At 68.1% G+C, this 55,849-nt stretch carries 50 protein-coding genes and 2 pseudogenes (1 of these 52 cut by a window edge); 16 read left to right on the plus strand and 36 right to left on the minus strand.

The features are described from left to right. A pseudogene (locus BMY22_RS05905) lies at positions 1–340 on the plus strand (transposase); the annotation flags it as partial. A gap of 104 nt (positions 341–444) precedes the next feature. On the opposite strand, the gene BMY22_RS05910 reads toward BMY22_RS05905, so the two are convergent. Continuing rightward, the gene (locus tag BMY22_RS05910) at positions 445–720 is read right to left on the minus strand and encodes a metal/formaldehyde-sensitive transcriptional repressor (protein ID WP_090620314.1); all 276 of its coding nucleotides are present in this window, start codon (positions 718–720) and stop codon (positions 445–447) included. 67 nt (positions 721–787) lie between these two features. On the opposite strand from BMY22_RS05910, the gene dmeF reads away from it, so the two are divergent. Further along, a complete protein-coding gene (dmeF, locus tag BMY22_RS05915) occupies positions 788–1,735 on the plus strand; it encodes a CDF family Co(II)/Ni(II) efflux transporter DmeF (protein WP_090620315.1) in 948 nt (315 codons plus the stop codon). 61 nt (positions 1,736–1,796) lie between these two features. On the opposite strand, the gene BMY22_RS24295 is transcribed toward dmeF, so the two are convergent. Beyond that, a complete protein-coding gene (locus BMY22_RS24295) occupies positions 1,797–1,973 on the minus strand; it encodes a hypothetical protein (RefSeq protein ID WP_167363706.1) in 177 nt (58 codons plus the stop codon). Positions 1,974–2,033: 60 nt separating this feature from the next. On the opposite strand from BMY22_RS24295, the gene BMY22_RS05925 reads away from it, so the two are divergent. Further along, on the plus strand, positions 2,034–2,723 hold the full coding sequence (locus BMY22_RS05925) for a pirin family protein (protein WP_090620318.1): 690 nt from the start codon (positions 2,034–2,036) through the stop codon (positions 2,721–2,723). A 16-nt stretch (positions 2,724–2,739) separates the two neighbouring features. Here BMY22_RS05925 and BMY22_RS05930 read toward each other — a convergent pair whose 3' ends face one another. The 7 genes from BMY22_RS05930 to sfnG form a co-directional block, all read right to left on the minus strand. Next, positions 2,740–3,468, minus strand: coding sequence for a PqiC family protein (locus BMY22_RS05930; RefSeq protein WP_090620320.1), 729 nt, complete (start codon positions 3,466–3,468; stop codon positions 2,740–2,742). A 288-nt stretch (positions 3,469–3,756) separates the two neighbouring features. Beyond that, positions 3,757–6,015 (minus strand): DNA topoisomerase IV subunit A, encoded by a 2,259-nt coding sequence (gene parC / locus BMY22_RS05935; protein ID WP_090620321.1) that lies wholly within the window; start codon positions 6,013–6,015, stop codon positions 3,757–3,759. A 76-nt stretch (positions 6,016–6,091) separates the two neighbouring features. Then, a complete protein-coding gene (locus BMY22_RS05940; RefSeq protein WP_090620323.1) occupies positions 6,092–7,081 on the minus strand; it encodes an esterase-like activity of phytase family protein in 990 nt (329 codons plus the stop codon). Further along, positions 7,081–8,973, minus strand: a complete 1,893-nt coding sequence (gene parE / locus BMY22_RS05945; protein ID WP_090620324.1) for a DNA topoisomerase IV subunit B — start codon at positions 8,971–8,973, stop codon at positions 7,081–7,083. Before parE ends, BMY22_RS05940 begins: the two co-directional genes overlap by 1 nt. Positions 8,974–9,048: 75 nt before the next feature. Continuing rightward, the gene (locus BMY22_RS05950; protein ID WP_090620326.1) at positions 9,049–9,666 is read right to left on the minus strand and encodes a YqiA/YcfP family alpha/beta fold hydrolase; all 618 of its coding nucleotides are present in this window, start codon (positions 9,664–9,666) and stop codon (positions 9,049–9,051) included. Positions 9,667–9,775: 109 nt separating this feature from the next. Beyond that, on the minus strand, positions 9,776–10,591 hold the full coding sequence (gene cpdA, locus BMY22_RS05955; RefSeq protein WP_090620327.1) for a 3',5'-cyclic-AMP phosphodiesterase: 816 nt from the start codon (positions 10,589–10,591) through the stop codon (positions 9,776–9,778). 258 nt (positions 10,592–10,849) lie between these two features. Further along, entirely contained in the window at positions 10,850–11,944 is a 1,095-nt protein-coding gene (gene sfnG, locus BMY22_RS05960) for a dimethylsulfone monooxygenase SfnG (protein ID WP_090620329.1), read from the minus strand. Positions 11,945–12,465: 521 nt separating this feature from the next. On the opposite strand from sfnG, the gene BMY22_RS05965 reads away from it, so the two are divergent. The 5 genes from BMY22_RS05965 to BMY22_RS05985 all read left to right on the plus strand — a co-directional run bounded on the left by BMY22_RS05965 (position 12,466) and on the right by BMY22_RS05985 (position 17,895). After that, positions 12,466–13,707, plus strand: a complete 1,242-nt coding sequence (locus BMY22_RS05965; RefSeq protein ID WP_090620330.1) for an acyl-CoA dehydrogenase family protein — start codon at positions 12,466–12,468, stop codon at positions 13,705–13,707. Between the two features lie 43 nt (positions 13,708–13,750). Then, positions 13,751–14,995, plus strand: coding sequence for an SfnB family sulfur acquisition oxidoreductase (locus BMY22_RS05970; protein WP_090620332.1), 1,245 nt, complete (start codon positions 13,751–13,753; stop codon positions 14,993–14,995). 114 nt (positions 14,996–15,109) lie between these two features. After that, entirely contained in the window at positions 15,110–16,069 is a 960-nt protein-coding gene (locus BMY22_RS05975) for a 2-hydroxyacid dehydrogenase (protein ID WP_090620333.1), read from the plus strand. A 207-nt stretch (positions 16,070–16,276) separates the two neighbouring features. Then, positions 16,277–16,669 carry a BON domain-containing protein gene (locus tag BMY22_RS05980; RefSeq protein ID WP_090620334.1) on the plus strand — a complete coding sequence of 131 codons (393 nt, stop codon included), beginning with the start codon at positions 16,277–16,279 and terminating at the stop codon, positions 16,667–16,669. 254 nt (positions 16,670–16,923) lie between these two features. After that, positions 16,924–17,895: a magnesium and cobalt transport protein CorA gene (locus BMY22_RS05985; protein WP_090620337.1), complete on the plus strand. Its 972-nt coding sequence runs from the start codon at positions 16,924–16,926 to the stop codon at positions 17,893–17,895. 45 nt (positions 17,896–17,940) lie between these two features. On the opposite strand, the gene BMY22_RS05990 is transcribed toward BMY22_RS05985, so the two are convergent. The 16 genes and pseudogenes from BMY22_RS05990 to ssuD all read right to left on the minus strand — a co-directional run bounded on the left by BMY22_RS05990 (position 17,941) and on the right by ssuD (position 36,189). Then, positions 17,941–18,768, minus strand: coding sequence for an NADPH-dependent oxidoreductase (locus BMY22_RS05990; protein WP_090620338.1), 828 nt, complete (start codon positions 18,766–18,768; stop codon positions 17,941–17,943). A gap of 53 nt (positions 18,769–18,821) precedes the next feature. Continuing rightward, complete coding sequence (locus BMY22_RS24830) at positions 18,822–19,418, minus strand: GTP cyclohydrolase II (RefSeq protein WP_425265961.1); 597 nt, start codon at positions 19,416–19,418, stop codon at positions 18,822–18,824. A 45-nt stretch (positions 19,419–19,463) separates the two neighbouring features. After that, positions 19,464–19,952: pseudogene (locus BMY22_RS24835) on the minus strand (3,4-dihydroxy-2-butanone-4-phosphate synthase); the annotation flags it as partial. 911 nt (positions 19,953–20,863) lie between these two features. Continuing rightward, positions 20,864–21,640 carry an ABC transporter ATP-binding protein gene (locus tag BMY22_RS06010; RefSeq protein WP_090620341.1) on the minus strand — a complete coding sequence of 259 codons (777 nt, stop codon included), beginning with the start codon at positions 21,638–21,640 and terminating at the stop codon, positions 20,864–20,866. 158 nt (positions 21,641–21,798) lie between these two features. Then, the gene (locus tag BMY22_RS06015; protein WP_090620342.1) at positions 21,799–23,139 is read right to left on the minus strand and encodes an ABC transporter substrate-binding protein; all 1,341 of its coding nucleotides are present in this window, start codon (positions 23,137–23,139) and stop codon (positions 21,799–21,801) included. 47 nt (positions 23,140–23,186) lie between these two features. After that, the gene (locus BMY22_RS06020; protein WP_090620344.1) at positions 23,187–24,527 is read right to left on the minus strand and encodes an ABC transporter substrate-binding protein; all 1,341 of its coding nucleotides are present in this window, start codon (positions 24,525–24,527) and stop codon (positions 23,187–23,189) included. A gap of 72 nt (positions 24,528–24,599) precedes the next feature. Continuing rightward, complete coding sequence (locus BMY22_RS06025) at positions 24,600–25,664, minus strand: branched-chain amino acid ABC transporter permease (protein ID WP_090620345.1); 1,065 nt, start codon at positions 25,662–25,664, stop codon at positions 24,600–24,602. 4 nt (positions 25,665–25,668) lie between these two features. Continuing rightward, positions 25,669–26,550 carry a branched-chain amino acid ABC transporter permease gene (locus tag BMY22_RS06030; RefSeq protein WP_090620347.1) on the minus strand — a complete coding sequence of 294 codons (882 nt, stop codon included), beginning with the start codon at positions 26,548–26,550 and terminating at the stop codon, positions 25,669–25,671. A 9-nt stretch (positions 26,551–26,559) separates the two neighbouring features. Then, the gene (locus BMY22_RS06035; protein ID WP_090620348.1) at positions 26,560–27,348 is read right to left on the minus strand and encodes an ABC transporter ATP-binding protein; all 789 of its coding nucleotides are present in this window, start codon (positions 27,346–27,348) and stop codon (positions 26,560–26,562) included. Next, complete coding sequence (locus BMY22_RS06040) at positions 27,345–28,307, minus strand: AMP-binding protein (RefSeq protein ID WP_090620350.1); 963 nt, start codon at positions 28,305–28,307, stop codon at positions 27,345–27,347. Before BMY22_RS06040 ends, BMY22_RS06035 begins: the two co-directional genes overlap by 4 nt. 55 nt (positions 28,308–28,362) lie before the next feature. Then, positions 28,363–29,613 carry an acyl-CoA dehydrogenase family protein gene (locus tag BMY22_RS06045; RefSeq protein WP_090620351.1) on the minus strand — a complete coding sequence of 417 codons (1,251 nt, stop codon included), beginning with the start codon at positions 29,611–29,613 and terminating at the stop codon, positions 28,363–28,365. 28 nt (positions 29,614–29,641) lie between these two features. Next, positions 29,642–31,048, minus strand: a complete 1,407-nt coding sequence (locus tag BMY22_RS06050; RefSeq protein ID WP_090620353.1) for an LLM class flavin-dependent oxidoreductase — start codon at positions 31,046–31,048, stop codon at positions 29,642–29,644. A gap of 257 nt (positions 31,049–31,305) precedes the next feature. Beyond that, positions 31,306–32,646 carry an OprD family porin gene (locus BMY22_RS06055; protein ID WP_090620355.1) on the minus strand — a complete coding sequence of 447 codons (1,341 nt, stop codon included), beginning with the start codon at positions 32,644–32,646 and terminating at the stop codon, positions 31,306–31,308. Positions 32,647–32,924: 278 nt separating this feature from the next. Then, positions 32,925–34,115, minus strand: a complete 1,191-nt coding sequence (locus tag BMY22_RS06060) for a trans-sulfuration enzyme family protein (protein WP_090620357.1) — start codon at positions 34,113–34,115, stop codon at positions 32,925–32,927. 92 nt (positions 34,116–34,207) lie between these two features. After that, the gene (locus tag BMY22_RS06065) at positions 34,208–35,053 is read right to left on the minus strand and encodes an amidohydrolase family protein (protein ID WP_090620358.1); all 846 of its coding nucleotides are present in this window, start codon (positions 35,051–35,053) and stop codon (positions 34,208–34,210) included. Further along, positions 35,050–36,189, minus strand: coding sequence for an FMNH2-dependent alkanesulfonate monooxygenase (ssuD, locus tag BMY22_RS06070; protein WP_090620360.1), 1,140 nt, complete (start codon positions 36,187–36,189; stop codon positions 35,050–35,052). Before ssuD ends, BMY22_RS06065 begins: the two co-directional genes overlap by 4 nt. Before the next feature lie 585 nt (positions 36,190–36,774). On the opposite strand from ssuD, the gene BMY22_RS06075 reads away from it, so the two are divergent. The 3 genes from BMY22_RS06075 (at position 36,775) to chrA (ending at position 40,578) form a co-directional block, all read left to right on the plus strand. Beyond that, positions 36,775–37,962 carry an acyl-CoA dehydrogenase family protein gene (locus tag BMY22_RS06075; protein WP_090620361.1) on the plus strand — a complete coding sequence of 396 codons (1,188 nt, stop codon included), beginning with the start codon at positions 36,775–36,777 and terminating at the stop codon, positions 37,960–37,962. Positions 37,963–37,971: 9 nt separating this feature from the next. Then, positions 37,972–39,072, plus strand: a complete 1,101-nt coding sequence (locus BMY22_RS06080) for a sigma-54 interaction domain-containing protein (RefSeq protein WP_090620363.1) — start codon at positions 37,972–37,974, stop codon at positions 39,070–39,072. Between the two features lie 150 nt (positions 39,073–39,222). Further along, positions 39,223–40,578, plus strand: a complete 1,356-nt coding sequence (gene chrA / locus BMY22_RS06085; RefSeq protein WP_090620365.1) for a chromate efflux transporter — start codon at positions 39,223–39,225, stop codon at positions 40,576–40,578. A 204-nt stretch (positions 40,579–40,782) separates the two neighbouring features. On the opposite strand, the gene BMY22_RS06090 is transcribed toward chrA, so the two are convergent. Continuing rightward, positions 40,783–41,022 carry a type II toxin-antitoxin system RelB/DinJ family antitoxin gene (locus tag BMY22_RS06090; RefSeq protein ID WP_090620366.1) on the minus strand — a complete coding sequence of 80 codons (240 nt, stop codon included), beginning with the start codon at positions 41,020–41,022 and terminating at the stop codon, positions 40,783–40,785. A gap of 227 nt (positions 41,023–41,249) precedes the next feature. Here BMY22_RS06090 and BMY22_RS06095 point away from each other — a divergent pair, with 227 nt between their 5' ends. Continuing rightward, the gene (locus BMY22_RS06095) at positions 41,250–41,966 is read left to right on the plus strand and encodes a hypothetical protein (protein ID WP_090620368.1); all 717 of its coding nucleotides are present in this window, start codon (positions 41,250–41,252) and stop codon (positions 41,964–41,966) included. Positions 41,967–42,307: 341 nt separating this feature from the next. Continuing rightward, on the plus strand, positions 42,308–42,946 hold the full coding sequence (locus BMY22_RS23675) for a hypothetical protein (RefSeq protein WP_143068462.1): 639 nt from the start codon (positions 42,308–42,310) through the stop codon (positions 42,944–42,946). Positions 42,947–43,236: 290 nt separating this feature from the next. On the opposite strand, the gene BMY22_RS06100 is transcribed toward BMY22_RS23675, so the two are convergent. Next, complete coding sequence (locus BMY22_RS06100) at positions 43,237–44,982, minus strand: SulP family inorganic anion transporter (RefSeq protein ID WP_090620370.1); 1,746 nt, start codon at positions 44,980–44,982, stop codon at positions 43,237–43,239. A gap of 35 nt (positions 44,983–45,017) precedes the next feature. Beyond that, complete coding sequence (gene cax / locus BMY22_RS06105) at positions 45,018–46,088, minus strand: calcium/proton exchanger (protein WP_090620371.1); 1,071 nt, start codon at positions 46,086–46,088, stop codon at positions 45,018–45,020. A gap of 368 nt (positions 46,089–46,456) precedes the next feature. On the opposite strand from cax, the gene BMY22_RS06110 reads away from it, so the two are divergent. Beyond that, positions 46,457–47,173 carry a spermine/spermidine synthase domain-containing protein gene (locus tag BMY22_RS06110; protein WP_090620373.1) on the plus strand — a complete coding sequence of 239 codons (717 nt, stop codon included), beginning with the start codon at positions 46,457–46,459 and terminating at the stop codon, positions 47,171–47,173. A 98-nt stretch (positions 47,174–47,271) separates the two neighbouring features. Next, the gene (locus BMY22_RS06115; RefSeq protein ID WP_090620375.1) at positions 47,272–47,613 is read left to right on the plus strand and encodes an FKBP-type peptidyl-prolyl cis-trans isomerase; all 342 of its coding nucleotides are present in this window, start codon (positions 47,272–47,274) and stop codon (positions 47,611–47,613) included. Positions 47,614–47,644: 31 nt separating this feature from the next. Here BMY22_RS06115 and BMY22_RS06120 read toward each other — a convergent pair whose 3' ends face one another. The 8 genes from BMY22_RS06120 to BMY22_RS06155 form a co-directional block, all read right to left on the minus strand. Continuing rightward, entirely contained in the window at positions 47,645–49,228 is a 1,584-nt protein-coding gene (locus BMY22_RS06120) for a diguanylate cyclase domain-containing protein (protein WP_244158805.1), read from the minus strand. Between the two features lie 116 nt (positions 49,229–49,344). Beyond that, positions 49,345–50,496: an acyl-CoA dehydrogenase family protein gene (locus tag BMY22_RS06125; RefSeq protein ID WP_090620377.1), complete on the minus strand. Its 1,152-nt coding sequence runs from the start codon at positions 50,494–50,496 to the stop codon at positions 49,345–49,347. Between the two features lie 26 nt (positions 50,497–50,522). After that, entirely contained in the window at positions 50,523–51,452 is a 930-nt protein-coding gene (locus BMY22_RS06130) for a type 2 periplasmic-binding domain-containing protein (protein WP_090620379.1), read from the minus strand. Further along, positions 51,445–52,224 carry an ABC transporter permease gene (locus tag BMY22_RS06135; RefSeq protein ID WP_090620381.1) on the minus strand — a complete coding sequence of 260 codons (780 nt, stop codon included), beginning with the start codon at positions 52,222–52,224 and terminating at the stop codon, positions 51,445–51,447. Before BMY22_RS06135 ends, BMY22_RS06130 begins: the two co-directional genes overlap by 8 nt. A gap of 9 nt (positions 52,225–52,233) precedes the next feature. After that, positions 52,234–53,097 (minus strand): ABC transporter ATP-binding protein, encoded by an 864-nt coding sequence (locus BMY22_RS06140; protein WP_244158806.1) that lies wholly within the window; start codon positions 53,095–53,097, stop codon positions 52,234–52,236. Further along, complete coding sequence (locus BMY22_RS06145) at positions 53,094–54,146, minus strand: ABC transporter substrate-binding protein (RefSeq protein WP_090620382.1); 1,053 nt, start codon at positions 54,144–54,146, stop codon at positions 53,094–53,096. The genes BMY22_RS06140 and BMY22_RS06145 overlap by 4 nt, the downstream gene beginning before the upstream one ends. Before the next feature lie 411 nt (positions 54,147–54,557). Next, complete coding sequence (locus BMY22_RS06150; RefSeq protein ID WP_090620386.1) at positions 54,558–55,013, minus strand: DUF1249 domain-containing protein; 456 nt, start codon at positions 55,011–55,013, stop codon at positions 54,558–54,560. Further along, positions 55,004–55,621, minus strand: a complete 618-nt coding sequence (locus BMY22_RS06155; RefSeq protein ID WP_090620388.1) for an NUDIX domain-containing protein — start codon at positions 55,619–55,621, stop codon at positions 55,004–55,006. The genes BMY22_RS06150 and BMY22_RS06155 overlap by 10 nt, the downstream gene beginning before the upstream one ends. Before the next feature lie 182 nt (positions 55,622–55,803). Between BMY22_RS06155 and BMY22_RS06160 the strand changes: the two genes are divergently transcribed. Then, positions 55,804–55,849, plus strand: partial view of a DUF3298 and DUF4163 domain-containing protein gene (locus BMY22_RS06160; protein WP_090620488.1) — the 5' portion only. 686 nt of this gene lie beyond the right edge of the window; the window shows 46 of its 732 coding nt (coding positions 1–46); the start codon lies at positions 55,804–55,806; its stop codon lies off the right edge, out of view.

Raw genomic sequence — 55,849 nt, forward strand, 5'->3', positions numbered from 1 at the left:
GTCCGGGGCCGAGCGCATCACGTTGGTGATGGACAACCTCAACACCCACAGTGCCGCCTCGCTGTACGAGACCTTTATGCCCGAGCAGGCCAAGGCCCTGAGAGATCGCTTCGAGTTCGTCTACACCCCCAAGCATGGCAGTTGGCTGAACATGGCCGAAATCGAGATCAACGTACTCGTCGGCCAGTGCCTGGACAGGCGCATCGACTCCCTCGAGCGAATGCGCAAGGAGGTCGCCGCATGGCAGCAACGCCGCAACCAGCTCGATGCCAAGATCAACTGGCAGTTCACCACCCGCGATGCCAGGGTCAAGCTGCGTAGATTATATCCGCAGATTGATGCGTGTTTAGACACTAGAATTTTCAGGGGCTTTTTCATTGGGTGTCGAAAAACTGTCGAGCGACACCAGCGGCCCGCAGCATTCGGAAAATCGTACGCGCCGCCTTATTTCAGGTAGGACCGCAGTACTGCCACCACCTGCTCCAGATCCTCGCTCCGCTGTTGTGGGGAAATGTCATCCGCACCCAGATGCTCGCGGATATGCCCCTCCAACACCTCGGCCATCAGTCCGTTGACCGCGCCCCGGATCGCGGCGATCTGCTGAAGAATCGCCGCGCACTCCGCCTCCTGCTCAAGCGCTTTTTCCAGCGCCTCAGCCTGGCCCCTGATGCGCCGCACGCGGATCAGCAGCTGCTTTTGGGATTTGGTCGTATGAGCCATAGGGTACCTTGACTGCCAGAAAATATACTGGGGTATAGTATATTACCCTGATCAAAAGGTGCTCTAAATGCAACCCTCCATGTCCCTTGAAGGCTGGCGTCACTCTCACGTCTTCGATGAAGGCAACCCGCTGGCCGAGAGAAATACCCGTTGGGCCGTGGTGCTGACCGCCACGATGATGGTGGCCGAGATCGTCGGCGGCTGGCTGTACAACTCGATGGCGCTGCTGGCCGATGGCTGGCACATGAGTTCGCACGCCTTGGCGCTGGGCCTCTCGGTACTGGCCTATGCGGCTGCTCGACGCTTCGCTCGCGATTCGCGGTTTGCCTTCGGTACGTGGAAGATCGAGGTGCTGGGTGGCTATACCAGCTCGATCTTCCTCGTTGGCGTTGCCGGGCTGATGCTCTATCAGTCTGTTGAGCGCCTGATCTCGCCGACACCGATTCACTACGATCAAGCCATCGCGATTGCCGGGGTCGGCCTGCTGGTCAATCTTGCCTGTGCGTGGCTGCTCAAGGATGGCCATGCCCATCACCACGATCACGACCATCACCATGGAAGTCATGACCATCATCACGACCTGAATCTGCGTTCCGCCTATCTGCATGTCCTGGCTGATGCAGCGACGTCGGTGCTCGCCATTCTGGCGCTGATTGGGGGCAAGTTCTGGGGCGCCAGCTGGCTCGATCCGGTCATGGGTATCGTCGGCGCCGCGCTGGTCGCGGTATGGGCCTACGGATTGCTGCGTGACACCGGGCGCGTACTGCTCGATGCGGAGATGGATGCCCCCGTGGTCGCCGAAATCCGGGAAGTCATCGACGAAAGCCCCATCAAGGCCGCCATCACCGACCTGCACGTGTGGCGCGTCGGCAAGGGAAAATATGCCTGCATCCTCTCGCTCGTCGTCACGGATGCCGCCGAGCCGGACTACTTCAGACGACAGCTCAGCATTCATGAGGAGCTGGTGCATGTCACGGTAGAAGTGAACCAGCACAAAGGGCAACCCAGCACGTGAGGGATCGATCCGATGTCAGCTGAGATACCCCTCAACCTGACAAAACGGAAAAATGGCTGATCTACGCCTTCGTATCGATGTTCTTGGCGGGCTTCACATCGGTGATTGCCACAATGGGCTTGGCAGACATCTCGAGCCAGCCGGGCCTAACCGTCCAAGGCCCGCCCGGAACGCGGGCATGGCCGAATTCATCCGGAATTTCGATCAGTTTCTCCCGAAAATCGCGTTTTTCTTTCACTCTGGCGAAGGCTAGCCTGGCAGGAAGCAGTGCCTCCCTCCACCCCGCCGGAGAGTCCCGATGATCACCCTGCGCCCGGCCGCCGAACGCGGCCATGCCAGCCTGGGCTGGCTGGACAGCCACCATAGCTTTTCCTTCGCCGACTACCACGACCCGCGCCACATGGGCGTCTCGCGGCTACGGGTGATCAACGACGACCGCATCGCGCCGCGGACCGGCTTCGATGCCCATCCGCACCGCGACATGGAGATCGTCAGCTATGTGCTGGAGGGGGTCATCGAGCACAAGGACAGCATGGGCAACAGCAGCCGGCTGAAGGCCGGGGAGGTCCAAGTGATGAGCGCCGGCAGCGGTATCGTGCACAGCGAATACAACCCTTCCGACAGCCAGCCGCTGCACCTCCTGCAGATCTGGATCCAGCCGCAGCAGAACCGCGTGCAACCGCGCTATGCGCAGAAGGACTTCTCCGCCGTGCAGGGCCTCGGCCTGGTCGTCTCGCCGGACGGTCGCGCAGGTTCGCTGCCGATCCATCAGGATGCCAGCCTGTACCTGGCCCGTCTGGGAGAACATCAGCAGGTCGCTCAACCGGTCCGCGCCGGGCGCACCTATTACCTGCACGTCGCCCGCGGCAGCCTGGCAGTCAACGGCGTGCCCCTCGAGGCCGGCGACGGCGCCACGCTGATCGGCGAGCCGACGATCGAGCTGGAGGCCCGCGAAGAGACCGAAGCGCTGTTGTTCGACCTGCCCTGAGCCGCCGGTGCGTCGCTCAGAAGCGGAACACCTTGACGTCGCGGGTCGGGCTGACGATGGGCATATCCGACTCCGGCGGCTGTTTCGCCTCCGCCTTGGGCCGTGCGGCCACCCGGGCGCTCTTGCGCGGCTCCGGCGCCGAAGCCGAGGCCTGCGCCTGCTGCTTGGCCAGCGGCAGAATCGCCGCCGCCAGCTGTTCGGCCAGGCGCTGCAGCACCACGCTCTGCGCCCGCACCTGATCGGCACTGGAGCCCTTATGCGGCTCCTCCAGGCGGACCAGGCGACTCTCGCCGAGGCGCCCCCGACGATCCAGCAGACGCCACTGGGCCTCCAGCACGGCGGGCTGCTTCGGTCCCGAATCCAGGCGGGTGATGTTCAGCAGGACCTGGATGTCCGGCTTGAAGCCTGACGTGTCCGGCTCGGCCACCAGGCGGTGACTGTCCAGACGCCAGGCCAGCTGGCGCAACAGCAGCTGGTCGATGTCGGCCTTCAGGTTGCCGGCCCAGCGGGCATTGCCGGCCGCGCTCAGGCTACCGTCCTTGTGACGCTGCACCAGGGCGGCATCCCGCTGCAGATAGTCGGCCAGGGTCACCGGACCGAGCAGCACGGCCAGGCCGTTCCGTTCGGGAGTCGCTGGATCGCCGCTGTCCAGCCGATACAGGGTGGTCGTCGGGCGAAAGGAGCAGGCGCCCAGCAACGACAGGGCAGCCAGCAAGAGCAGCAAACGAAAGCGCGGGAATCTCATCGATGTTCACCCAGAAAACTGCCGACAGGCAGCCATGATCCATAGTCGAAACCAAAGCCCCGGCACGCTGCGCGAGGCGCGTGCCGAGCGGCTCAATCGGCCATGCCCGGGGCGGACTCGTCCGCCGAGGAGCGGCTGCAGCGCCCCCTGGACAAAGGCCGGCCCGGACATGGCCAAATTTCGTCAATCCCTTGCAGACCGGCCTGTGTGATCGTTTGGAAAGCCGTGGCAGCTAGCCGTGGGCCGCTGCATCCGCGCCCTCCGATGCGCTCGCGCGACATTCTGCCATCAGGCCGGCTCCTCGACCAAGAGCGCGTCGACCCGCTGGAAACCACGCGGCAGTTTGTTGCCACGCCGGCCACGTTCGCCTTGGTAATACTCCAGGTCGCTCGGCTTGAGCGACAGGGTGCGCTTGCCGGCCTGCAACACCAGAGTCGCCCGGGCGGAGAGCACGACGAAGTCGCCGAGGTACTCCTCGCGGCTGGCGACCCGCTCGCCGGGGATGGCGATGAGCTTGTTGCCCTTGCCCTTGGCCAGCTGCGGCAGGTCGGCGACCTTGAACAGCAGCAGGCGCCCTTCGGTAGTCACCGCCGCCAACCAGTCGCTCAGCGGATCGGCCAGCGGTCTCGGCGCCATGACCCGGGCGCCGACCGGCAGGCTCAGCAGCGCCTTGCCCGCCTTGTTCTTGGCCTGCAGATCCTCGCCCCTCACCACGAAGCCGTAACCGGCATCGGAGGCCATGACATACAACGCCTCGTCGTCCGGTAGCAGCACACACTCGAAGCCCGCCCCCGGCGGCGGCGCCAGGCGCCCGGTCAGGGGCTCGCCCTGGCCGCGCGCCGAGGGCAGCGAATGGGCCGCCAGGGAGTAGCTGCGCCCAGTGGAGTCGATGAACACCGCATATTGATTCGAGCGCCCCTGGGCCGCCGCCTTGAAACCGTCGCCGGCCTTGTAGGAAAGCGCCGCCGGGTCGATGTCGTGGCCCTTGGCGCAGCGTACCCAGCCTTTCTCGGAGAGCACCACGGTCACCGGCTCGGTGGGCAGCAGCTCGGTTTCCGAGAGGGCCCGGGCCTCGGTACGCTCGACGATCGGCGAGCGCCGCGCGTCGCCGTAGGTCTCGGCATCCGCCAGGAGCTCCTTGCGCACCAGCTTCTTCAGCTTGGCCTCGCTGCCGAGCAGGGCCAGCAGCTTGTCGCGCTCCTTGGCCAGCTCGTCCTGCTCGCCGCGGATCTTCATCTCCTCGAGCCGCGCCAGCTGGCGCAGGCGGGTGTCGAGGATGTAGTCGGCCTGCACGTCGTCGAGGCCGAAGCGCGCCATCAGCACCAGCTTGGGCTGATCCTCGGTACGGATGATATGGATCACCTCGTCGAGGTTGAGGAAGGCGATCAGCAAACCCTCCAAGAGGTGCAGGCGCCTCTCCACCTTGTCCAGGCGGAACTGCAGGCGGCGGCGCACCGTCTGCACGCGGAACGCCAGCCACTCGACGAGCAGCGTGCGCAGGTTCTTCACCTGCGGCTTGCCGTCCAGGCCGATGATGTTGAGGTTGACCCGGTAGCTGGACTCCAGCTCGGTGGTGGCGAACAGGTGCTGCATCAGCCCCTCCACGTCGACCCGGCTGGAGCGCGGGATGATCACGATGCGGCAGGGGTTCTCGTGGTCCGACTCGTCGCGCAGGTCGGCGACCATCGGCAGCTTCTTGGCCTGCATCTGCGCGGCGATCTGCTCCAGCACCTTGGCCCCGGAAACCTGGTGCGGCAGGGCGACGATCACCACGTCGCAGTCTTCGACCCGGTACAGCGCGCGCATGCGCACCGAGCCGCGGCCGGTCTCGTAGGTCTTCAGCAGCTCGGCGCGCGGGGTGACGATCTCCGCCTCGGTGGGAAAATCCGGCCCCGGGATGTGTTCGCAGAGCTGCGCCACCGTCGCCTGCGGCTCGTCGAGCAGGTGCACGCAGGCGCTCGCCACCTCGCGCAGGTTATGCGGCGGCACGTCGGTGGCCATGCCCACGGCGATCCCGGTGGTGCCGTTGAGCAGCAGGTTGGGCAGCCGCGCCGGCAGCACCGCCGGCTCGTCCAGGGTACCGTCGAAGTTCGGCACCCAGTCGGCGGTGCCCTGCCCCAGCTCGGCCAGCAGCACTTCCGAATAGCGCGACAGGCGCGCCTCGGTGTAGCGCATGGCGGCGAACGACTTGGGATCGTCCGGCGCGCCCCAGTTGCCCTGGCCGTCCACCAGGGTGTAGCGGTAGGAAAACGGCTGGGCCATCAGCACCATGGCCTCGTAGCAGGCCGAGTCGCCGTGGGGGTGGAACTTGCCGAGCACGTCGCCGACGGTGCGCGCCGATTTCTTGTGCTTGGCGTCGGCGTCCAGGCCCAGCTCGCTCATCGCGTAGACGATGCGCCGCTGCACGGGCTTGAGGCCGTCGCCGATGTGCGGCAGGGCGCGATCCATGATCACGTACATGGAATAGTTGAGGTAGGCCTGCTCGGTGAACTCCGCGAGGGAGCGGCGCTCCACGCCGTCCAGGCCGGGGTCGAAGGATTCGTTCATGGGTCGGTCCCAGGGTTGCGGCGCGGCGGCAGACTGCCGCCGGTGCCGGAGAAAATGAATGCGGGGTATCCCGGCCTCACGGCGCGCTTTCCCAGCCTTCGGCCGGCGCGGCGAAACGCCAGACCACCGGCCGGGTCTCGCCGTCGCCGCGGGACTGCTTGCCGTTGTCGGTGCCGATCCAGGCACCCTCGGCGTCGATCCACAGCGCCTCGGCGCTGCCCCAGGGCTGGGCGTAGCGGCGCGCATCGGTGAGCAACTCGTCGGCGAACGACCAGCAGCGCTCGACCTCGCCGGTGTCCGGGCGGTGCCGGCAGATCTGGTGCGCCAGGCGCTCCAGGCTGTACAGCTTGTCCCGGTAGAACGCCAGGTCGGCGAAGCTCTTCGCCCAGCGCCGGGACGTCTTCAGTTGGGCCGGCGGCAGCGCCGGACCGTCCTCGCTGAGCAGCACGCAGCTGCCACCGCACTGCCAGCCGTCCCCGGCGCGGTGCGCTGCCAGCAGCCCGCGGCGCTCCCGCTCGGCGGCCAGCCAGAGGCGCTCGCCGGCCGGGTCGACGGCGATGCCCTCGAACATCGCGTTGAACTTCAGCAGCATGCCGCTGGCCCGGGCCTGGCGCAGCAGCTGCGGCGGCAGCGCCAGCCACTGCGGCGAGCCGGCCTCCGGCAGGCGCAGCACCGCGGCATGGGACTCGCTGACCAGATAGCGGTTGCCCCGGGCATCGCAGCCCAGTCCCTCGAAATCCATCTCGCCACCGCGCAGTTTGCCCATCAGCCGGCTGCGCACGGACAGCCCCCAGGGCAGTCCGCTGCCCGGCAGCGGCGGCAGAACGAAGGTCTGCGCCTCGGCCTGCCAGCCCGTCTCGCCGGGGCGCACGCGGTAGAGGCGATCGTCGTCGCGGTCGGAGACCGCCCACAGCGCGTCCCCGCACCAGGCCAGCCCGGAGAGGTTGCCGCTCGGCATGCCGTCGAGCGGATGCTCGCCGAGCAGGCGCAGCGGCTCCACCGGCAGCGCGGCGTGCAGCGTCGGACCGAGCAGGCCCACGCACAGGCCCAACAGCCAACGTCGCATCAGACCAGCACCTCGGCCAGGTTGCCCTTGGTCTCCAGCCAGGACTTGCGGTCGCCGGCGCGTTTCTTGGCCAGCAGCATGTCCATGACCTCGCGGGTGGCGTCGAAGTCGTCGAGGGTCAGTTGCACCAGACGGCGGGTGTTGGGGTCCATGGTGGTCTCGCGCAGCTGCAGCGGGTTCATCTCGCCGAGGCCCTTGAAGCGGGTGACCTGGACCTTGCCGCGCTTCTTCTCGGCGACCAGGCGCTCGAGGATGCCGTCGCGCTCGGCCTCGTCGAGGGCATAGTGGACCTCCTTGCCCAGATCGATACGATACAGCGGCGGCATGGCGACGTGGACGTGGCCGGCCTCGACCAGCGGGCGGAAGTGGCGGACGAACAGCGCGCAGAGCAGGGTGGCGATGTGCAAGCCGTCGGAGTCGGCGTCGGCGAGGATGCAGACCTTGCCGTAGCGCAGCTGGGAGAGGTCCTCCGAGCCCGGGTCGATGCCGATGGCCACGGCGATGTCGTGCACCTCCTGACTAGCCAGCACCTCGCCGCCGTCCACCTCCCAGGTGTTGAGGATCTTCCCGCGCAGCGGCATGATCGCCTGGAACTCCTTGTCGCGCGCCTGCTTGGCGCTGCCGCCGGCGGAGTCGCCCTCGACCAGGAACAGCTCGGCGCGCAGCGGGTCCTGCCCCGCGCAGTCGGCCAGCTTGCCGGGCAGCGCCGGGCCTTGGGTGATCTTCTTGCGCTCGACCTTGCGCCCGGCCTTGAGGCGGCGCCCGGCGTTGCCGATGGCCTGCTCGGCCAGTTGCAGGCCCAGTTCGGGATGCTCGTTGAGCCACAGGCTGAAGGCATCCTTCACCACCCCCGAGACGAAGGCCGCGGCCTCGCGGGACGACAGGCGCTCCTTGGTCTGCCCGGAGAACTGCGGCTCGGCGAGCTTCATCGAGAGGACGAAGGCGATGCGCTCCCAGACGTCCTCCGGCGCCAGCTTGACCCCGCGCGGCAACAGATTGCGGAACTCGCAGAACTCGCGCATGGCGTCCAGCAGGCCCTGGCGCAGACCGTTGACGTGGGTGCCGCCCTGGGCGGTGGGGATCAGGTTGACGTAGCTTTCCTGCACGCTCTCGCCGCCCTCGGGCAGCCACAGCAGCGCCCAGTCCACCGCCTCGCGGCTGGCGGCGAAGCTGCCGACGAACGGCTCCTCGGGCAGGCGGGCGAACTCGCCGACCGCATCGGCCAGGTAGGAGCGCAGGCCGTCCTCGTAGTGCCACTCGATCCGCTCGCCGCTGCTCTTGTCCTCGAAGCTCACCGAAAGTCCCGGGCAGAGCACCGCCTTGGCCTTGAGCACATGCTTCAGGCGACTCACCAGGAACCGCGGCGAATCGAAGTACTTGGCGTCCGGCCAGAACTGCACGCTGGTGCCGGTGTTGCGCCGGCCGACCGTGCCGACGACCTCCAGCTCGCTGGCCTTGAAGCCGTCGGCGAAGGCCATGCGGTACTCGTTGCCGTCGCGCTTGACGCGCACCTCGACGCGGGTCGACAGCGCGTTGACCACCGAGATGCCGACGCCGTGCAGGCCGCCGGAGAACTGGTAGTTCTTGTTGGAGAACTTGCCGCCGGCGTGCAGCTTGGTGAGGATCAGCTCGACCCCCGGCACGCCCTCCTCCGGGTGGATGTCCACCGGCATGCCGCGGCCGTCGTCGATCACCTCCAGCGAGTTGTCCTCGTGGAGGATCACCTGCACGGATTTCGCATGGCCGGCCAGGGCCTCGTCGACGCTGTTGTCGATCACTTCCTGGGCCAGGTGGTTGGGACGCGTGGTGTCGGTGTACATGCCCGGGCGCTTGCGCACCGGGTCGAGTCCGGAAAGAACCTCGATGGCGTCCGCGTTGTAGGTCTGAGCCATGGTTGCCTTAGTTCAGAGTTCGAAAGGTTCTAGGGCCTGTTGACGCGAGCCGCGTTGCCAAAACGCCAACAGGCCCTAAAGTTCGGAAAAATCGAAATCGCGCCACAGCCCGGCGTCGAAGCCGGCGAAGGCAAGCAGCTCCGGCAGGCGCTCGGCGAAGCCTTGGAACGCGTGGTCGCCACCCGCCTCGACGGAGAGTGCGCAATGCCGGTAGTAGGTTGCGGCATCCCGCCAGTCGAGCGTCTCGTCGCCGCTCTGCAGCCATACCCGGTAACGCGCGGGGTCCTGTGGAGGCGCCACTTCCAGAGCGGCGAGGGCCGCCAGATGGTCGGCGGTCAGCTCCCAGGTCTCGCCGCTGTAGTGGTTGCGCTGCGCCCCCAGACGGCCGTCGAACAGCCGGTGCGGCCGCACCGCGGGGTTGATCAGCACCGCCGACAGACCGTACCGCTCGGCCAGATAGGTCGCATAGTAGCCGCCCAGGGAACTGCCGGCCAGCAGGGGCCGGCCCAGCTCGGCGAGCGCCGCCTCGAGCTGGGCGATCGCCCGGTGCGGCTGGTGGTGCAGGTCCGGCACCCGCAGCCGCGCCGCCAGACCGAGGGCCTGCATGGCACGGATCAGCTGCTGCGCCTTGTGCGAAGCGGACGAGCTGTTGAAGCCGTGGATGTAGAGGATGGACGGCGCGGTGCTGGGCATGAATCTCGGACGACAGTGACGAAAGGGGAAAAGGCTACAAGCGGCACGCCACAGTCTCAAGTCGACGGATACGTTTACCGTCGTGCGACGTGGCGTCCGATCCCCCGCCTCAGTAGCCGCCCTTGCCGTAGTCGATCTGGAAAGGATAGTCGCTCAGGCGCGACACCCCGGTTTCCAGACGGCCGTCGGCGTGCAGGCGCAGCCAGCGATAACCGGGCGCCTGGTCGCTGACCGCAAAGTCCTCGCTGCCGGGGACGAACTGCACGCAGGTCGAGGGCGAGGCCAGCAGGCGCACGCCGCGGCGCAGGCGGTCGAACTCCTGGTGCACGTGCCCCCAGAGCAGCGCGCGCACCTGCGGGAAACGGTCGAGCACGGCGAACAGCGCCTCGGCGTTGCGCAGGCCGATCGACTCCATCCAGTGGCAGCCGATCGACACCGGATGGTGATGCAGGCAGACCAGATGATGGCGCTCGGGCGCCTCCGCGAGGGCCCGCTCGAGCAGGGCCAGCTCGCCCGGCTCGAGAAAGCCGGGCACCGCATCGGGAAGAGCCGAATCGAGCAGCACGATGCGCCAGTTGCCCAGGTCGACGACCGGCTGGCGCCAGTCGCCGCCGGCACTGGCCCGGTTCAGCGCCTCGCGCGCGTCGTGGTTGCCGGGAATCCAGCGCAGCGGCGCGGCGAGCGGCGCGCAGCGCTGGCGAAAGCGGGCATAGGATTCGGCCGAGCCGTCCTGGGAGATATCGCCGCTGGCCACCAGCAGATCGATCCGCGGCTGCTCGCGGCGCACCAGCTCGACCACCTGCCGCAGGCTGTCCTCGGTCTGCATGCCGAGCAACCGCGCCTCCGGGTCGGCGAACAGGTGACTGTCGGTCAGCTGCACCAGCAACGGGGAGGAATCGGCGGCGGATGGGGATGGGCTCGACAAGACCTTCTCCTGGGGCGGAAGCAGGTCGATTATCGGTGCAGGAAACCGAACTGATAAGCCCACGCAGCGGGCATGGTTCACAGAAGATTCACAGAACGCCCGCGCCAGAGGCCCGACTGTGAAGCACGTCATCGTTAGCGGCCCAGGCCGCACGCGGACCTCGGGGCAGACGGCAGCCCTGCCGGTGCGCCTGCCACTGCAGCCATTCCGGCAGGCTGGCGGGGACGCGCTCCCCGCCGTCCGCGAACCGAACCATGTTTATGCCGCGTCCTTCTCGGCGGCCTTTCTGGCTTCCAGCTCGCGCACCAGCGGCAGCACCTTCTCGCCGAAGTAGGCGACCTCTTCCTGGAAGTGCAGGAAGCCGCTGAGGATCAGGTCGACGCCGACGTCCTTGAGGGCGACGATGCGCTCGGCGATCTGCTGCGGGGTGCCGATCAGGTTGGTCTTGAAGCCGTCGTTGTATTGCACCAGGTCTTCGAAGCTGGACTTGGCCCAGTTGCCATCGCCTTCCGGACTGGCCGCGCCGGCCTGCCGGACCTCGTGGCCGAAGGCCCGGACCGCTTCCGGATCGGCCTTGGCGATGATCTCGGCCAGCACCGCCCTGGCCTCCTCCTCGGTATCGCGGGCGATGATGAAGGCGTTCACCCCGACCTTGACCTGGTGGTTGTTGGCCGCCGCCTTGGCGCGCAGGTCGTCCACCTGGGCCTTGATCCCTTCCACACTGTTGCCGTTGGTGAAGTACCAGTCGGCCGCCCGCGAGGCCATGTCGCGCGCCGCGCGCGAGCTGCCGCCCTGGAAGATTTCCGGGCGCGGCTGCTGCAGCGGCTTGGGCTTGAGGCTGTAGTTGTGGAAGCGGTAGAAGTCGCCCCGGTAGGAGAAATCGTCCTGGGTCCAGATGCCCTTGAGCACCTCGATGAACTCTTCCGAACGGCGATAGCGCTCGTCGTGCTCCAGCCACGGCTCGCCGATGGCGGTGAACTCGCCGCGGAACCAGCCGGAGACGATGTTCACCGCGATGCGGCCGTTGGTCAGGTGGGAAATGGTGGAGATCTGCTTGGCCAGCACCGCCGGATGCCAGGGCCCCGGCAGGATCGCGGCGATCACCCGCAACTTCTCGGTGGAGGCCAGCAGCGCGTGGCTGATGGCCACCGACTCGTGCTGGTATTCGGCGCCGTAGCCGGCGGTGAAGCGGATCTGCGACAGCGCGTACTCGAAACCGGCGTTCTCGGCGATCTGCGCCAGCTTGCGGTTGTAGTCGATGTCCCAACTGGTGCGTTGCTCGATCTTGCTGACGACGAGGCCGCCGCTGACGTTGGGTACCCAGTAGGCGAACTTGATCGGTTGTTGACTCATTTCATGTGCTCCAAGGCCAAGAGGGTGACAGGAAAAACGCCGGGCACCGCAGCGGCACCCGCTGAAAGCCCTAGAGCAGCCGTCATGCCAACATTAAAACCACCTAAAAATCATAAGGTTGCGAAAGAGTCCGGGCTTTTCGCGCTGTTCCGCCCTGCGCAACCTGTTGAACGACTGCTGCCCGGCGGACAGCGTTCCCGCCCCGCCGGCAGGCACCCATCGCCACCAAAGGATTCGGTAGGGCGGGTGCAACCCGCCGATTTCAGTGCGCCCCCGCGCCATGTTCGGCGGGTTTCACCCGCCCTACCGGCACGCACGACGGCCCGCCCCTCGCCCCAGCTGTTGCCCAGGCCGCAGTCCGCCAGCAAGTTGTGCCGCAGGCAACAGGAAAATCCCCCGCCGGCGGCCGAAACCCGCATGGTTACTGGCTTGGCGGAGCAGGCACGGCCTGTGCAAAAGGCTTGGCAACACGGCGGCCGTCATCCCGGCTGCCGCGACCGTTCCCATTCAGGAGCCTTGCCATGACCGCCCAGCAACATCTGCCATCCCTCTCCACCGGCGCCGACTACGAGCAGTTGGCCGCGCGCTTTCGGCCGATCTTCGCGCGCATCGCCGAAGGCGCCGTCGAGCGCGAGCGCAGCCGCAGCCTGCCGTACGAACAGATCAAGTGGCTCAAGGAAGCCGGCTTCGGCGCCGTGCGCGTGCCGGTGGAATACGGCGGCGCCGGCGCCTCGCTGCCGCAACTGGTGCAACTGTTGATCGAGCTGGCCGAGGCCGACTCCAGCGTGCCGCAGGCGCTGCGCGGCCACTTCGCCTTCGTCGAGGACCGCCTCAACGCCCAGGCCGTCGCCCCGCAGGACAAGTGGTTCCGGCGCTTCGTCGCCGGCGAGCTGGTCGGCAACGCCTGGACCGAGATCGGCGCGGTGAAGATCGGCGAAGTCGGCACCCGGGTCAGCCGGAAGGACGGCCAGTGGGTGGTCAACGGCCGCAAGTACTACAGCACCGGCAGCATCTTCGCCGACTGGATCGACGTCTACGCCCAGCGCGACGATGGCGGCCGCGACGTGATCGCCGCGGTCAGCACCCACCAGAGCGGCGTGCAGCAGCACGACGACTGGGACGGCTTCGGCCAGCGCACCACCGGCAGCGGCACCTCGGTGTTCAGCGACGCGGTGGTCGCCGAGGAAAACCTCATCGACTTCGATACCCGCTTCAAATACCAGACCGCCTTCTACCAGTTGGTGCTGATCGCCGTACTGGCCGGCAGCGGGCGCGGCGCGCTGCGCGACTTCGCCGCCGAGGTGCGCCAGCGCACGCGCATCTTCAGCACCGGCAACGCCCCGCGGGTCAGCCAGGACCCGCAGGTGCTGCAGGTGATCGGCAAGGCTTCCGCCCTGGTCTACGCCGCCGAAGCCACCGCCCTGCGCGCCGCCGCCGCGGCCCAGCGCGCCTACGAAACCCGCTTCGGCAACGACGCGGCCGCCGAGCACGCCGCCAACGTCGCCGCCGAGCTGGAGTCGGCCCAGGCCCAGGTGGTGATCGCCGAGCTGATCCTGTGCGTCACCACCGACCTGTTCAACGCCCTCGGCGCCTCGGCCACCAGCGAGACCAAGCAGCTCGATCGCCACTGGCGCAACGCGCGCACCGCCGCCTCGCACAACCCGCTGATCTACAAGGAACGCATCGTCGGCGACTGGGAGGTCAACGGCACAGAGCCGCCCTATGTCTGGCAGATCGGCAGCGGCCCGAGCGCCGCCGCCTGAGCAAGTCCTCTCCAGCGAACGTCATGCACGAAAGGAAATCCCCATGAGCGAACTGCACGCCCCGGCCCGCCCGGCCGATCCCTACCTGCAAGCGCTGCCGCAGCAGCCGGCGCACCGCATCCGCAGCGACGCCGAGGCCATCGAGATCGCCCGCGCCCTGGCCGCCGACTTCGCCCGCGAGGCGGCCCAGCGCGACCGCGAGCGGCGCCTGCCGGTGGCGGAACTGAACGCCTTCTCGCAGAGCGGCCTGTGGGGCATCACCGTGCCCAAGGCCTACGGCGGTGCCGAGGTCAGCTACCGGACCCTCGGCGAAGTGATCAAGACCATCGCCGCCGCCGATCCCTCGCTGGCCCAGCTGCCGCAGAACCACCTGGCCATCGTCGACCACCTGCGCCTGGACGGCGACGAAACCCAGAAGCGCTACTTCTTCGGCCTGGTGCTCGACGGCGTGCGCTTCGGCAACGCCTTCTCCGAGCGCAACAGCCGCACCGTGGCCGAGTTCGAGACGCGCCTGACCCCGGACGGCGAAGGCTTCTTCCGGGTCGACGGGCAGAAGTTCTACTCCAGCGGCGCCCTGCTCGCCCACTGGGTGCCCACCGTCGCGGTGGACGCCGAGAAACGCCCCTTCCTGGCCTTCATCCGCCGCGACGCCGAGGGGCTGGAAGTCATCAACGACTGGTCCGGCTTCGGCCAGCGCACCACCGCCAGCGGCACCGTGCGGGTGAACAACGTGCGCATCCCGGCCGCGCACCTGCTGCCGGTCCACCAGGCCTTCGAGCGGCCCACCGCCGCCGGGCCGATCTCCCAGTTCCTGCAGGCCGCCATCGACGCCGGCATCGCCCGCGGCGCGCTGGCCGACACCCAGGAACAGGTCCGCCGCCACGCCCGCCCCTGGCTCGACTCCGGCCTCGAACACGCCTGGCAGGACCCCTACACCCTGCAGCAGATCGGCGACCTGCAGATCCGCCAGCGCGCCGCCGAAGCGGTGCTCGACCTGGCCGCCGACCGGATCCAGCTCGCCGTCGCCCATCCCGACGAGGAAAGCGTCGCCGCCGCCTCCATCGCCGTGGCCGAAGCCAAGGTGCTCACCACCGAGGCGGCGATCCTCGCCGGCAACAAGCTGTTCGAACTGGCCGGCACCCGCTCCACCCTCGAGGAGTACAACCTCGACCGCCACTGGCGCAACGCCCGCACCCACACCCTGCACGACCCGGTGCGCTGGAAGTTCAGCATCATCGGCAACTACTACCTCAACGGCATCAAGCCGGCGCGCCATCCCTGGCTGTAGCGGAGCGACCCGCCCCGCCGCCGCCCCCTCGGCGGCGGAGGCTTCGCCAATGCGCAACTGTGGCGGCGGGCGACGGACGGTAAGCTGGGCCCGTCTTCCTCACGAGAAACCGCCATGCAGCCCACCCTTCTCCTCGCCTCACGTGTTTCCGAATCCTTCCATGAATGCCTGAAAGCCCGCTTCAGGGTCGTCGAGGCCACGGCCGCCGGCTTCGACGCCGCGGTCGCCGCGCTGGCGCCGGAACTGGCCGGAGAAATACGCATCGTCGTCGCCTTCGGCTCGACGCACATGCCGGGCGCGGCGCTGGCCCGGCTGCCACAGCTGGGGCTGATCTGCTGCCTGGGCAGCGGTTACGACGGCATCGACCTGGACTACGCCCGGGAACGCGGGATCGCCGTGACCAACAGTCCCGGCGCCAATGCCAGAAGCGTGGCCGACCTGGCGATGGGCCTGCTGATTTCGAGCGTCAGGAACCTTCCCGCCGCCCGCCACTACTTGGAGGCCGGGCGCTGGCAGGGCAATGCCGGCGAGCGCATGCAGCCGGTGCGCGGGCTGACCGGCCGCCGGCTGGGCATCTGCGGCCTGGGCGCCATCGGCCTGAATATCGCCAGACGCGCCGCGGCCTTCGACATGGAGGTCGGTTACCACGGCAGGAAGGTCCGCCCGGAGGTTCCCTACCCGTATTTCGAGTCCATCGTGCAACTGGCCACCTGGGCGGACGTGCTGGTCGTGTCCCTGCGGGCAGACGCCAGCACCTACCATGCGATCGACGCCACGGTGCTGCATGCACTGGGTCCGCAGGGGTTCCTGATCAATGTTTCCCGGGGCACGACTGTCGATGAAAAAGCCCTGCTGGATGCGTTGAAAACCGGCCAGATCGCCGGCGCGGGACTGGATGTCTACGAGCACGAGCCGTCGATCCCCGGCGAACTCTTCCAGCTCCCCCACGTGACCCTGACGCCGCACATCGGCGGCAGCACCCTCGAGGCGGCGCAGGAGCAGGAGGCCTGCGTCCTGGCCAATATCGAGGCGTACCTGAAGGGGGAGCCGCCCCGCACCCCCGTCTCCCCGTAGCCGACACATCATCCGGGAAGCGGGCCGCCTGGCGCATACCGATCGCAGCATTGGCCCGGAGAGGCAACCGCCCATCGAGATCGCTATGCGCCACCGGTCGCCCCAACGTCCCCTCGCGGAAATCATTAAAGAACTTACCGTTTAGACGAGGAGTCCATAGTCCTGTTGACACGCCGTAATTCCCCAAGAAGAACAGGAGTGAACGACATGAAAAAGCATCCCCAAACGTGTATCGCCATTGCCCTTGCGGCGGCTTTGGGCCTTTCGATGGCCAATGGCGTTCTGGCCGACGCCGGCAGGCATGATCGGGCACAACCCGTGCTCGTCGCCGCCAACGAAACCATGGACCAGCTCAGTAGCGGTGTGGACAAGGCCGGCGAAACGGTTTCCGACAGCTGGATCACCAGCAAGGTGAAATCCACCTTCCTGGCCGACACCAGCCTCAGCGGGATGGACATCAAGGTGGAAACCACCCAGGGCGTCGTGTCGCTGTCGGGTACGGTCGGCAGCAAGGCCGAAAAAGAGCTGGCCATCCAGAAAGCCAAGACCATCAAGGGCGTGACGGGCGTATCCGCCGATGCCCTGAAGGTGGCCGAATAGCGGTACGCCCCGGTCCCGCAGGAGAAGGGCGCGCGCTTCGCGACGCCCTGCGCGGGGACCGGCCCCCGGAATCCATCCCCGCTCCTTCGCAAGCGCCGTGCCCCCCACCGGCATCCGCGGCGCCGGCGCCGGCGCCGCGCCCAGCCTCCTTATCGCACTCCAGCGGACCCGCGCCGAACGGACGACGGCGCGGCGGCTGCAGTCCGCCGACGCCTGGGATAAGCTGCCCCACCATTTCCAGCCGGGGAACATCCATGGGTCAGGTCGTTGCCGCCGCCGCCTACCACCAGGGCCGCAAAGTCGCCGATATCCGCCTCGAAGAAGGCAACCAGTGGGCCGCCCAGCCGGGGCACATGGTCTGGATCGGCCTGCGCGACCCCGACGGCAGCCAGCTGCACTGCCTGCAGCAGCAGTTCAACCTGCACGAGCTGGCCATGGAGGACGCCATCGCCCAGCACACCCGGCCCAAGCTGGAAACCTTCGGCGACGCGCTGTTTTTGGTGCTGTATTCGCCGATCCGCGTCGATGGCCACCTGCAGTTCGTCGAGACCCAGCTGTTCGCCGGCAAGGGCTACGTGATCAGCGCCCGCTACGGCGACTCGGCGCCCTACTCCGCCGTGCGCCAGCGCTGCGAGGCCCGCCCGCTGCTGCTGGCGCACGGCGAGGACTTCGTGCTCTACGCCCTGCTCAGCTTCGTCATCGAGAACTACCGGCCGCTGCTGGACAGCATGTTCGGCGAGTTGCAGGAGATCGAGCAGACCGTCCTCGACCGCCCGCTGCGTCCGGTCGACGTCGAACGGATCTCCAGCCTGCGCCGCGACCTGCTGCGCCTGCGCCGGCAGATCGCGCCCATGGCGGAGATCTGCAGCGAGCTGCAGCAGCTCGACTTTCCGTTCATCGACAAGCACATGCGCCCGTACTTCCGCGACATCGCGATCCACGTCGCGCGCCTGCAGGAAGACCTCACCAGCCAGCGCGAGATGGCCGACCACGCCATCGAGATCGGCCTGCTGCTCGAGTCCTCGCGGCAGAGCGTGGTGCAGCGCAAGTTCGCCGCCTGGGCGGCGATCCTCGCCTTCCCCACCGCGGTGGCCGGCATCTACGGGATGAACTTCGAGCACATGCCCGAACTCGGCTGGCGCTACGGCTACTTCGCTGTCCTCGGCATCATCGTCCTCGGCTGCGGCACGCTGTTCGCCAACTTCAAGCGCATGAACTGGCTGTAGCCCGCGCCCGCTCTGCACCACCGGCAACGCCCGCCGCCGGCCCGTCTAGCGCAACGGAAAGCCCTGCGCCTTGACCGCCTCGGCCAGCCGTTCGCGGCCGTGCAGGGTTTCGATGCTCTTCAGCCGCTCCAGCGACTGCCGGCTCCAGCCGGGCGACGGCTGCCCCTGCGCGGCGAAGAAGGCGGTGATGGCCCGGTCGTAGTCGTCGATCAGTTGCGCCTCCTGCTCGTGCACCGCATAGGTCTCGCGGTGCAGGATCAGGCTCTGCGGCAAGCGCGGCTTGACCTGCGCCGGCTTGTCCGGGTCGGGGTAGCCGACGCAGAGGCCGAACACCGGGTAGACCAGCGGCGGCAGGCGCAGCTCCTCGCTCACCGCCTGCAGCCGGTTGCGCAGGGCGCCGATGTAGACGGTGCCCAGCCCCAGGGACTCGGCGGCGGTGACGGCGTTCTGCGCGGCCAGCGCCGCATCGACGGCGCCCATCAGGAAGCTGTCCAGATAGGGCAGCGCCTGCAGCTCGACCTCCCGGCGCTCGGCCAGGCGCTGGAGGCGCGAGAAGTCCGCCAGCCAGACCAGGAACAGCGGCGCCTGGCGGATATGCGCCTGGCCGTTGGCCAGTTCGGCCAGACGCGCCTTGCGCTGCGGGTCCTCGACGGCCAGCAGGCTCCACACCTGCAGGTTGGAGGAGCTGGCCGCCGACTGGGCGGCGGCCAGCAGGGTTTCCAGCGTGCCGTCGGGCAGCGGCCGGTCGAGGTAGGCACGCACGCTGCGGTGTTCGAGCAGCGTCGCGACGACCGCATCGGGGATGAAGGCGCCCGGCTCCGGGGCGCCGTCACGGTAGCGTTGTTGCCACAGGCGGTTGTTCGTTTCAGGCATGTCGGTTCCTCGGGTTCAAGGTTGCTTGCGCAGGATAAGGCTGGCGAATCGGTTCAGGCCCGCCCTTGGACCACCACCGGCAGCACCAGGCGATGGCCCAGGCGCTCGCGCTTGGTCGCCAGATAATGCTGGTTGGCCGGATTGGCGGGTACTTCGTGGGCCAGTTGGCGCTGCACCGCGATGCCCGCTTCCTGCAGGGCGCGGGCCTTGGCCGGGTTGTTGCTGAGCAGCTGCACCGAGCGCACGCCGAGGTGCCCGAGGATGGCGGCGGCGGCGCGATAGTCGCGGGCCTCGACCGGCAGGCCGAGGGCCCGGTTGGCCTCCACGGTGTCCAGCCCGCCGTCCTGCAGGGCGTAGGCGCGCAGCTTGGCGGCCAGGCCGATGCCGCGGCCCTCGTGGCCGGTGAGGTAGAGCAGCGCGCCGCGGCCCTCGCGGGCGATGCGCGCCAGGGCCAGGTCGAGCTGTTCGCCGCAGTCGCAGCGCAGCGAGCCGAGCACGTCGCCGGTCAGGCATTCGGAATGCAGGCGGGTCAGCAACCCCTCGCCCGCCGCCTCGCCGGCGAGCAGCACCGGGTATTCGCCGCCCTCGAAGGCGTACAGGTGCAGGCAGAATTCGCCGTGACGGGTCGGCAGGCGGGTTTCGGCGAGCAGCTGCGGCGCCGGCGCAACCTCGCGGGCGCGGCGCCAGGCGATCAGCTGCTCGATGCTGACGATCGGCAGGCCGTGCTCGCGGGCGAAGGCGAAGAGTTCGGGGCGGCGCGCCATGCTGCCGTCGTCGTTGACGATCTCGCAGAGCACCCCGGCCGGGCGGCGCCCGGCGAGCACGGCCAGATCCAGCGCCGCCTCGGTGTGCCTGGGGCGCTCCAGCACCCCGCCGGTGCTGGTGCCGTGGCGGTAGTCGACGCTGACGGTGAAGGCGGTCTGGTGGGACTCGCTGTTGGCCTCGACCATCAGCGGCAGTGCGAGCGCGTCGAGGCGCTCGCCGGGCAGCGCGACGCAGACCAGACCGCTGCTGTGGCGGACCAGGAAGGCCATCTGCGCGGGGCTGATGGCGTCGGCGGCGACGATCAGATCGCCCTCGTTCTCGCGGTCGGTGTCGTCGACCACGACGACGAATTCGCCGCGGGCGATGGCGGCGATGGCGGTCTCGACGGTATCGAACGAGGCCTCGGCAAAGACTGGCATGGCGTATCAACCTGTACTGGAAAAAGCGGGGCGCCCGCAGGCGCCGGTGGATGAGTTCGGCAGGAGCAGGTTGCGTGCCAGCCCGCCGGGGGCGGATTTCCGGGGCTGACCGGACGGCAACGGCAGCCGGACTGTTGCGTCGGCGACAGTCCGTGCGAATGCTGTTGCCTGCCGGACAGCGTTCTGTTGATTGGGCTGGCGCGTCGGGCTGTTCAGCTCCGGTGCGTTAGCTGCTTGCCGAGTGGCTGGACAGCCCCTGTTTCGGCCCCCCGGCCGAGTCACTTTTTCTTGCCTGGCCAAGAAAAAGTAACCAAAAAGAAGGCCACCCCCGTCGTTAGGCCCTGCGCTTCGCTCCGGGTCCCCTCGCTCCGTCGCCGCTCCAGGGGCCCGGCCCGAAGGGCCATCCATGGCCCACGGGCCTTTCGCCGCATCCCTGCGGCTCAACCCCTTGCGCGGCGATTCCGTTCGGCCTGACGAAGGGGGAATGGGTGCAAGCCCCACCTCCGCGAAGGACAAAAAGCTTTTTCAAGCGTGATTCCAGACCTGCAGGCAACTACCCGGCCCCGTTCAGGAGGCCGAGCGCGGGCGTCGCGGAGGGGGTGAGCCGCAGGGATGCGGCGAAAGCCGTAAAGGGGCATGGATGCCCCTTGTACGGCGGCCCCCGGAGCAGCGCCGGAGCGGGGGAACCCCGGCACAGCCGGGGCCGGATGATCGGGTGTGTTTTCTCTTTGGTTACTTTCTCTTTGCACAAGCAAAGAGAAAGTGACTCGGCCGGGGGGCCGAAAAAGGGAGTATCGAACTACTCGGTAATCGGCCATTTCCGAAAAAGGAGCGTCAACCCACTCGGCAAACAGCCATGCCAAGGCCCATACAACTTTGCCAACCCGCCATCCGGCGAGCATTTCACGCGACTACCCCGCCTTGCCGCCCAGGTAGAAGTGCTGGATGTCCTCCCGCGCGGCCAGCGCCTGCGCGGTGCCCTCGCCGACCACCCGGCCGTTCTCCAGGATGTAGGCGTAGTCGGCGTGGCGCAGGGCGACGTTGATGTTCTGCTCGGCGACCAGGAAGCTCATACCCTCCTTCTCGTTGAGCTGGGCGACGATCTCGAAGATCTCCTCGACGATGATCGGCGCCAGGCCCATCGACGGCTCGTCGAGCAGCACCAGCGTCGGCCGGGTCATCAGCGCGCGGCCGATGGCCAGCATCTGCTGCTCGCCGCCGGAAGTCAGCCCGGCCTGGGTCCTGCGCTTGGTCTTCAGGCGCGGGAACCAGGCGTAGATGCGTTCGAGGTCCTCCTCCAGCTCGCGGCGGCTCGGCCCGCGCAGGAAGCCGCCGCTGCGCAGGTTTTCCTCGACGGTCAGGTGGGCGAACACGTGGCGGCCCTCGAGGACGTGGACGATGCCGCGCCGTGCCAGCAGGCTGGGCGCCACGCCGGCGGTGCCCTCGCCGAGAAAATGGATGCTGCCGCGGCTGACCTGGGCGCGGTCGGCCTGGACCAGGCCGGAGATGGCCTTGAGGGTGGTGCTCTTGCCGGCGCCGTTGGCGCCGAGCAGGGCGACGATGCCGCCCCGTTCGACGCGCAGCGACACGCCGGCCACGGCGAGGATGGCGCCGTCGTAGATCACCTCGATGTCGTTCACCACCAGCAGCTCGGCGGGGGCGGCGACGGGTTGGGTCTGGGTGTTCATGGGAATATCCCTCCATTCGAGTCGCGTGCCGACCACGGCAACCGCGCAATGCAATACGTAGGGCGGGTTAGGCCGCCAGGCCGTAACCCGCCGAGCGGCCGTCGTGTCGGCATCCTTGGCGGGTTACGCCGCTGTACGGCTAACCCGTCCTACGGTTCCTACTGCTCGGCGCGGCAGTCGCGCACGGTGATGCCCTTCTCCTTGGCATAGGCGGCCGACTTGGCCTCGATCAGCGGGCGCAGGGTCTGGCGGTCGGCCTGCACCCAGTCGCTGACCAGCAGCCACTTCTCGCCGTCCCACTGCTGCACGCGGGCGGCGCCGCCGCCCTCGTGGTCCGAACAGCTCACCTGCAGCGGTTGCAGCAGGCCGGCGAAGCCGATCTGCTTCAGGCGCGCCTCGTCGATCTTGAGGTGCTCGAACGCCCAGCGCCCTTCCTCGCCGTTCAGCGGGCGGTTGCCGAACTTAGCCTGGCCGGCGCGCAGCGCCTCGACCGCGATGGCCGCGTTGACCAGGCCGATGTTGTAGTACACCTTGCCGAAGTAGCTGGGGTCCTTGAGGTCGCTCTTGCCCTTGTCGAGGATCTGCTCGCGCAGGCGCTGGTGGATCTCGAAGCCGTCGCCGCCGGGGAACGGCGCCAGCGCCTGGTAGCCCTTGGCGGCGGCGCCGGCCGGGATCACGTCGGCCTCGGAGCCGGCCCACACGTCGCCGATGATGTGGTCGGCCGGGAAGCCGAAGCGCGCCGCGGTCTTCAGCGCCACCGGGGTCGATACGCCCCAGGTGCGCAGGAACACCCAGTCCGGCTTGAGCTGGCGTACTTGGCGCCACTGCACCGATTGCTCGTTGCCGGGGTGGGCGACCGGAATCTGGATGTTCTCGAAGCCGTACTTCTGCGCCAGCAGCTCGATGGCCGCCTGGGTTTCCCGGCCGTAGGGGGAGTCGTGGTAGACGGTGGCGATCTTCTTACCCTTGAGCTTGTCGAAACCGCCCTCGCGCTGGGCGATGTAGTTGATGCCCACCGAGGCCTGCCCGTAATAGGTGAGCAGCAGCGGGAAGGCATAGGGGAACACGCTGCCGTCGGTGGACTCGGTGCGCCCGCCGGCCGGATCGATCAGCGGGATGCGGTCCGCCGCGCCCTTCTCCATCAGCGCGTAGGAGGCCGGGGTGCTGTGGGTGAGGAAGAACGCCACCGGCGCGCCGTCGCGGCCGTTCTTGAAGCGCTCGTAGCACTCGACGATGCGGTCGGTGCTCCACTCGGTCTCGCACTCCTCCCAGGCGATCTTCACGCCGTTGATGCCGCCTTCCACCTCGTTGACGTAGCGCAGGTAGTCGATGGTGCCGGCCCACCAGGGGATGCCGCTGGAGGCGTAGGGGCCGACCCGGTAGGTGGCCAGCGGGACGAACTGCTCGTTGGGCGCCGCCTGGGCGAGCGCGGGCAGGACGCTGGACGCGCTCAGGGCAAGGACCGCGCCGGCGATGGCGCGTTGCAGGGATTGACGCATGGGGGTTGGCTTCCGGAATTCGCGGTGGACGGACATGGTTGCGGGGCTCACTGCTCGGCGCGGCAATCACGCGCAGTGATGCCCTTTTCCTTGGCATAGGCGGCCGACTTGGCCTCGATCAGCGGGCGCAGGGTCTGGCGGTCGGCCTGCACCCAGTCGGTCAGCAGCTTCCACCTGGCGCCGTCCCACTGCTGCACCTTGGCCGCGCCGCCGCCCTCGTGGTCGGGGCAGGACAGCCTGAGCGGCTGCATCAGCCCGGCGAAGCCGATGGCCTTGAGGCGCGCCTCGTCGACGTTGAGGTGCTCCAGGCCCCAGCGGCCCTCGTCGCCGGTCAGCGGACGCTGGCCGAACTTCTGCTGACCGGCGCGGATCGCCTCGACGGCGATGGCGGCGTTGACCAGCCCGGAGTTGTAGTAGACGCTGCCGAAGCTCTTCGGGTCCTTGAGGTCGCTCTTGCCTTGGTCGAGGATGTGCTCCTTGATCTTCTGGTGGATCGCGAAGTCGGCGCCGCCCGGATAGGGGGTGAGCGCCAGATAGCCCTTGCCGGCGTCGCCGGCGGGCAGCACGTCCTCGTCGGAACTGGCCCAGATGTCGCCGATGATCCGGTCGACCGGGAAACCGAAGCGCGCGGCAGTCTTGATCGCCACCGGGGTCGACACGCCCCAGGTGCGCAGGAACACCCAGTCCGGCTTGGCCTGGCGCACCTGGCGCCACTGCGCGGACTGCTCGTTGCCCGGGTCGGCCACCGGGATCTGGAGGTTCTCGAAGCCGTATTTTTCCGCCAGCAGCGCCAGCGGACCCTGGGTTTCCCGGCCGTAGGCGGAGTCGTGGTAGACGGTGGCGATCTTCTTGCCCTTGAGCTTGTCGAAGCCGCCCTCGCGCTCGGCGATGTAGTTCACCACCGCCGAGGCCTCGCTGTAAAAGGTCAGCATCACCGGGAAGTTGTAGGGGAACACGCTGCCGTCGGTGGCCTCGGTGCGCCCGTAGCCCAGGGTGATCAGCGGGATCTTGTCGGCGGCGGCCTTGTCGGCCAGGGCGTAGGCGGCCGGGGCGCCGTTGGGCTGGTAAACCGCCACCGGAGCGCCGTTGAGGCCGTTCTTGAAGCGCTCGTAGCACTCGATGCCCTTCTCCGCCGTCCACTCGGTCTCGCACTCCTGCCAGACCAGCTTGACGCCGTTGATGCCGCCCTCCACCTCGTTGATGTAGCGCAGGTAGTCGATCATCCCGGCCCACACCGGGATGCCGCTGGAGGCGTAGGCGCCGACCCGGTAGGTGGCCAGCGGGAAGAACTGCTCGTTGGCTGCCGCCTGGACGAGCCCAGGCAGGGTACTGGAGGCGCCGAGCGCGAGGAGCGCGCCGGCGATGGAGCGTCGCAAGGATTTACGCATGTCGGTTCACTTCTAAGGATCGATGATGGGTGCTCCTGTCCCGCGGTCGGGTCGAGGGGGATGGAAGTCGTGTCAGAAGCGCAGCGGCCAGCGTGCCAGCCGCTCGCGCAGATGGGTGAGCAAGCGGATCAGCCCCTCCGGCTCCTTGATCAGGAACCAGATGATCAGCACGCCGAAGATGATCTTCTGCAGGTTCTGCAACTGGCCGGCGTCGACGTTGCCGCCGAGCAGGTTCTGACCGGCGTAGTTGAGCAGCAGCGGCAGCAGGCTGATGAAGGCGGCGCCGACGAAGTTGCCGGCGATGCTGCCCATGCCGCCGATGATGATGATGAACAGGATCTGGAACGAGCGGTTGATGTCGAAGCTGCCGGCGCTGGCGGTGCCCAGGTAGGCGAAGGCCCAGAGTGCCCCAGCCACGCCCAGGTAGAACGAGCTGACCGCGAAGGCCAGGCGCTTGTAGCGGTCGACCGGGATGCCGATCACCGCGGCGGCGGTGTCCATGTCGCGGATCGCCATCCAGTTGCGGCCGATCTGGCTGCGCACCAGGTTAACCGCCACCCAGGTCAGCAGCACCACGCAGCTCAGGGTCAGCAGGTAACGGCCGGTTGGCGAATGCAGGTCGTGGCCGAACACTTCCAGGCGCGGCGCGCTGATGGTCCCCGAGGAGGCGTAGTTGTAGAACCACGGGAACTTGGTGAACACCCATTCGAGGAAGAACTGCGCCGCCAGGGTGGTGACCATCAGGTAGAAGCCCTTGATGCGGTTGCTCGGGATGCCGAACACGAAGCCGACGCCGGCGGCGATCAGCCCGCCGCCGGCGAGCGCCAGCGGCAACGGCAGCCCCGGCACGCGCAGCAGCAGGCCGTAGGTGGCGAAGGCGCCGACCGCCATGAAGCCGGCGGCGCCCACCGAGGTCTGCCCGGTGTAGCCGGTCAGCAGGTTGAGGCCCAGCCCGGCCAGCGACAGCACCAGAAAGGGAATCAGAATGGCGTTCAGCCAGTAGTCGTCGCCCAGCCAGGGCACCAGGCCGAAGGCGACCGCCAGCAGGGCCAGCAGGACCCAGGGCAGGCGGCGGCGGAGCAGTTCGACCGGGGCGCTGTCGTGGGCGGCGGGAAGGCTGTGGGAAAGGATGCTCATGGCGTCATACCCGTTCGATGGCGCGCTCGCCGAACAGGCCGGCGGGACGGATGTAGAGGAAGGCCAGGGCCAGCACGTAGGCGAACCAGGGGGTGATGCCGCCGCCGATGTGCGCACCGATATAGACCTCGGCGAGGTTTTCCGCCGCGCCGACGATCAGCCCGCCGACGATGGCCCCGCCGATGGAGGTGAAGCCGCCGATGATCAGCACCGGCAGCGCCTTGAGCACCACCAAGGAGAGCGAGAACTGCACGCCCTGGCGCGCGCCCCACAACAGGCCGGCGACCAGCCCGACGATGCCGGCCACCGCCCAGACGATCTGCCAGATACGGTTGAGGTCGATGCCGACGGACAGCGCGGCGCGGGTGTCGTCGGCCACCGCGCGCAGCGACACGCCGATCCGCGTGCTGTTGAACAGCAGCGCCAGCACCGTCACCAGCACCCCCGCGGTAGCGGCCGCCACCAGGTCGAACTGGCTGACCATCACCTCGCCGATGAACAGCGGCACGTCGTCGATGCCCAGGTCCAGCGCACGCACCTGGGCGCCCATCAGGCCCTGGGCCAGGCCTTCGATGACGAACGACAGGCCGAGGGTGGCCATGAACAGGGTGATCTGCGAGCGGTTGACCAGCGGGCGCAGCACGGCGCGCTCGATGGCGATGGCGCCGAGGGCCATCACCGCCACGGTGAGCAGCAGGGCCAGGGCGAAGGGCAATCCCTGCTCCTGCAGGCTGACGAAGGTCAGCGCGGCGAACAGCAGCATGGCGCCCTGGGCGAAGTTGAACACGCCGCTGGCCTTGTAGATCAGCACGAATCCGATCGCCACCAGCGAGTACATGGTGCCGGCGAGCAGGCCGCCGATCAGGGTTTCCAGGAAGAAGGTCATGGCGGCTCCTTAATGCACCGTACAGAGATAGGCGGCGATCACCTCGGGGTTGGCCTGCACCTCGGCCGGCGTGCCGTCGCCGACCTTGCGCCCGTAGTCGAGCACCACCACGTGGCCGGAGAGGCCCATGACCACCTGGATGTCGTGCTCGATCAGCACCACGGTGGTCCCCAGGTCGCGGTTGACGTCGGCGACGAAGCGGCTCATCTCCTGCTTCTCCTCGGCGTTCATCCCGGCCATCGGCTCGTCGAGCAGCAGCAGGCGCGGCCCGGCGATCAGCGCGCGGCCCAGCTCGACGCGCTTCTGCAGGCCGTAGGCCAGGCTGCCCACCGCCACGTCGCGCCAGGGTTGCAGTTCGAGGAATTCGAGGACGCCTTCGGCCTGCTCGCGGAACGCCCGCGCCTCGCGGCGCGCGCCCGGCAGGCCGAGGGCCTGGGCGAAGAAGCCGCTTCGCGTGTGCCGCGACAGGCCGGTGAGCAGGTTGTCGAGCACGCTCATCTTCTTGAACAGCGCGTTGTTCTGGAAGGTGCGGCCGATGCCGCGCCGGGCCGCCTCCAGCGGCTGGATGCGGCGGAAATGCTCGCCCGCGAAGACCACCTCTCCGGAATCCGGGCGGTACACGCCGTTGAGGATGTTGAGCAGCGAGCTCTTGCCGGCGCCGTTGGGGCCGATCAGCGCGCAGATCTCGCCGCGGCGCACCGCGAACGAGAGCGCGTTGATCGCCTTGACGCCCTTGAACGACAGGGAGATGTCGCGCACTTCGAGGATGGCATCGGGAATGGACTGCACGGCGCTCATGCGGCCTGCTCCCGACGTTCGCCGAGCCAGGCGGGAGCCGGGCGTGCCAGCGGCGGCGCTGCCTCGCCGGGCAGGAGGCGTTCGAGGCGCCGCAGGCCGAGCAGCTCGCGCACCCGTGCCGCGATCCAGCGCTGCAGGCCGCGCTCGGGGCCGTGCAGCGCCCAGTCGCTCACCTGCCGCGACCAGCTGCCGGCCGGGGCCAGGCGCTGCTCGATCTCGGCGGCCAGCGCCTGCCGGCGTCCTTCCGAGAGCAGCAGGGCAGTCGGTGCGACGTCGCGACGGTCGCGCGCCGCCGACTCGCTGCTCTCCGGAAAGGCGAAGCCGCTGCCGCTGTCCAGCCAGTGGCGGAGCAGCAGCCCGAGGCCCTCGCGCCATTCGCTGCCCTCCTCGCACCACACCGTCTCCTGCAGCCGGACGGCACGCCAAGGCTGGATCAGCGGCACGACCGGCCGGTCATCCTCCAGCGCGGCCAGCGGCAGCACCCGGCAGTTGCCCTGCCGGCGCGCCGCCGACTGGGCGGAGAACAGCAGCAGCTCGCGCGGCAGCTCCTGCGCGGCCTCCAGCCAGCGCGACACGCCCTCGCGGCTCTGAACGAAGACATGGCTCGGCTGCAGGCGCAGCAACAGGCCGCGCAGTTCGCCGCCTTCCGCCCGCCGGCAGACCGGAACCACCTGGCCGCCGGCGGCCTGGGCGGCCAGGGCGAGCAGGATCGCCGTCGGTTCCAGGGCGCCGCTCAGCGCCAGGCGGGAACCGGGGCCGAAGCCCTGGCGCTGCAGCGCCACGCCCAGCCGGGCGACCTCATGCAGCACGTCGACCCAGCGCCAGGCCTTCCAGCGCCCGCGGCGCTTGTGGCGCAGGGCGACCTGCAGCGGCCGGCCGGCGGCCCAGTGCTTCATCCGCTCGAGGGCGTTGTCCGGCAGGACATCGACGCCGACCGGATTCAGTTCGTGCACGCTCATCGCATTCCTCCCGGCGGGCCCCTGGCCCGCCTTGCAAGTGGGGTCCAGGTTCCGCTCAGAAGTAGGCGTTGCGCGGTAGCTCCCGGCCGTTCGCCTCGTAGTCGCCGATGGCGCGGGCCTTGTAGAGCGCCGGGTTGTGCGAGGCCAAGGTGCGGATGTTGCGCCAGTGCCGGTCGAGCTGCGCCGACTGGCGGGCCGCCGAGGAGCCGCCGACCTCGAACAGCCGGCTGGCCGCCTCGAGGGCCAGCGCATCCACCACCACCTTGGCCTGGGCGGCACGCAGCGAGGCCTCGTGGCCGAGGGCCGGATCGACCGCGCCGTCGACGGCGGCGGCGAAGGCGCGATCCTGCGCGTCCGCCGCGGCCAGCACGATGGCCTCGGCGGCGAAGGCGCTGCTCGACAGCTCGCCGACCACCTGCAGCAGCTGCGGGTCCTCCGGCGGCCGCGCGGCCGCGGCGTGGCTGAAGGTCCGCGCCCGCCCGTGCAGCAGCGCCGCGGCATCGCTGGTCACGCTGCGCAGGATGCCGGCGATGACCCCGTGCAGATAGAGCTGCGCCAGCGCGTTGAACTGGGTCGCGGTGTCGCGCTGGGCAACCTCGTCGGGCTCGACCCGCACGTCGTCGAAGTGGGTCGTGCCGCTGCCGGTGTACTTCTGGCCGATGCCGTCCCAGTCGTCCACGATGCGCACCCCCGGCCGGCTGGTCGGCACGATTGCGCCGGCCGGGCTGCCGTCTTCGAGGGAGGCGGTGACGAACACCCAGTCGGCATACAGGGTGCCGGTGCTGAAGTACTTGGTGCCGTTCAGGCGATAACCGTCGCCGTCCGGCGACAGGCGCGTCTCGAACCGGTAGTCGCCCACCGCCTTCGTCGACAGCTCGGTGTAGGCGTTGCCGAAGATCTCCCCGGCCGCCACCCGGCGCAGGCGCTCGTCGCGCACGGCGCCGGCCGGCGCGCGGAGGAACTCGTCGGTCAGCAGGTAGTGGGCGCGCAGGATGTGCGCGACGTCCGGATCGGCCTCGGCCAGCCGGATGACCACCCCGAACAGCTCGCGCAGGCTCGCGCCCCCGCCGCCACTTTTGCGCGGCAGACGCAGCGCGCCCAGCCGCGCCTGGCGGATCAGCGTCAGCGCCCGCCAGGGATGGCCTTCCTGGCCGGGCTGGCGGCGCGCCTCCGCGTCCCGGGCGATGTCCGCCAGCAACAGCTCCAACTCCGGGGAGTCGGGCGACACGGCCTCATCGCCCTCCCATGCCGCCGCCTCCACGGCTTCCCCACCTTCAACCACCGCCAACCGAACCGGGTTCGTCATCGTCCGTTTCCTCCTACCGTTATGCCGTTCAGGCGATGGCTGCTGCTTCGTTACGTTCGGCACTGCGCGCCGCCAGGTCGCGGTAGCCCGCCGCCGGGTGGTTTTCCGGCAGGCGCGCGCCCTCGCCGAACAGCTTCTCGCGCAGGGTGCCCGGCGCGTAGTCGGTCTTGAACGCGCCGCGCTTCTGCAGCTCGGGGATCAGCAGCTCGACCACGTCGACGAAGGTTTCGTGGGTCACCGCGTAGGCCAGGTTGAAGCCGTCCACGTCGGTGTCCTCGACCCACGCCTGCAACTGGTCGGCCACGGTCTGCGCGCTGCCGACGAACAGCGGGCCGAAGCCGCCGATGCCGACCCAGTCGGCCAGCTCCTTGACCGTCCAGGTCTTGTTCGGGTCGGCGGTGGAGAACGCCTCGACCGCCGACTGGATGGCGTTGGTGTGGATGTGCTTGAGCACCTGGTCGGGCCGGTACTCGCCGAAGTCGATGCCGGTCCAGCCGGAGATCAGCGCCAGCGCGCCCTCGTAGCTGACGTACTGCTTGTAGTCCTCGTACTTGGCCTGGGCGGCGGCGTCGGTTTCGCCGACGATCACCGTCTGCAGGTTGAAGACCAGCACCTGGCGCGGATCGCGGCCGGCCTCGGCGGCGCGGCGGCGGATGTCGGCGACGGTCTTCTTGAGGATGGTCTTCGACGGCGCGGCGACGAACACGCACTCGGCGTGCTCGGCGGCGAACTGCTTGCCGCGGCTGGAGGCGCCGGCCTGGTAGAGCACCGGGGTGCGCTGCGGCGAGGGCTCGCAGAGGTGGATGCCGGGGACCTGGAAGTGCTTGCCGTGGTGGCCGATCTCGTGGACCTTGGCCGGATCGGTGAACAGCCGGCGCTCGCGGTCGCGCAGCACCGCGTCCTCCTCCCAACTGCCCTCGAAGAGCTTGTAGAGCACCTCCAGGTATTCGTCGGCGTAGTCGTAGCGTTCGTCGTGATCGCTCAGCGCCTGCTGGCCGAGGTTGCGCGCGCCGCTGTCGAGGTAGGAGGTGACGATGTTCCAGCCGATGCGGCCCTTGGTCAGGTGATCGAGGGTGGAGAGGCGGCGGGCGAACGGATAGGGATGCTCGAAGGTGAGCGAGGCGGTCAGACCGAAGCCGAGGTGCTCGGTGACCAGCGCCATCGGGGTGATCAGCGCCAGCGGGTCGTTGACCGGCACCTGGGTGGACTGGCGCAGCGCCGCCTCGCCGTTGCCGCCCAGTACGTCGTAGATGCCGATCACGTCGGCGATGAAGATCCCGTCGAACTTGCCGCGCTCGAGCAGCTTGGCCAGCTCGGTCCAGTACTCGAGGTCCTTGTACTGCCAGGCGCGGTCGCGCGGGTGCGCCCAGAGGCCGGGGGACTGGTGGCCGACGCAGTTCATCTCGAAGGCGTTGAGGCGGATTTCGCGAGGCATGGGGTTCTCCTTGAAGGTGCGCGAAAGGGAAACACGTCGACGGGCACCACGACGGCGGCGCCGTCGACGAACGGACCGAAGTCACCTTTCAGAAACCGTGCCACCCAATAAAACTCTTTTTATTCAATGAGATAGACAAAGAAAAGCGACCCGCCCGGTATTGCCGGAGGCGCAGTCTGCTGATCGGCTGTTGAGCCGCGCACACTTGCCCGCCAAACGGCAGCCTGCCGCCCGCGGCAGGCGGAATGGCCGGCCCGTCACAGCTGGCGCAGGTCCAGCGGGTATTCGAGGATCAGGCGCAGCTCGTCGACGTTGGCCTCGGCGGTATGGTCGCCGCCGACCCGGTGGGTGGCCTGCAGGACCTTGAAGGTCAGGTCCCTGGCCGGCCCGCTCTGCACCACGTAGCTGAGCCAGAAGTCGCGCTCCCAGTGGCGGCCGTCGCGGATGCCCTGGTAGGCGGCATAGCCCGGCCCGACCTTGCTGCCGTCGATGTCGGTGCCACGGACATAGCGGGTGATCAGCGACAGGCCGGGAATCCCCAGGGCAGCGAAGTCGTAGTCGTAACGGAGCATCCAGGTGCGCTCGTTGGGGTTGTTGAAGTCGGAGATCTGCGAGCCGGTATTCAGGAAGAAATCCCAGGTGTTCCACAGGTAGTCGAACGGCGAGTCGTCGTCGATCCGGGTATGGGTCAGGGTGACGGCATGGGCACCGGCGGTCAGGCCGAGATGGGCGCTCCAGGAGTCGTTGCTGATGTCGCCGAGCAGCGATTGCCCGGTATCGCGGGTGCGGAAGTACTTGAAGCCGGCATTGACGCCCAGGCCCTTGCTCAGGGGCTGCTGCCAGTCGGCGTAGAAGGCCGTCTGGTTCCAGACGTCGTCGAGCCGGCCATGGTGCAGCCGGAAGAAGAAACGGTCGTCGAGTTTGTAGTCGGCGCCGGCATAGACGAAGTTGTCGGCCTCCTTGAGGCGCCCGCCGTAGGCGGTGCCCAGGTCGCCGTTGTGGGCGGTGGCGGTACGGTCGCTGCCGGACTCCACCTTGCCGCCCTGCAGAGTCAGCCCCTTGATCGAGGTGTTCTTGAAGAACGAGCCGCGAAAGCTCTGCGGCAGCAGGCGGGTGTCGCTGGCATAGATCACCGGGCTGGTCGGCCGGTGATCGCCGTAGCGCAGTTCGGTGTCCTCGAACAGGCGCAGCTTCAACGCGACGTCGACCCTGCCGAAATCGTCCTTGGGCTTGCCGTCGAAGTTGTAGCCGCGCCGCGGGATCAGCCCGTTGCCGGCCATCCCGTTGCCGACCTGGCCGTCGCCGCCGTCCAGCTTCCAGCCGAACTGGCCGCGCACGTCCAGACCGAGGCCGACCGCGCCCGGGGTGAAGCCGGACTCGAAGGTGGCGATCACCCCGTGCGCCCACTCGGCGCGAAAGTGCTTGCTCTCGCCGGTCTGCGGGTTGCGGAAACGGCTGTCGTTGCGAAAGTCCTGGCTCATGTAGAAGTTGCGGTTGAGCACCTTCAACCGGGCGTCGTCGAAGAAGCCTTCGCCGGCGGCGAGCGCCGGCAGGCCCAGGGCGATGGAAAGGGATAGGGCGCGGGCGGGGTTGTGCATGGATCGGTTCCTGTGACTGGATCATGGCGGCCCTCCTCCATGGAGGCGCGTAACGTTCCAGCTCAATATCCATGCCACAACAAAACCCTTTGCTATTCAGCAGGTTGGGTAAAACCTCCGCCCTCCCGAGAATGTCGCACGAAGCAAAATGCCCATTCGCTGTTGCCCGCCGGGCAGCGCCGCCCAAGGCCAGCCCTTTCGAGCGCTGCAACGCGCCCACGCAGGAGCGCTCCTGCGTGGGAGCCCAGGGAAGCGAAAGACCTTGAAAGGGCTGCCGCTCACAGCCGGTCCAGCGCCTGCAGGAAGTCGCCGACGATGTCCTCGGCCTCCTCGATGCCCGCCGAGACGCGCACGGTGCCGTCGTGGATGTCCAGTTCGGCGAGGGTTTCCGGGGCCAGGGCGCGGTGCGAGGTCTTGCCCGGATGGCTGATGCTGGTCGCCACGCCGGCCAGCGAGGGGGCGAACACCGCGAGCTTGAGGCTCTGGATCAGCCGGTCGACCTCGGCCAGCCCGCCCTTGAGGGTGAAGCTCAGCATGCCCGAGCAGCCCCTGGGGAACAGCCGCCGGGCCAGCGCATGGTCGGGGTGCGAGGGCAGGCCCGGGTAGTGGACCCGCGCCACCTGCGGATGGGCTTCGAGCGCCTCGGCCAGCGCCTGGGCGTTGCGCGAGTGGGCCTGCATGCGCAGGGCCAGGGTCTTGGCGCCGCGGAAGGTCAGCCAGGCCTCGAAGGGGCTGGCGCTGCCGCCGGCGTTGATCTGGAAGCGCCGCGCCTGGGCCACCCATTCGGCGTCGCCGGCGAGGATGCCGCCGGTGGCGTCGCTGTGGCCGTTGAGGTACTTGGTGGTGCTGTGCAGCACCAGGTCGGCGCCGTCGGCCAGCGGCCGGTACAGCGCCGGCGAGAGGAAGGTGTTGTCGACCAGCAGCTTGAGTCCGCGGCGCTTCGCCAGCGCGGCCAGCGCCGGCACGTCGCTGACCCGCACCAGCGGGTTGGAGGCGGTTTCCGTGTAGATCAGCCGGGTCCGCGGGCCGATTGCCGCCTCCACCGCGGCCAGGTCGCCGATGTCGACCAGGGTGGCGGCGATACCGAAGCGGCCCAGCTCCTTCTCGATCAGGCTCTGGGTGGTGCCGTACAGCTCGCGGCTGGCGATCAGGTGATCGCCAGCCTCCAGGTTGCCGAGCAGCGCCGCGCCGATCGCCGCCATGCCGGAGGCACCGAACAGCGCCGCCTCGCCGCCTTCCAGGGCGCGGATCAGCTCCTCCAGCGCGGCCGGGTTGGGGTTGCCGATCCGCGTGTACATGTAGTTGTCGGGGTTGCCGGCGAGGAAGTCGTCGACCTGCGCCAGCGAGTCGTAGACGAACACCGAGGTCTGGTAGATCGGCTGGGCCTTGGGGTGGGTGACCATGTGGCGGTCGACCTCGTTGCCGGCGTGCACGGCGCGGGTGGAGAAACCGGAAAGGGGTTCGGGCATGGCGAAATCCTAAAATAGGTCTACCGAGAAGATAGCGCCGCCCCACCTTGCGTGGGACGGCGAAAGGGATCGCCGGCCAGCCGGCGCCGGCGTTACAGGCCGAACAGCCGCGCGGCGTTGCCGTAGAGCAGTTTATCCAGCACGTCTTCGCGAAAGCCCAGGGCCAGGAGGTCGTCGATCGACTGGCGGATCGGGCGGAACGGATAGGACGAGCCGAACAGCAGCTGCTCGCCGAGAAAACCGTTGGCCGCCTGCACGAAGGCCGCGCTGCCGGGCAGGAACAGGTACATGTCCGGCACGGCGAGGATGTTCTCGTAGCGGAAGGCCACACCGAGCAACTGGTCTACGTTCGGCCAGTAGCCGTGGTAGCAGACGATCTGCAGGGTCGGGAAGGCGCGGGCGATCTTCGCCAGCCGGCCGGGGTCGTTGAACGCCGGGTCGGGGGTGGTCGGCCCGCTCATCAGAAACAGCGGGATCTTGCGCGCCGCCAGGTGCTCGTAGACCGGGAAGTACAGCGGATCGTCCGGGTGGCGGGCCGGCTCGCCGAAGCCCGGCTCCAGGTCGATGCCGGCCAGGCCCAGGCGGTCGACGGCGCGGTCGATCTCCTCCACTGCGCCCTCGACGCCCTGCAGCGCCGGGTCGATGCCGGCGATGCCGAGCAGTTCGTCGTGGCCGCGGACGATTTCATGGATGAAGTCGTTGGGCAGGTGCTGGCTCGGCGTATGGCGGCCGACCACCACCGCCTTGCTCAGCCCGGCGTCGCGCACCTCGGCGAGAAAGCCCTCGGCGCTCAGCGAGCGCTCGAAGTGCGCATCGTCGCCGCGGGTGCCGACCCGCCGGTTCAGCCAGCGGGCCGCCGCGTGCGCGGCATTGCCCGGCGTGGCGCCGAAGAAGTCGTGCAGGTAGGCCGGCCGGCAGCGCATGTCGATGACCTTCATGCGGCGGCCCCGCTCTTCTGGCTGGTGGCGCGCACGTCGAAGGCGCCGCCGGTCAGTTCCCCTTCCACGGTGACCGGCTGCTTGCCCGGCAGCAGCGGGAACACCAGTTCGGCGAAGCGGATCGCTTCCTCCAGGTGCGGATAGCCGGAGAGCACGAAGCTGTCGACGCCGAGGTCGGCGTACTCCTTGAGGCGTGCGGCCACGGTCTGCGGGTCGCCGACCAGCGCGGTGCCGGCGCCGCCGCGCACCAGGCCGACCCCGGCCCACAGGTTGGGACTGACTTCCAGCTGGTCGCGGCGGCCGCCGTGCAGCGCGGCCATGCGCCGCTGGCCTTCGGAGTCCATGCTCGCGTAGTTGCTCTGGGCCTTGGCGATGGTCTCGTCGTCGAGGTGGCTGATCAGCCGCTCGGCGGCAGCCCAGGCTTCCTCGCTGGTCTCGCGGACGATCACGTGCAGGCGCACGCCGAAGCGCACGGTGCGGCCGTACTTCTTCGCCCGCTCGCGCACGTCGGCGATCTTCTCGGCCACCGCGGCCGGCGGCTCGCCCCAGGTGAGATAGGCGTCGACGTGCTTGGCGGCCAGTTCGTGGGCGGCCTTTGATGAGCCGCCGAAGTACAGCGGCGGATAGGGCTTCTGCACCGGCGGGAAGAAGTTCTTCGCGCCCTCGACGGTGACGTGCTTGCCGGCGAAGTCGACGGTCTTGCCCTGCAGCAGGTCGCGCCACACGGTCAGCACCTCGTCGGCCGCCTCGTAGCGCTCGTCGTGGTCGAGGAACACGCCGTCGGCGGCCAGTTCGGTGGCGTCGCCGCCCGGCACCACGTTGAGCAGCAGGCGGCCCTTGAGCGCCTGGTCGAGGGTGGCGGCCTGGCGGGCGGTGGCGGTCGGGCCGCTGACCGAGGTGCGCAGCGCCACCAGCAGCTTGATGCGGCTGGTCACCGGCGCCAGGCTGGCGGCGGTGATCCAGGGATCGAGGCAGCTCGATCCGGTGGGGATCAACAGGCCGTCGTAGCCGAGGCTCTCGGCGGTCACGGCGATCTGCCGCATGTAGTCGTTGGTCGCCGGGCGGCCGGCGGAGGACTTGCCGAGATAGCGGGTATCGCCGGAAGTGGGAAGGAACCAGAAGATGTCCAGACTCATGGATGCGTGCCTCAAGGGAAATGCGGACGCGCTGCGCGGCGCGGTTTCCCTGTAGGGGCAAGGCCCATGCCAGAGCGGGGCGGCGGCCATGAGCCGGATAAACTTGCGACGAAAGACCAGGAAAAATCGGCTAAAAAGCACAATCAGGCGAACAGCGACCGCCGGGATACGGACAACACCCGCGCCCCCGCCCGCCGCCAACCCGCCTGGCGCGGCGGGACGACTGCTGCCGGAGCAACACTTTGCGCGGCAAGTGTTGCCGGAGAAACAGTTGCCCGGCCAACAGCGGGTGCTTCCCGGCCGGTCGCCCCGGCAAACGCCCTAAGCTAATAATAAAAAGATATTTAATTCTTGGTTTTTATATCGCCTAGATTATCCGAACCGGCGACACGCCTCCGCCCGCTGCTGCCCCGGCAACAGCGGGCGAAGTGTTCCGCCCGCAACAGCGGTTCAACAGCACAGCACCGGATGCAACAGCGCCCTTCCGGCGATATTCGCCCAAGTGCCTGATTTCAAAGGACCCGTCCCATGGCACAGGGATTGCCATGCTCAGCGGTAGTCGAACCACAGCCTGAGGAACCGCGTGTGACCGCCATCCATCAACCCAAGGTACTGTCGCCCCTGCAGACCGCCCGCCAACTGGCCGCCGAATTCGCCGAGACCGCCGCCGAGCGCGACCAGCACGGCGGCACGCCGAAGGCCCAGCGCGACGCCCTGCGCCGCAGCGGCCTGCTGGCCCTGGCCATTCCCCGCCAGTACGGCGGCCTGGGCGCCAGTTGGTGCGAAACCCTGGAGATCGTCCGCGAATTCGCCCGGGTCGACAGCTCGATCGCCCATGTCTACGGCTTCCAGCACCTGATGCTGGCCACCGTGCGCCTGTTCTCCCGCCCGGACCAGTGGCAGCCCTGGTTCGAGCAGACCGCGCGCAACCAGTGGTTCTGGGGCAACGCCCTGAACCCCCTGGACACCCGCACCGTCGCCAGGAAGTTCGACGGCTGGCGCGAGTTCTCCGGGCGCAAGAGCTTCTGCTCCGGCTCGGCCGACTCGGAAATGCTGATCGCCTCGGCGCTCGACGAGAGCAACGGCGGCAAGCTCTTGATCGCCGCGCTGCCCAGCGGGCGCAGCGGCATCACCCTGCACGGCGACTGGGACAACATGGGCCAGCGGCAGACCGACAGCGGCAGCGTGACCTTCGAGCGGGTGCGCGTCGAGGAGAACGAACTGCTGCTCGAGCCCGGCCCGCTGAGCACGCCCTTCGCCTGCCTGCGCCCGCTGATCGCCCAGCTGACCTTCGCCAACCTGTTCCTCGGCATCGCCGAGGGCGCCTTCGCCGAGGCCCGCCACTACACGCTCAAGGAAACCCGCCCGTGGTTCAAGTCCGGCGCCGCCCACATCGGCGAGGACCCCTACACCCTGCACCACTTCGGCGAGTTCTGGGTCGGCCTCGAGGGCGTGCGGCTGCTCGTCGAGCGGGCCAATGCGCTGCTCGACGAGGCCTGGCGCAAGGAGGACGGCCTCGGCGCCGAGGAGCGCGGCCGGCTCGCCGTGGCCATCGCCACCGCCAAGGTCGCCGCCAGCCGCGTCGGCCTCGAGCTGACCGGACGGCTGTTCGAGGTCACCGGCGCCCGCGCCACCCATGCCGCCCTGCGCCTGGACCGCTACTGGCGAAACCTGCGCACCCAGACCCTGCACGACCCGGTGGACTACAAGCTCCACGAGCTGGGCGACTGGGCGCTGAACGGGGCGCTGCCGACTCCCACCTTCTACTCATAGCGATTGCCCATGCAATTACTCACCCTGCCCCCGTCCCCCGCGCTCGCTACCTCGGTCCGCGCCACCGCGCAGGTCTTCGCCGACCCCAAATCGCAGGCCCTGCTCGACCACCTGCAACAGATCGCGCCGAGCGAGGCCAGCGTGCTGATCATCGGCGAGACCGGCACCGGCAAGGAGCTGGTGGCCCGCCACGTGCACAACCTCAGCAAGCGCCGCGGCGGCCCCTTTGTCGCGGTGAACTGCGGCGCCTTCTCGGAAAACCTGGTGGAGGCCGAGCTGTTCGGCCACGAGAAAGGCGCCTTCACCGGCGCCCTGAGCGCCAAGGCCGGCTGGTTCGAGGAGGCCAACGGCGGCACCCTGTTCCTCGACGAGATCGGCGACCTGCCGCTGCCGATCCAGGTCAAGCTGCTGCGCGTGCTGCAGGAACGGGAGGTGGTGCGCCTCGGCTCGCGCAAGAGCATTCCCATCGACGTGCGGGTGCTCGCGGCGACCAACGTGCAGCTGGAAAAGGCGATCAACGCCGGCAACTTCCGCGAGGACCTCTACTACCGCCTCAACGTGGTCAGCCTCGAACTCAGCCCGCTGCGCGAGCGGCCCGGCGACGTGCTGCCGCTGGTCCGCCACTTCATCGGCGAGTACAGCCGGCGCCTGGGCTACAGCGAGATCGCCCTGGACCGCGCGGCCGAGGAGAAGCTGCTCGGCTACTCCTGGCCGGGCAACATCCGCGAGCTGGAAAACGTCATCCACCACACCCTGCTGGTCTGCCGCAACAACCGGATCGGCGCCGCCGACCTGCATCTCTCCAACCTGCGCCTCGACCGTCAGGAGGAGGCCGCTCCGCGCACCGACGAGTCGGCCGAGGCGCTGTTGCAACGGGCCTTCCACAAGCTCTTCGAGGAAGACTGCGGCGCCCTGCACGAACGGGTCGAGGCGGCCCTGCTGCGCACCGCCTACCGCTTCTGCCACTGCAACCAGGTGCATACCGCCAGCCTGCTCGGCCTCAGCCGCAACGTCACCCGCGCGCAGCTGATCCGCATCGGCGAGCTGGTGGTCAACAAGCGCCGCACCCCGCCGCCGGCGGGCGGCCGGCGGGTCGACCTGTCGATCTGACCGCCGCCCGGCCGGGCGGCGGTCGGACGCCTGCAATCGGCGCCGCCTATGCTGCACCAGGTAACCGATTGCACAGTCGTCGCCGCCCACCTGTGACTCGTCCCCGGCGGCGGGCTTCCGAGCGCAAACACCCCGACCAAGAGCATCCCGATGTCCGCGACGCCCCCGCAACCGCCCCGCCCGGACCGCGCGTCCGCCAGCCTGCGCCAGGCCCTGCTGTTCTGGCTGAAGCTCGGCTTCGTCAGTTTCGGCGGCCCGGCCGGACAGATCGCGATCCTCCACCAGGAGCTGGTCGAACGGCGCCGCTGGATCTCCGAACGCCGCTTCCTGCACGCCTTGAACTTCTGCATGCTGCTGCCCGGCCCCGAGGCGCAGCAGCTCGCCACCTACCTCGGCTGGCTGCTGCACGGCACCCGCGGCGGGGTGCTCGCCGGGCTGCTGTTCGTGCTGCCCTCGCTGTTCATCCTGATCGCCCTGTCCTGGGTCTACCTCGCCTTCGGCGACGTGCCGCTGGTCGCCGGGCTGTTCTACGGGATCAAGCCGGCGGTGACCGCCATCGTCGTCCACGCCGCCCACCGCATCGGCGCGCGCACCCTGCGCAACGCCTGGCTGTGGGCGATTGCCGCGGCGGCCTTCGTGGCGATCTTCGCCCTCGGCGTGCCCTTCCCGCTGATCGTGCTCGGCGCCGCGCTGCTCGGCTACCTCGGCGGGCGCCTGGCGCCGGAGCACTTCGACGGCGTCGGCGGCCATACGGCGGCGAAGCCCGGCTACGGCCCGGCGCTGATCGACGACCACACCCCGCCGCCTGCGCACGCCCGTTTCAGCCGTGCGCGGCTGGCGCGGCTGCTGCTGGTCGGCGCCCTGCTCTGGCTGCTGCCGATGGGCCTCTTGACCGTGCTGTTCGGCTGGCAGGGCACCCTGACCCAGATGGGCTGGTTCTTCACCAAGGCCGCGCTGCTCACCTTCGGCGGCGCCTACGCGGTGCTGCCCTACGTCTTCCAGGGCGCGGTCGGCCACTACGGCTGGCTGACCCCGACGCAGATGATCGACGGCCTGGCCCTCGGCGAAACCACGCCGGGACCGCTGATCATGGTGGTGGCCTTCGTCGGCTTCGTCGGCGGCTACGTCCACCCGCTGTTCGGCGCCGACCGGGCCTTCCTCGCCGGCGCGGTGGCCGCCGGCCTGGTCACCTGGTTCACCTTCCTGCCGTCGTTCCTCTTCGTCCTCGCCGGCGGCCCGCTGGTGGAATCCACCCACGACGACCTGAAATTCACCGCCCCGCTGACCGGCGTCACCGCCGCGGTGGTCGGGGTGATCCTCAACCTGGCGCTGTTCTTCGGCTACCACGTGCTCTGGCCCGAAGGCTTCGCCGGCCGCTTCGACTGGCCCTCGGCGCTGATCGCCCTGGCCGCGGCGGTTGCGCTGCTGCGCTTCAAGCGCGGAGTGATCGAGGTGCTGGCGGGGTGTGCGCTGGCGGGATTGCTGGTGCATCTGGGACTGCGCTGAGAGGCTGGAGAACGCCGGCGGAGACCGGACGCCACCGATGCGCAAGGCCGGGCCTGCCTGTGCCCGTGCGCACAGATAGGCCGTGGAAACATCTTTTACGGGAACCGTTCGGCGGCCTTCCGACAGGCCGCCGAGCCTTCCCGCCGGTCGACGGCCGCCATGAAGACCACCGCCTCGTGATCGAGGACCTGATCGAACTCAAGGCTATAGGTCATCCAGCGAAACCTTGACGCGCTGCGGGGCGGCCAGTCGCTCGCGCACGGTGGCGATCAAGGCTTCGTCCTCCTCGGTCAGCAGCACGGGGCGAAAGGGCAGTTGCCCCCGTTCGGCCACATACTGCAGGGTCTGGCGCATCAGCTCGGAGGGCGTCACGCCCAAGCGCTCCAACTCGCGATAGGCCCGCGCCTTGAGGTCATCGTCCACGCGGATATTGATCGAGGCCATGATGAAAGAAATTTGCCATTACATTGGCGCTCTGGAAGCCCTTCTGCAAGGGAGCAACGAGGCATCTCGCATCATGCCGATCAGGCGAATCGCCGGAGGGTTGGGCAATTGCGTTGATGGGCAGGATTCGGCCAGTTGCTGCCGGTCGCTGATGTCCCCTTTCGGGCGGTATAGTCCTCAGTTACGATCTTCAGCCTATTCAGTATTAGCGTCCACCAGGAGGGTCCATGACGACCTTGAGCATCGCCAACCGAGACATGCTTTATTCGCTATCGTGGTACATGTCCGCAAGACAGAGTGCGCTGCGAGCCGCACTCTCGTTCCGCACGCAACTCTCCGCCAATGATCAGGCGGACATGAGAGTTCACTACTCTGGCTACTTTTTGAATCTTCTGGCTGCGACCGAACTCTTCCGCGAAACAACTACGCTGCAGCCGAACGACTTTGAAGCGCAGTTGTATTCACGCCTCGTGTTTGATGAATTCCAAGACGGAGAAGCGAACTACTCCTACATCCGTGAGCTGCGCAATGCAGTTGTTCACCGCGGGCTGGACATCACCTCTGCTGCGCACATCGACGGCGATTTCCCGATGATCCTTGCGGAACCCAAAGTTCAAAACCAGAAGAGGACAAAGACCTTCGTCGCCTTTGACAAATACTTGCTGCATATCATCGCAAAATGTGAATCGGTGGTTGGCTCGGTGATGCTTGATTGCTTGAGTGCCGCAGGCATCTTTGAAGCCACCATCGATACAGAAGCTGCCGCTGCCGAGCACAGTGAGGCTATTGAACAGTCACAAGCCATGCCAGAAGACGACGTCAAGGCGATGGCCCTGGCAACGGAATTCAAGCCTGAATGGGCTGTGGCCGTCCACAGCTCTGCAATGACGAAGCTGCGAGGAGCGTTGGCACCGTGCAGCACAACTAAACCATCCGAGCCTTAGAACCGTCGAACGCTCAAGAGTGCGGGGGTGGAGTACGGAGTGCTCTCGACTGCGGCTTATGCAGGATGTCAGTTTTCGGGCAACGAGATTCGTGGTCCATCTGTCGCAGATGGGTCGAACTGAGCCGGATACCACCGGCACAGAGCGACCCCTTGCGGTCGTTCGCTGTGTGAGGGAAATGCCACTTGCGAGCGGTCATTCGGCTTGGGGCGAAGTTACCGAATAATGCGATTAGTTGGACTGATCACCCCTTGGCCTCCGCGGCTCAGATGTTCCGATCAAGCTATGGTAGTGAAGTTGGCGTCGGGTTAATCTTAGATATTAACTATAGGGGATCGCAAATGAACGAACCCGCAGCAATCTGGGCTCTCCGAAAAATAGTATTCGACAAGGAAATCGGTTCGACTCAGAACGTTATATTGAGTCAAGCATCCGAGGCACTGAGCGCGGTTATGAGCAGAATAGCCACACTTCGTAAACTTGTTGCATCCAGCCCAATCCAGAGCACCTACACTGCACCAGAAATACCATCAGTTCTTAGTGATTTGTGCTATCAAGCCGGTATTGCATCAACAATTTTGTTTAACGACGCAAAGCGTGGGCGAAAGGAAAGTGCACTGGCATATGAACTACGCCAAAAAAGGTTGAAGTATATTAACTACTGGTGTAACACTCAAAACCTAAAAACTCCCACCTTGCGAGATCGAAGCGTTCGCAATGCGCTCACTCATATGGATGAGTATCTTGCTGACGCGCTAACGAAAGAAAATAGTGTTGGATGGTTCATCGATATCGCCATCGAATCGAGGGGCCAGTTCGCCGCGCCCCAAGGCATTAAAAAAGTCGGATTCTGCCGTTCGTATGTTCGCGCCGAAGATAAGATTCTTCATCTTGACCGAGAGATTTCTCTTTCTGCATTGGAGGAAGAGTGTGTTGCATTGCTGGCTGTTGTGTTCGGCGTTACTCCACGTGCGACCTAACCCTTCGTTGCAGTGGACCGCCTTCGGCGGCCACTGAACTCAACTATTAAGTGTCCGCTCCTGGCCGCTTGTTGCCCGACGTGACCGGCCGCTTTGCGTCGAAAGCAGGCACTGCCTATAAAAGACAGATCTCCGCAGGTTTTCAGATGGCCTAGCAAAAGCCCAAACAGCCTATCTGTTCAATCGACAAATGATCGGACTCGCCTCGCCGCTCACCACGGCCATGCGCGAAAAACCCGAACCGGCAAGGCCGACTCGGGGCTAGGACGGGCCGGTTTCTTCGTAAGCTCTCAAGGCGACCAATCCACACCATGGTCCTCGAGATAGGCATCCACGGCGGCGCCGACGGTGGGCTGGAAAATGTTCGGGCCGAGCGTTTCCACCAGTTCGAATTGCCTGAGCTTGTCCTTGACCGGGTCCTTCATTTCGGCGAAATGGAGTTCGATGCCGCGTTCATGCAGCTTCCCGCGCAGTTCGCCGAGCATGTCGGCAGAGGTGACATCCACGCTGGTCACCGGCTCGGCCGCCACCACCACCCGGCGTACCGGCGTGGGCGATTCCTCGATGGCTTGCAGGATGCGCTGCTGGAACAGCTCGGCGTTGGCGAAGAACAGCGGGGCATCCCAGCGGAACAGCACCAGCCCGGGCACGCGCCGGGCATCCGGATAGCGTTGCACGTCGTGGTAGCCGCGCACCCCGTTGGCGCGGCCGAGGACGGCATAGTGCGGGCGCCAGCCATCCCAGAGGAATTCGATGATCGAGATCGCCACCGCCAGGGCGATGCCGGGGATGGCGCCATATACCGCGACGCCGACGAAGCAGGTGAACGAGAGCCAGAACTCCCATTGCTGCATGCGGAAGATCCGCTTCAGATCGGTGATCTCGAACAGGCCGATGGCTGCCGCGATGACGACGGCGGCCAGCGCACTGTTGGGCAGGTAGCGCAACAGATTGGGAGCCGCCAACAGCAGCGCGGCGACCGCCAGCGCACCGATCACGCCCGTCAGCTGGGTCTTCGAGCCTGCCGCTTCGGCCACCGGGGTGCGCGAGGAACTGCTGCTGATCGGAATGCCCTGGAAGAAACCGGCGGCCAGGTTGGCGATGCCCAGTCCGACCATTTCCTGATTCGGATCCACCTTGCTGCGGGTGATGGCGGCGTAGGTGCGTGACAGCACGCTGGTGTCGGTGAAGGACACCAGGGCGATTGCGAAACCGCCGAGCAACACCTCGGTCCAGTCGACGTCGCTGAGCCAGGGTACGGTGAACGCCGGCAAGCCCTGGGGGAGTTCGCCCAGGACCTTCACTCCAACCTCGTGCAGGTCGAAGAAACTGACCGCCAGCGTCGCCAGGATCACCGCGACGAGGATGCCGGGCAGGCGCTTGAACGGCTTGAGCAGCAGGATCAGCGCCAGGCAGCCAGCGCCGACCGCAAAGCTGTACCAGTTGGCCTCGCCGGCGAGGATCGCCTGCCCGAGCTGCAGGACATCCTGCAGCGGTCCGCGACCGTCGATGCTGATGCCGAACAGCTTTGGCAGCTGGCTGATGAGCACGGCCAGGGCGATACCGTTCATGTAGCCATAGCGGATCGGCTTGGACAGGAGTTCGGTAACGAAACCCAGGCGCAGCAGGCCGGCGAGGATGCACACCAGGCCGGACACCACCGCCATCATCCCGGCCAGCGTGATCGCCTTGGCTGGATCGCCTCCGGCGGTCACCAGGATCACCGCAAGAATCGGCGCCGCCAGCGCCGAGTCCGGCCCGAGCACGAGGATCCGGCTGGGGCCGAACAGCGCGTAGGCCAGCAGCGGTACGATGGTCGCGTACAGGCCGTAGATGCCCGGCACGCCGGAGGCCTCGGCATAGGCGATCCCGACCGGCACCAGCATGGCGGTCAGCACCAGGCCGGCGGCAATGTCGTTCGGCAGCCAGGCGAGACGGTACTGCCTGAGCACCTGCAATCCCGGCAGCCAGCGCAACCACCCCTCTGCGGAGGTGGCGAACGGGGCACTGTCGGGCGGCGGGTCGTCGGATCGCATGGATGAGTTCCCCTCGTTCGGAGCGACACCTCGGCTCAGTGGGGCGGACCTTCGGCAATGAGGGCGAATGCCATCCCCAGGATCAGGTACACGGCGAGCAGCTGGACGCCCTTGAACCAGTCGGAGCGACCGTCGCCGGCTATCTGCCCGGTAATGAGGATGGACAACACCACCACCAGCACCAGCCCCGGCGGAAAGTCCAGATCCATGGCTGCCGGACCGACGAACAGGCTGGTCAGCGCCAGCACAGGGGCAACGAACAGGGCAACCTGAACGCTGGAGCCGATGGCGATTCCCAGGGACAGGTCCATTCGATTCTTCATCGCCATGGTGATCGCCGTGGCGTGCTCGGCGGCGTTGCCGAGAATGGCGACGACGAAGATGCCGACGAAGACATTGCTCAGTCCAAGCTGCTGGGTGCTGGGCTCGATGGCCGCCACCAGGATCTCGCTGGCCCAGGCAATCAGGACGGAGGCCGCTCCCAGTACCAGGAGTGCCTTTCCCATCGGCCAGGCGGTCTGCTTCGGCGTGCCGTCGTCTCCGTTCTCGCTGACGAACTCCCTTGTGTGGGTAATCAGCGAGTACACGAGGAACAAGACATAGACGATCAGCAATGCAACGGAAATCGATACGCTCAGATAGTGCGCCCCCTGAGGAATCTTGGCGACGGCGGAGGCCTCGTAGGCCGCCGGCACGACCAGGGCAATCGCGGCAAGACTCAGCAGGGTGGCTTGAGAGCGGGCTCCGGTGGCATTGAAGTGCTGCTCGGGATAACGCATGCCCCCGCAGAGCATGGCCCCGCCGAGGACCAGGAGAATGTTGCCGAGTATCGAGCCGGCGATGGATGCCTTGACCACGTCATGCAGTCCCGCCTGCAGCGCGACGATGCCGATGATCAGCTCGGTGGCATTGCCGAAGGTGGCATTGAGCAACCCGCCGACGCCCTCGCCGAAGTGCTCGGCCAGATGCTCGGTGGCACGCCCCAGCCAGCCGGCCAGCGGCAGGATGGCCAGTGCTGCGCTGGCGAAGAGCAGCAGGTAGCGATCCGGGGCGAGGTACTCCAGAGCGAGAGTGACCGGGACGAAAATCAGAAGCCAGTTCAGCATGCGGGGCCGCTCCCTAGTGGCGCACGGAAACTCGTTTTCCCCTGCAATGGATTTGCAGGCAGCGGGGAAAGTGTAGTGTCTCGGTCCACCGGTAGCCGGGGCGAAAAGGCCTTGAATCGACGCCTGCAAATCGCGAATGAATCGTCCCGGGTTTCGTGGACACATTCGAGTGTCTGGTTTTGGCGGCCATGCGCGAAAACCCGAACCCGCAAGGCCGGATCAGGGGTCGGCTTCTCCTTGAGGCCGCCATCCGTCCATGACAAGCTGCCGCACCGCTCGCCCCCGCTCCGCATTCTGGCGACGTTCTTCGCGGCGGCGTCGTGCCCCGCTCCCCCGGCTCACTGCCGCCTTCTTCGTAGAGATGCCCCATGAAACGTTTCGTCCTGCTCGACACGGCGCCCATCCCGGAAAACGGCGGGGCGTTGTGCCTGTACGAATATGGCGAGGATTTCGTCATCAAGATCCAGGGCGGCAGCGGCAATCAGCTGATGAATACCCGCATGCACGGATCGGAGGACGCCCTTGGCCAGATTCCCTGCCGCAAAGTCGCGTCGCGCCCGCAGGCGCGCGTGCTGGTCGGGGGGCTGGGGATGGGCTTCACCCTGGCCGCGGCGCTCAAGGCGCTGGGTGCCGATGCCGAAGTGCAGGTGGCGGAGCTGGTGCCCGGCGTGATCGAGTGGAACCGCGGTCCTCTGGGCGAGAAGGCCGGCCATCCGTTGAACGACCCGCGCACCACCCTACTCAACGAGGACGTCGCGGCGGTCCTCGCACGCGAACCAGGGGGGTATGACGCGATCATGCTGGACGTCGACAACGGGCCCGAGGGGCTGACGCAGCAAGCGAACGGCTGGCTCTACGCGCTGGACGGCCTGAATGCCTGCGCACAGGCCCTGCGGCCACAGGGCGTGCTGGCCGTCTGGTCGGCCAGCGCCGACCGGGCCTTTTCCGGACGGCTTGCCAAGGCCGGCTTTCGGGCGGAAGAGGTTCGGGTCTTCGCCCACGGCAACAAGGGCACCCGGCACACCATCTGGATTGCGGAGCTGACCCCCGGCGGCCGGTCCCGAGCTGCCGGCAACGGTCGATAGCCGCCCTTCGACGGTTGTTGCCAGGCCGTGCAATTCCTGCGAAAACACCGCCCCCCAGGGCAGCCATCCGCCGGCTGCCCGCTGAGCGAGAACGAGCGATGAGCAGCGAATTGCAGGTTGTGGACATCCAGTTGGGCGACGGCAAGGAAGTGGTCAAGGGCGCCCTGATCACCACCCAGTACAACGGCTTTCTGGAGGACGGCACCCGGTTCGACTCTTCCTACGACAAGGGCAAGCCGTTCCAGTGCGTGATCGGCACCGGACGGGTGATCAAGGGCTGGGACCAGGGGCTGATGGGCATGAAGGTCGGCGGCAAGCGCAAGCTGTTCGTGCCGGCGCATCTCGCCTATGGCGAGCGGCAGGTCGGCGCGCACATCACGCCGCACTCGAACCTGATCTTCGAGATCGAGCTGCTGGAAGTGCTGACCCGGGACGACTGATCCGCCCGTGGACGCCGGCCGCCGGCCCCGCTCAGAGGCCCGCCGCCCGCCCCGCCCCGAAAATCCGGTAGCAGCCCTTGCCCGCGCGCTTGGCCTCGTACATGGCGAGGTCGGCCTCGCGGATCAGGCCGTTGGCGTCGCTGTGCTCGCCGGCGAAGGCCACGCCGACGCTCGCGGAGACGGAAACCGCCGGCTGCCCGGCGCCCAGTTCGATGGGCCAGCTCAGTCGATCGAGCAGTCGCTGCAGAATCCCGTCCAGCGCCGGCGCGTCGTTCGCTCCCGACAGCACCACCACGAACTCGTCCCCGCCGAGCCGGGCGACGGTGTCGGAGGGGCGCAGTACGGCGAGCATGCGCTGTGCGACGTCCTTCAGGAGCAGATCCCCGGCCTGATGGCCGAAGCGGTCGTTGACCGCCTTGAAGCCGTCCAGGTCGAGCACGCAGACGGCCAGCCGGCCACCCTGGCGGCGTTGCAGGCCGAGGGCCATGTGGATGCGGTCGAAGAGCAGCAGGCGGTTGGGCAGTCCCGTCAGCGCATCGTAGTAGGCCAGGGCGTCAAGCTCCCTCTGCCGGCACAGCAGCTCGTCGTTGAGCCGCTCCAGGGCGATGGCGCCGCGATGGGAGCGCTCGAGGAAGAGCAGCAGGACGAGGGTCAGCGCCAGCAGCGCGAGCATCGGCAGCAACGGCTGGATGCTGGCGGACAGGCCGCCGAAGCCCTGCGGGGCGACGAATTCGATCAGCCATTGCCGTCCGGGGACCGCCAGCGGGTAGCGCACCACGCGCTCTCCGGGCTCCTGCGGGACGGCGCCGCGCGGATGGATGGCGACCGGCTGCCCGTCCTGCAGGTCGTAGAGGCGCACCTCCATCGCCAGGCGCTCGAACGACAGCGCCTTGAGCAGCACACTGGGCCGCAGCATCAGGATCAGGTAGCCCTCCAGGGCCTGCTGGCGCTGCTCGTCGGTCGCCAGCGGCAGGCCCTTGCGGTACACCGGCTGGTAGATGGCGACCGCCAGCGGCCCGTCCGGCTCCTGCAGCAGCGGAAAGACCGGGGTGGTCCGCTGCACGCCCAGCCGGGCCGAGTCGCGCGCCACCTCCCGGTTGTAGGGACGCGCCAGGGTGTCGAGCCCGAGCACCCGGCGATGGGCCTCGAAGGGCTCGGTATACCAGATCGGCAGATATTCCTCGCGGGCGGGCGCCGGCACCGGGAGCCGGGCATCGGCGCTCACGTCGAAGATGCCGAGGCGCCGCTCCTGGAAGGGCAGCAGATCGCACTCGAACGCGCCGCGCTCGTCGTGCGGAACCCGCAGCGCCCAGTGCACGGCGAGGACTTCCGGATAGCTCGGCAGCATCTCGCGGGCGAAGCGGGCGAACTCCTCGCGCTCGACCGTCTCGGTCGCCATGAAGAGGCCGCGAAAGGCCAGCAGGAGCTGGGCCGAATGGTCGAGCAGATCCTGGGCGTTGCGGAACTGGACGTGCGCCAGGCGCTGGAACTCCCTGGCCTGCACGCGCCGCTCCAGTGCCGCGCTGTACAGGTAGGCGACGACCGAGATCAGCACCCCGCCGCCGCCCACCACCAGCAGTCGGGCCCAATACCTGCGCCTCGCGCGCCAATCCATTCCCACCATCCGTGCCTCCGTGCGAAACCGCTGTCATGGAGGCTGCGAATTATAGGGGCGGCCACGTCTTTTCACCCTTGGCCCATCGCAGGGGCGCCGCCGCGGGCGGGCGCCCCTCAGGTGTAGTTGGCCGGATCGGGCGCCTCGTCCTTGAGCGCCCAGCGGCCGAGCATGTTCAGCTTGTAGTCGATCGGGTCGTGCAGGGTGTGGGTGCGCACGTTGCGCCAGTAGCGGTCGAAGCCCAGCGCGGCGCGGGTGCCGCGGGCGCCGGCCACCTCGAACAGCTCCTGGCTGGCGAACAGCCCGGCGCGGTGGGCGAGCACCTTGGCCTCGGCCACCGCGACCGCCACCCGGGCGCGCTCCGCGGCGCTCAGCGCCGGTCCGCGGGAAAAGGCCCGGTCGATCAGCTCCGCGGCGCGCTCGGCGAGGGCGCGGGCGGCGGCGATCTGCACATGCATCTCGCCGAAACGGTTCTGGGTGAAGGGATCGTCCACCGCCAGCGCGGCCGGCGAAACCAGCCAGGGCCGCGCCTGGGTATGGGCATAGTCGCGGGCCTCGGCGAACGCACCCTCGGCGATGCCCAGGTAAAGGTTGGTCAGCACCAGTTGGCCGAAGCAGTTGCGCAGGGTGTGAAAGGCGCTCGGCGTGGCGTCCGCCGCGCGCAGCACGTCGCGCGCCGCCAGCGGCACTTGCGCGAAGCGGATCGAGTTGCTGTCGGTCTGGCGCTGGCCGATGGGGTCCCAGTCGTCGAGCACCTGCACGCCGGGATGTTCGGTCGAGACCACCCCGAGCAGCGGCTGGGCGTGTTCGCCGAGCACCGCCGAGAGGGTCATGAAGTGCGCGCCGACGGTGCCCGAGCAGAAGGACTTGGTGCCGTCGAGCAGGAAGCCTTCGGCCGCGGGCTCGGCGACCAGGCGGCGGTCCAGCGGGTTCATGCCGTTGCCCCACCAGCACCGGTGCTCGGCGGTGTGGCCGAGCAGGCGCGCCTGCTGCTCCTCGCTGCCGTAGATCAGCACGGTGGCGACCTGCAGCTGGTGGAAGGCCAGCACGTGGGCCAGCGAGCTGTCGACGGCGGCCAGCTGGCGGACCAGCGCGAAGATTTCCTGCCAGCTGCGTTCCTGGCCGCCCAGGGCGCGGGGAATCGCCAGCAGCAGCAGGCCGGCGTCGCGCAGCAGCGCTTTCTCTTCGGCGGCATGGCCGCCCCGGGCGTCGCGCTCGGCGGCGTTGGCCTTGATGCGTTCGAACAGGGGGTGCAGATCGTGGGACATGGTCGGTAATCGATGGTGTGGGAAATTCAGTGGCAGATCAGCCCTTGCTCGAGCTTCAGCACGTCGAAGGCCAGCTCGCCGGTGCGCTGCGCCAGCGCGGCGTCCAGCGCACCGCGGCGCCGCCAGTCGCCCAGGGCCGCGGCGAGCCAGGCCTGCGCCTGCGGCTCGGCGGCCGCCAGGCGCACATGGCCGGCGAGCGGCGCCCGCAGCTCGACCGGCAGCCGGCGGTAGAAGCGCCAGTCGGGCTGCTCCAGCAGCCAGTCGACCAGGCTGCGCGCCTCGGCCAGCGCCTGGCACTCCCCGGCCAGAAAGGCGGCGACGGCGTGGACCGCCGAGGGATACTCATGCGGCCGGACACCGTAGCGCTCCACCAGCGGCCGGCGGTACGGGCTGCCCTCGGCCAGGCACACCGGACGTCCGCGCAGGCTCTCGCCCTCGCCGAGGGCCAGTCCGCGCAGGGCGATCAGCGCGCCCCGTCCCTGGGCGACAGAGGCCGGGATCGGGGCGCCGACGGCGGGCTCCGCGGCCGTGGCGGCGCCGGCGACCAGCAGATCGATCCGCCCTTCGCGCAGCGCGGCCTCGCGCAGGCCGGGGGCCAGACCGAGGGTCTCCACCGGCAACCCGAGGTAGTCGCCGAGGGCCTGCGCCAGCGCCGCATCGACGGGGTCCGGCTCGGCCACCGCGGGCATGCCGGGCAGCGCCGGGCGCGGGTAGGCGCGCACTCCGACGATCAACTTGCCGCGCGCCCGGGCCTGTTCCAGCCGGGGGCCGGGCGGCAGCTCGTCGGGCGGGACGGCGCGCCAGCCCTGCCCGCGCCCCGCCAGGCCGGCGCCGGCGAGCAGCGCCGCCAGCAGCAGGAGCGCCACACCCAGCCAGCCGCCCGGACGCCGAACCGGCAACGCCTCGCGCAGCGGGCGAAGCTCGCCCAGCCAGGCCGGCACCAGCAGGTCAGGCATGGTGGCGCAGCCCCCGGCGCCAGCGGGTCAGTCGCCGCTCGATCAGGGCGAGGACGAAGTTGAGCAGCAGCCCGACCAGCGCCAGCAGGAGGATGCCGGCGTACATGCTGGGCACCTGGAAGACTTCCTGGGAGTTGAGGGTGAGGAAGCCCAGCCCGGAATGCGCGCCGATCATCTCGGCGGCCACCAGGGCGGTGACGCAGTAGGCGCCGGCCAGGCGGATGCCGGTGAAGATCGACGGCGCGGCCGCCGGCAGCACCACCTTGGCGAACAGGAACGCCCGCGAGGCGCCCATCGAGCGGGCCGAGTCGATCAGCAGCTTGTCCACCTGCTTCACCCCGCTGATGGTGCTGAGCAGGATCGGCCAGAACGAGGCCCAGAAGATGATCGCCACCTTGGACAGCTCGCCGATCCCGAAGAACAGGATGAACACCGGGAACAGCGCCAGCGCCGAGGTCTGCCGGAACAGCTGCAACAGCGGATCGACCAGCGCCTCGAGGCGGGCGAACCAGCCCATCAGCAGGCCCAGGCTCACCCCGCCGGCGATCGCTAGCAGCAGGCCGGCCAGCGAGCGGTAGAGGCTGGCCTCGAGGTGCTTGAACAGCAGACCGGACGAGGCCAGCTCCCAGATCGCCTGCAGGACCGCGGTGGGCGGGCTGAGATAGGCCGCGCTGACCAGGCCGCTGCGCGGCAGCAGCTCCCAGAGCAGGACGAAGGCCAGGATGCCCAGGCTGCGCTCGAGCAGCCCGGAAAGATTCGGCAAAAGACGCATGACGATTTTCTACCCCTTGATCTCGGCGGCTTGCGCACTCGCCGGCCAGTCGGCCGCACGTATCGAGGTCGGCGCCGGCACCGGCGCCGAGGCGAAGCGCACCTCGTCCTTGAGCACCTCCCAGGCGCGCTGGCGCAGGTGCACGAACTCCTCGGAGTTGCGCAGCTCGGCGGGCCGCGGGCGCGGCAACGGCACCTCGAGGATCTCCTTGACCCGCCCCGGACGGTGGGTCATCACCGCGATGCGGTCGGAAAGGAAGATCGCCTCGTCGAGGCTGTGGGTGATGAACACGATGGTCTTCTTGCGGGCGTCCCAGATGCGCAGCAGCTCGGCCTGGAGGATCTCGCGGGTCTGCGCGTCGAGGGCGGCAAACGGCTCGTCCATCAGCAGCACCTCGGGCTCGTAGACCAGCGCCCGGGCGATGGCCACGCGCTGCTTCATGCCGCCGGAAATCTCGTGGGGGTAGCGCGCGCCGAAGCCGCCCAGGCCCACCAGTTCGAGGTACTCGCGGGCCCGCTCGCGACGCTCGGCCTTGCCGACCCCGCGGATTTCCAGGCCCACCTCGATGTTCTCCAGCACGGTGCGCCAGGGAAACAGCGCATAGCCCTGGAACACCACGCCCTGCCGGGCGTTGATGCCCTCCAGGGGCTGTCCGTCGACCAGCAGGCTGCCGCCGCTCTTCTCCGCCAGCCCGGCGAGGATGCTCAGAAAGGTCGACTTGCCGCAGCCGGACGGGCCGAGCACCGAAAGGAACTCGCCGGCGCGCACCTCCAGGTCGAAGTGTTCCAGGGCGACGACCCGCTCGGCGCGGCCGCTCTCGTTCTGCGCGGTGAACTCCATGCGCAGGTCGCGCGCGACTATGCTGCTGCTCACGCGGGCATCCTCAGGCCAGCAAAGGGGTTGAATTCGTTGGTGTAGACGTCCTTCACCTTGATCTTGCCGTGCGGAATCTTGCCCTCGTTCTCGAGGATATCGATGTAGTACTGGATCGGCGGCTCGCTGATCACCAGGTTCTCGACGTAGGCATAGCGCTCGACGTTCTTCAGGTCCATGCCGATGCGCTGGGCGGTGATCCTGCGCGCCTCCTCCGGGTTGGCGTTGACCCAGTTGGCCGCCCGGGCGATGGCCTTGACCACGTCGCGGGTCGCCTCGGGATGCTCGCGGATGAACCTGCCGTGCGCGCTGTAGGGCGCCATGCCGCCCAGGCCGCGGTCGAGGTCGTAGTCGCTCCACAGTCGCAGCAGCGCCGGATTGTGCTCGGCGCCGCCGGAGTGCGGCGGATGGATGATCGCCAGGTCGATGTTGCCGGTCGCCAGGGTCTGCTCGCTCTGGTTGTCCGGCACCACCAGCCAGTTGATCCTGTTCACGTCGACGCCGTGCTGGCGCAGGTAGGTCTTGGTGACGAACTCGGCGCAGGCGCCGAAGCTGTTGAAGCCGATGGTCTTGCCTTCGAGATCCTTGGGCGTGCGGATCGCCGAGTCCTTGCGCACGAAGTACTTCATGTGCGGCGCCTCTTCCAGGGTCTTGCCGCCGGCGGACACCACCTTGAGATCCAGGCCGCTGGCAATCGCCGAGATCACCAGCGGCACCATGCGCATGCCGAAATCGATCTCGCCGGTGCCGACCAGCGGAATGATCTGCGGCGCGGCGATCTTGCCGACATATTTGGGCCGTGCGCGGGTGCCCTCGAAATAGCCCAGCGACTCGGCCAGGTAGATCAGGTCGAACGCCGGATTGTCGGGATACTTGAACTCCACCACCGGATCGCCGGCGCTCTTCACCACGGCCGGCGCGGCGGCCGACTTGGCGGCCCCTTCTTCCTCTTTTTTCCAGCAGCCGGGCAGCAGGAGGCTGGCGGCGCCCGCCGAACCGAGCAGGGCGAGGGTCTTGAGGGCCGATCGACGGCTGGCATTCACAGGCATGGCGATTTTCCTGGCTCCTGACGGCGGGCGATCTGCCCGACTGTGCTGGAACCTGCTCAGCAAGAGCTGCGCCACAAGTCGAAAACAAATATATCTATTTGATTAAAAAGGATTTTTTAAATCTTTCTCGAGAGCCGACGAGCACTCCCCGAACGGCCGGCTGCGCGAATCGCCACAGCCGGCCGCACCGACTGCGGGAAATCGCGCAGCGCCGGGGAGCGAACGGCGGTAGGAAGCTCTCGGCAGGGACGCGGAGCAGCGGCGGGGCGCGGCGGGACAGTGCGGGAAGCGTTCGGAGCGCACGGCATCCCGAGCGGGAGGCCGACAGACGGGCAGCGGGTCGGGGCGACCCGAAGGGCGGGCCGGTTCGGCGCGGCAGCGGCCGGAGATTCCGGCGGCCTGCGCGCCGGGTCAGATGACCGGCTCCACCTCGTGGCCGCAGGACAGGCAGTGGCTCAGCCATTCGCCGAGGAACAGGTTGAGCTGGCTCTTCTCGTCCGGCTGGTGCATCGCCGCGTTGGGGTAGATATAGCGGCTGCGCAGGCGCCGGGCCTGTTCCGCACAGACCACCTCGGCCATCCGCGCATCGTGGTAGACCCGCACCTCCATCCGCGGCGCCGGCAGCCAGGGCAGGCTGTGCTCCTGGCAGACCTTGAGGGTGGTGGTGTAGGGACAGTCCTCGAGCACCTCCAGCGCCAGCACGCCGAGCAGCCGCTCGCCCTGGCTCACCCCCACCCGCCTGGCCGCGGCGGGCATGCCGCGCATGTCCGGCAGCAGGCGCATCAGCCGCGCATAATTGGCTTCGCAGGTCGCCTGCAGGTCGACCAGATCGACCCGGTAGCGCTCGCGCATCAGACTCACGCCCACAATCCACGTACCTCGACACGGTTCAGCGCCAGCCACTGCAGGGCAATGATGCTGGCGGCATTGTTGATCTTGCCGTCCCTGACCGCCTGCAGCGCCGCCTCGAAAGGCAGCACGTGCACCCGGATGTCTTCGCCCTCCTCGGCCAGGCCGTGAACGCCGCCGGCCCCCTGGCTGTCGCAACGGCCGACGTAGAGGTGGACCTTCTCGTCGCTGCCGCCGGGCGACGGGTAATAGACGGTCACCGGCCACAGCGCCTCGAGCGTCAGCCCCGCCTCCTCGAAGGCCTCGCGGTGGGCGACCTCCTCGGGCTCTTCGTCCTTGTCGATCAGCCCGGCGACCATCTCGAGCATCCAGGGATTGTCCGACTTGTCCATCGCCCCGACGCGGAACTGCTCGTTCAGCACCACGCAGTCGCGCTGCGGATCGTAGGGCAGCACGCAGACCGCGTCGTGGCGCACGAACAGCTCGCGGCTGAGCACCGGCCCCATCTCGCCGGAGAACTGGCGATGGCGCAGGTGCACGCGTTCGAGTCGGTAGAAGCCGCTGAAACAGGGCTCGCGCCGCACGATTTCCACGGCATCCGCATCCGGCTTGAAGAATTCGCTCATCCTGCACGCTCGTCTAGTGAAGTGAAGTCGGTTGCCATCCTAACCCGCCGTTTCGGCCGGCGCAGCCCCTTTGCAGGTGGCCGAGGAACTGCGACTCTAGCCAGTCCGCCGGCGACCGCTCCGGTCCCCCCGCGGCCTCCCCCTCAACGACCCCGAAAGCCCCGATGAACGCCGCCTCCGCCATGAAACCACTCGCCCTCGCCGCGCTCGGCCTGCTCCTCGGCGCCT

The sequence above is a fragment of the Azotobacter beijerinckii genome (assembly GCF_900110885.1).
GTDB lineage: Bacteria > Pseudomonadota > Gammaproteobacteria > Pseudomonadales > Pseudomonadaceae > Azotobacter > Azotobacter beijerinckii.

What these genes read in the sequence shown, in the direction of transcription:
- BMY22_RS06015 (WP_090620342.1), bottom strand. Translation starts at nt 23,139, where the DNA reads ATGCGTCAATCCCTGCAACGCGCCATCGCCGGCGCGGTCCTTGCCCTG.
- BMY22_RS05950 (WP_090620326.1), bottom strand. Translation starts at nt 9,666, where the DNA reads ATGCCCAGCACCGCGCCGTCCATCCTCTACATCCACGGCTTCAACAGC.
- BMY22_RS06060 (WP_090620357.1), bottom strand. Translation starts at nt 34,115, where the DNA reads ATGCCCGAACCCCTTTCCGGTTTCTCCACCCGCGCCGTGCACGCCGGC.
- BMY22_RS06030 (WP_090620347.1), bottom strand. Translation starts at nt 26,550, where the DNA reads ATGACCTTCTTCCTGGAAACCCTGATCGGCGGCCTGCTCGCCGGCACC.
- sfnG (WP_090620329.1), bottom strand. Translation starts at nt 11,944, where the DNA reads ATGAGTCAACAACCGATCAAGTTCGCCTACTGGGTACCCAACGTCAGC.
- BMY22_RS06055 (WP_090620355.1), bottom strand. Translation starts at nt 32,646, where the DNA reads ATGCACAACCCCGCCCGCGCCCTATCCCTTTCCATCGCCCTGGGCCTG.
- chrA (WP_090620365.1), top strand. Translation starts at nt 39,223, where the DNA reads ATGTCCGCGACGCCCCCGCAACCGCCCCGCCCGGACCGCGCGTCCGCC.
- BMY22_RS06120 (WP_244158805.1), bottom strand. Translation starts at nt 49,228, where the DNA reads ATGGATTGGCGCGCGAGGCGCAGGTATTGGGCCCGACTGCTGGTGGTG.
- parC (WP_090620321.1), bottom strand. Translation starts at nt 6,015, where the DNA reads ATGAACGAATCCTTCGACCCCGGCCTGGACGGCGTGGAGCGCCGCTCC.
- BMY22_RS06090 (WP_090620366.1), bottom strand. Translation starts at nt 41,022, where the DNA reads ATGGCCTCGATCAATATCCGCGTGGACGATGACCTCAAGGCGCGGGCC.
- BMY22_RS06155 (WP_090620388.1), bottom strand. Translation starts at nt 55,621, where the DNA reads ATGAGCGAATTCTTCAAGCCGGATGCGGATGCCGTGGAAATCGTGCGG.
- BMY22_RS06065 (WP_090620358.1), bottom strand. Translation starts at nt 35,053, where the DNA reads ATGAAGGTCATCGACATGCGCTGCCGGCCGGCCTACCTGCACGACTTC.
- BMY22_RS06050 (WP_090620353.1), bottom strand. Translation starts at nt 31,048, where the DNA reads ATGCCTCGCGAAATCCGCCTCAACGCCTTCGAGATGAACTGCGTCGGC.
- BMY22_RS05930 (WP_090620320.1), bottom strand. Translation starts at nt 3,468, where the DNA reads ATGAGATTCCCGCGCTTTCGTTTGCTGCTCTTGCTGGCTGCCCTGTCG.
- BMY22_RS06035 (WP_090620348.1), bottom strand. Translation starts at nt 27,348, where the DNA reads ATGAGCGCCGTGCAGTCCATTCCCGATGCCATCCTCGAAGTGCGCGAC.
- BMY22_RS06135 (WP_090620381.1), bottom strand. Translation starts at nt 52,224, where the DNA reads ATGCGTCTTTTGCCGAATCTTTCCGGGCTGCTCGAGCGCAGCCTGGGC.
- BMY22_RS06040 (WP_090620350.1), bottom strand. Translation starts at nt 28,307, where the DNA reads ATGAGCGTGCACGAACTGAATCCGGTCGGCGTCGATGTCCTGCCGGAC.
- BMY22_RS06110 (WP_090620373.1), top strand. Translation starts at nt 46,457, where the DNA reads ATGAAACGTTTCGTCCTGCTCGACACGGCGCCCATCCCGGAAAACGGC.
- BMY22_RS23675 (WP_143068462.1), top strand. Translation starts at nt 42,308, where the DNA reads ATGAACGAACCCGCAGCAATCTGGGCTCTCCGAAAAATAGTATTCGAC.
- cax (WP_090620371.1), bottom strand. Translation starts at nt 46,088, where the DNA reads ATGCTGAACTGGCTTCTGATTTTCGTCCCGGTCACTCTCGCTCTGGAG.
- BMY22_RS06130 (WP_090620379.1), bottom strand. Translation starts at nt 51,452, where the DNA reads ATGCCTGACCTGCTGGTGCCGGCCTGGCTGGGCGAGCTTCGCCCGCTG.
- BMY22_RS06095 (WP_090620368.1), top strand. Translation starts at nt 41,250, where the DNA reads ATGACGACCTTGAGCATCGCCAACCGAGACATGCTTTATTCGCTATCG.
- parE (WP_090620324.1), bottom strand. Translation starts at nt 8,973, where the DNA reads ATGGCTCAGACCTACAACGCGGACGCCATCGAGGTTCTTTCCGGACTC.
- BMY22_RS05910 (WP_090620314.1), bottom strand. Translation starts at nt 720, where the DNA reads ATGGCTCATACGACCAAATCCCAAAAGCAGCTGCTGATCCGCGTGCGG.
- BMY22_RS05980 (WP_090620334.1), top strand. Translation starts at nt 16,277, where the DNA reads ATGAAAAAGCATCCCCAAACGTGTATCGCCATTGCCCTTGCGGCGGCT.
- BMY22_RS05965 (WP_090620330.1), top strand. Translation starts at nt 12,466, where the DNA reads ATGACCGCCCAGCAACATCTGCCATCCCTCTCCACCGGCGCCGACTAC.
- BMY22_RS05975 (WP_090620333.1), top strand. Translation starts at nt 15,110, where the DNA reads ATGCAGCCCACCCTTCTCCTCGCCTCACGTGTTTCCGAATCCTTCCAT.
- BMY22_RS06020 (WP_090620344.1), bottom strand. Translation starts at nt 24,527, where the DNA reads ATGCGTAAATCCTTGCGACGCTCCATCGCCGGCGCGCTCCTCGCGCTC.
- BMY22_RS05925 (WP_090620318.1), top strand. Translation starts at nt 2,034, where the DNA reads ATGATCACCCTGCGCCCGGCCGCCGAACGCGGCCATGCCAGCCTGGGC.
- BMY22_RS05970 (WP_090620332.1), top strand. Translation starts at nt 13,751, where the DNA reads ATGAGCGAACTGCACGCCCCGGCCCGCCCGGCCGATCCCTACCTGCAA.
- BMY22_RS06115 (WP_090620375.1), top strand. Translation starts at nt 47,272, where the DNA reads ATGAGCAGCGAATTGCAGGTTGTGGACATCCAGTTGGGCGACGGCAAG.
- BMY22_RS06100 (WP_090620370.1), bottom strand. Translation starts at nt 44,982, where the DNA reads ATGCGATCCGACGACCCGCCGCCCGACAGTGCCCCGTTCGCCACCTCC.
- BMY22_RS06025 (WP_090620345.1), bottom strand. Translation starts at nt 25,664, where the DNA reads ATGAGCATCCTTTCCCACAGCCTTCCCGCCGCCCACGACAGCGCCCCG.
- BMY22_RS06045 (WP_090620351.1), bottom strand. Translation starts at nt 29,613, where the DNA reads ATGACGAACCCGGTTCGGTTGGCGGTGGTTGAAGGTGGGGAAGCCGTG.
- BMY22_RS06125 (WP_090620377.1), bottom strand. Translation starts at nt 50,496, where the DNA reads ATGTCCCACGATCTGCACCCCCTGTTCGAACGCATCAAGGCCAACGCC.
- BMY22_RS05985 (WP_090620337.1), top strand. Translation starts at nt 16,924, where the DNA reads ATGGGTCAGGTCGTTGCCGCCGCCGCCTACCACCAGGGCCGCAAAGTC.
- BMY22_RS06145 (WP_090620382.1), bottom strand. Translation starts at nt 54,146, where the DNA reads ATGCCTGTGAATGCCAGCCGTCGATCGGCCCTCAAGACCCTCGCCCTG.
- BMY22_RS06010 (WP_090620341.1), bottom strand. Translation starts at nt 21,640, where the DNA reads ATGAACACCCAGACCCAACCCGTCGCCGCCCCCGCCGAGCTGCTGGTG.
- ssuD (WP_090620360.1), bottom strand. Translation starts at nt 36,189, where the DNA reads ATGAGTCTGGACATCTTCTGGTTCCTTCCCACTTCCGGCGATACCCGC.
- BMY22_RS05940 (WP_090620323.1), bottom strand. Translation starts at nt 7,081, where the DNA reads ATGCGACGTTGGCTGTTGGGCCTGTGCGTGGGCCTGCTCGGTCCGACG.
- dmeF (WP_090620315.1), top strand. Translation starts at nt 788, where the DNA reads ATGCAACCCTCCATGTCCCTTGAAGGCTGGCGTCACTCTCACGTCTTC.
- BMY22_RS06080 (WP_090620363.1), top strand. Translation starts at nt 37,972, where the DNA reads ATGCAATTACTCACCCTGCCCCCGTCCCCCGCGCTCGCTACCTCGGTC.
- BMY22_RS05990 (WP_090620338.1), bottom strand. Translation starts at nt 18,768, where the DNA reads ATGCCTGAAACGAACAACCGCCTGTGGCAACAACGCTACCGTGACGGC.